Source organism: Paenibacillus sp. MAH-35 (assembly GCF_058135425.1).
In genome coordinates this window covers 1-57,322 of record NZ_JBYUPU010000033.1, presented here as the reverse complement: position 1 = coordinate 57,322, position 57,322 = coordinate 1, and the positions used below count along the sequence as shown (strand labels likewise).

Genomic DNA, 57,322 nt, shown 5'->3' with positions numbered 1-57,322 from the left:
TTGTCCCATGGGCTCGGTACGCTGCGCAAGTACGGGATATAGTCCCTCCAGTATTCCTCCGAGTTTTCCGTGTACCCGTTGCTGGTGGAGAAAAACGAAGCTTGTATCGGCTTGCCTTGATACGTTACGACCACTCCCGCCGTCTCGTTGACGGCGCGATTCAGCTTGTCCAGCCGTGATGGATAATCGGCCTCTCCCCAGTTCGCCTTCATTTGTTCCTCGCCGATATACGCTTGATGGGCTACCGTATCGGTAACGACCGCTCCTTGAACCGGCACTTGAGAGGAGTCGCCCTCCAGAAGCCGCTTGACAATATATGTCCGTGAAGCGATCGCCTGGGCCTTTAACGCTTCGAACTCGAAATTCGCCGGCATTTCGGCAGCCACTACATTGCGGACATACGTCTCCAGCGGCACTTGGTCGATCTTTTGTTCCCGGGTCAAATAGATCGGTACGAGCAAAGGCTTGGTCTGCTGCTCCAGCCGGGTCTGCGGGAAGTCTGCCGTGCTCAAAACGCTGACGGACCCGCTCCTTTTCGCTACGATCCCCGGCAATAACAGCGTTACGGTCAGCAGCGCGGCGGCGATCGTAGTTGCGGGCAGCCACGGCTGAATGGAAGTACGGTTTCTCATCAGGTTCCTCCGTAAAATGAATAGGATCGGCTGTTCTAGCGATCTTTGCTTTCATTTTATGAGAGGAGTAGAGCTCATAGAACCTGTTCCGGCCCTCACTTGCAATCCGTGATAGAAAAGAAAAAACCGGCTTCACTTTACTAGTGAGTGCCGGTCGGCTGTCCCATAACGATAGGGGGTTGTCGATTTAAGCCCATGTGGGCTGTATGGAAAAGATTTTCATTTCCTGGGCCACTTGCTCGGTCTGTTCCTCCGGCTCGTAGCGACGAATGTCCGCTCCCAATTCACGAAGCTTGCGCTCGATATCGACATAACCCCTGTCGATATGATGAACGCCAGTGATCTCGGTCTCGCCGTCGGCAACCAAAGCCGCCAAAATCAATGCCGCGCCTGCGCGCAAGTCGGTAGCGCATACTTTGGCTCCGCGGAGCTTGGTATTGCCGCTTACGATAGCGGTGCGGCCGTCCACCTTGATCTGTGCCTGCATGTTGCAAAACTGCTCCACATGCATAAACCGGTTCTCGAACACGGTCTCCGTAACGATGCCGGTCCCGTCCGAGACGGTAAGCAGCGCCATCATCTGAGACTGCATATCGGTCGGAAATCCCGGATACGGCAACGTCTTCACATCCACTGCCCGCAGCGGCCGGTCAATCGATACGAGCAAGCCGTTCTCGTCTTCCCCGATCGTCACTCCCATTTCCTGAAGCTTGGAGATAACCGGCCTGAGATGATCCGCAATCGCTCCTTCGATATAGACCGTGCTGCCGGATATCGCCGCAGCGATCATAAACGTGCCCGCTTCGATCCGGTCCGGAATTACTGTATGTACCGTGCCTTGCAGACTTTCCACTCCGTCGATCCGGATCACTCCGGTTCCCGCTCCCCGAATCCGGGCGCCCATCGCATTAAGGAAATTAGCCAAATCGACAATTTCCGGTTCGCGTGCGGCGTTCTCGATCAGGGTTGTTCCTTCCGCCAAAGTCGCAGCCATCATAATGTTCTCGGTCGCCCCTACACTGGCCACGTCCAAATAAATTTTAGCTCCGCGCAAACGGCCTTTCACCCGGGCTTCGATATAACCCTGTCCGAGTCCGATCTCGGCGCCCATCGCCTCAAAGCCCTTCAGATGCTGGTCGATGGGACGAGTCCCGATCGCACATCCTCCCGGCAAGGCGATCCGCGAATATCCCGTTCGGGCGAGCAGCGGACCCATGACCAGAAACGACGCTCTCATTTTGCGCACCCACTCGTAAGGGGCTTCGCACGATTCCAGCTGTTCGGCATTGACCCGAATCGTCTCATTATAATAATGGACACGTGCACCCAGCGATCTGAGGACGTGACTGATGGTCATGACGTCATCTAGAGGCGGCGCGTCATGAATGACGCACTCCCCTTTCGTAGCCAGCAACGATGCCGCGATAATCGGAAGCACGGCGTTTTTGGCTCCGCTAATTTTGATCCTACCCGACAATCGCTTGCCGCCGCGGACGATTATTTTGCTCATCTTGTTCCCCTCCGCGTTTCCAATGCCCAACGTTCAGTTTACACCCGGGGTCTAACCGTGACAACTGTAAATTCGTGGCTCCCGTCGTGCATACAGCTAAAGATTTCGTAGCCGCTTCTCAATTTGGAACGGTGGCTTACGCATCTAATCAATATATTTCGGTGTATTACCATTGTTGACAACATACGACATTGTTATTCGGTAGTGTTAAAACATCCCTTTGAGCAACGTCGACCAGTTGTAATAATCAAGCACGAATCGCGCGATCTGGTAACCAAGGGCGATCGACAGAAGCACTTGCAGCATTTTGGCGGGAGCGCTTCGCGGCTGCTTGACGAACAGATCGAAGCGGAACTGCTGCAGCGCCCACCAGGATAACCCGATACAGAGCAATACGACGGTAATAGAGACAAGCCCCGTCATTCCCATGGAGAATTCCAAGGCATTCGAGATGTCCATCCGATTCGATCATCCTTTCCTCCGGAAGCGCAGCTTCGCGGTTTGGCAAGCCGTGCTTCAATTATCGGTTCATAATTCTCTGCAGCATAACCGTAAACTCTGCCCGAGTCGTCGACACATCCGGACGGAACGTACCGTCGTCATAACCGGTAAGCCAGCCTTCCGCCTTCATTTGCTTCAAAATCGGAAGCGCCCAGAAGTCATGTCCGATATCGGTAAAAGGAACATCCCCGCGCAGCTTGCCGCCGAGCCGGAGCGCCTTGGAGAACAGCGACGCCATCTCCACACGGCTCAGCTTGCCGTCAGGATCGAATCGGCCGTCCGGATATCCTTGCACCACACCGGCTTGCAGCGCCTTCGATACACTGTCGTAAGCCCAGTGGCTTTCAGGCAGATCCGGAAAAGTGACAGGGCGTTTCTTCGAATATTCAAACGCTTTAACAAGGAGAGTCACGGCTTCCGCGCGTGATATACTCGCTTCCGGGCGAAACGTATAATTGCCGTAGCCCTCTATGATTTTCGCTGCGGACAAATCGACGATCGCATCCTGCGCCCAATGACCGGTTATATCGGTAAAGCCGCCCACCAGTACATCCGTATGCAGGCGCAGCCGGTACAGTTGTTCCTGAAAGGCTTCATCCGGAGTCATACGGACATAATAGGTCCCGGCATTTAGCGGAATCGACATCGCAAGTTTGCCGGTGGTCCGGTCGCTTGTCTGGCTTACGACCGGGGAAAGTGCGTTCGTCTGTAAAACAGCAGTTACTTGCCGGCCGATCGGAATATCCGTCATCGAGAAATCCACGAGGCTGCGTTCTGCGATCGTGAATTTGAAATAATCGATATCCGTCGACCGGTCAAACACTCCCTCGTATTCTGTATCCGTATGGAGGACCGTTGCCTGGTACGGACGATCATTCGGTTCGTTCGGGTCCATATATTTCGGCTCGTATACGATTTCGAGCGTATATTCCCCAATTGTAGCTTCAGGCGTTACCTTACCGGCCTTAAAATAATAAGTGCCCGGAAAAGCCTGGAACGAATGCGACTCGAACTCCCCGTCGTCGTTGTCGTCGATCGTAACGCCCCGTTCGCTCTTCTTCTGAACCGTTAATATCGGATCCATCCGCTTCGTGTCCGGAGTGAGCGTTACCGTTACGTTGCCCGACTGTTCGAACGTCATCGAGAACCAGTCCTCGTCGCCTTCCCTATCAAAGGTTCCTTTTACCGATTGGCTTCGCGGAGCCAGCTTAAAAGCTTGATATTGACGATCGTTATCTTCAAAAGAATCGCGATAAATGGAAAAATGGCTAGTCAGACGGTAAGGCCATAACACCGGTTCGCTGCTATTCTCGAATTGGAGCGCGATCCGGTTTATTCCTTGGGATACTTTCAACTGTACGTACTTGCCCGGTACTGCCTTATACGCATAAACCCCCGCTGATCCGACATGAGTCAGCTTCACATCCGACGGCACAGGCGCATCCGAGAGCAGCATCATATGAAGCGTCCCGTCATACGGAACATCGATATAAAACCAGTCGACATCGGTCCCGCCGCTCAGTTCGGCGGAAATCATCCGGCCGGCCGTATAAGGCTTCGCTTCCGCCCTGCTGTTATTCGGTTCATACATGTCCGGCAGGAGCGGTTCGTTCCAGGCCCGATCCACCCGCAACAAGCCGTACCCAGTGCGCTCGTCCCATCCGGCTTCGCCGATATCGTCCGCCGTCTGCCGCAGCAGGCTGCGCACCTCATGGGCCTTCATATACGGGTACTTCGCCCATATCATCGCAGCAGCGGCCGCCACCTGCGGTGCAGCCATCGACGTGCCGTCCTGATACTCGTACTTATTTCCGATAGCGGTAGTAAAAACAGACCAAGGCGCAACCAGATCCAGTTCCGGCCCGTAGTTCGACCGTTCCTCAATCGCGTTATTTTCACCCACGCCTCCAACCGCCAGCACAGTCGGATAGGCAGCCGGATAACGGACATTGCGTCCTTCATCGTTGCCCGTAGCCGCGATCAGCATTACATTATGATCTTCCGCGTATTGTACAATTTCCTGCAAATAAGCGTCGTTGCGCAGAAGTCCGACGGATAACACGACAATTTTGGCCCCGTTGTCGACCGCATAACGAATACCTTCGCCCAGCTTGTCCTCGTCCCCGCGACCGCTAGGCTCCAACGCCTTGATCGGCATAATGCTGGCTTTCCACAGCATCCCCGCTACACCCTTGCTATTGTTCACGACAGCTGCGATAACTCCGGCTACATTGGTCCCGTGTCCGTTGTCATCGCGCGGCGGTATGTTCGGTTGAATCAGATTAACGCCAGGCACCAGATTGCCCTTCAGATCGGCATGGCTCAGATCCACGCCCGTATCGACTATAGCAATAACTACCGATTCCGTTTCCGTTCCGCTAACCTCTTGCCAGACGTCGATAGTATGAGTTCTCTGCAAATACGTTTGTTTATCGATAAAAGGGTCATTGGAAGCCGCGGCCGAGATCCCGACCTTCCGGTTGGGCACAATATACTGCACACCCGGAGAGTTTTCCCATTCCGCCAGCCACTCGGCACTGTTCACGCCCGCTCCCGGACGCGCTACTACTGTGCCGGACAAGCCATACTCCCGCTCGATCATACTTTTCGCTGTAAACGTCGGATCGGGGCTCCCTTTCCACTTTATAATATAGGTGGATGAATCGGCCGCTTCCGTTATTGCCGGGGAAATAGTCGGCAAGGCCGCTTCCGCCCGATTCGGCAGCCAAAATGAGTATAGGTCCAGCGCAACCCATACAATCGCAAATAAACCGATCCACGCTAAACGCTTCCGCCCGTTTCGTATCATGGATGTTGTCCTCTTCATGTCATTCTTGATTTTGTCCGAACGTATACATTTCGCCATTATGCCGGACATCCCTTTCCATTGTAACAAAATCGGTTCGAAAGGCCTACCCGATTCATGGTTGGAATATAGGGTTGCTTCACTCATCGCCATTAAATTTGGTTATTCGCCACAATGAATACGCTATCTTTTTAACCCGGTTTACTCTTCGTTAAACTTCCCCGATTCCAATTAAGAGAAAATACTGCTGCGTCGATTTACTCTTTAAAAAAAGAAAACCCCCTCCGGTTCCCCGGAAGGGCTGCAAACGGACAAGCTATACAGTTAACTGATAAACAAATCGATCGGTACGCTGAAAATCGTCTCGATATAACGGAGCACCACATGCGGGAAAAATCCGGTCAACAGCGTAGCCGCCACGCAGACCCAAACCGTAATTTGCGCGGTTGGCGAAGACTTGATCTCCGCTTCGACTTCGCCCGACCTCAGGAACATTTGCCGGATGATGCTGAAATAGTAATAAAACGAAATGACGCTCGTACCGATCATAATGGCGGCAAGCCAGTAATGCTGCAGCTGCAAAGTACCGAGCATAATGTACAGCTTCCCGAAAAATCCGCCCGTTACCGGAAGGCCGGCCAGCGACAAAATCAGAACGACCATCGCCACCGCAGTCGCCGGCGCCCGGTAATACAAGCCGGCGAAGGCCGAGATGTCCTCGCTTCTGGATGAATCGCTGACGATCATATACACGGCGATCGCTCCGATGTTCATGAACAGATAAGCGATCAGGTAGAAGAACATTTCCGAGAAGTTCGAGAAGTGCACCATGCCGAACTGTGTGCCGATCGGCACCAGCAGGTAACCTGCATTCGCGATCCCGGAATAGGCGAGCAGCCTCTTCATGTTTTTTTGACGGAGCGCTATGAAGTTACCGAATATCATAGCTGCCGCGGCTACCACCATCGTCGCCGTGAAGGCGTCGGTATGGATCTGCTGGCTGATCAAGCCGCCCAGGCCGAACACGCTGTACAGCACCCGGAACGTAATCGCAAAACCGGCTGCCTTGGATACGACCGCGAGATATGCCGTAACCGGCGTCGGCGAGCCTTGGTAGACGTCAGGCGCCCACATGTGGAACGGAGCCGCCGCAATTTTAAAGCCGAAACCTGCCAGCAGCAGGAAGAAGGAGACGTAAATCAACGGCTCGAACGCAGCGTAGTTGGCTGAAAGCGCCCGATTGATCTCCGCCAGGTTCGTCGATCCGGACATCCCGTACAAGAACGACATTCCGTACAGGATTACGGCGGACGAGATGCCTCCCATGACTACGTACTTAAACGCCGCTTCATTAGATGAAAACGACTTCTTGCGCATGCCGACCAGTACATAAGAAGTGATGCTAAGCAGTTCGAGCCCGACGAACAGGGTGATCAGATCGCCGGAAGACGCCATGACCATCGCACCGATCGTAGCCGGCAGGAACAAGTAATAAAATTCGCCCTTGTGCGGGATTTCGTCTTCTTTCACATTGCCGATGCTCATGAACAAAATAAGCGCCGTTCCGCCAAGGAAAAGCAGTTTAAACAAATTCGCGTAATCGTCGACCCGCCAGCTGCCGCCCAGCAGCGATACAGGCTCCGTGGGCAGGACGAGCCCGGTAGCATCGTCGATGCGGTTCAGAGCGCTAATATCCCCCAGGACAAACACAGCCGATATGCCGACGGACACCAGCGCCAGCCAGCCCAGAACGGTACGGTTGAACGAGCGGGGCATAAATAAATCGAGCAGCGACAGGACGATTGCTGAGATGACCAGGGTCAACTCAGGCGCCAGATGAACGAGGTCCCCCGCCGTCAAACGTTGAAGTTGATCCATGGTCTACCCTCCCATCTTCACGATGTTGTGAATCCATTCGTCGATACTGCTTACGGTTTGCTGCAGCGGTTCGCTCAGCACGGCCGGATAAATCCCGATCAGTACGATGAACGCAGTCAGAGTAATCATCGGCACCGCCTCCACCAGTCTGGCGTCCCGAAGCCCTTTGTACGCCTCCGGTATCGGTCCGTAGCTGATCTTCATAACCCCGCGAAGCACATATACGGCCGTAAAAATAATGCCCAGCACTCCGATCACCGTAACGATCGGCATCGTCTCGAACAGGCCGAGGAAAGCCATGAACTCGCTAATGAAACCCGACAAAAGCGGGAGTCCGAGCGACGCCATGCCGCCGAGCATCAGGAAGCCGCAAATGAACGGCAGCGATGCCGACAAACCGCCCAGTTTTCTCACTTCCGTCGTTTCCGTTCTCTCGTACAAGCTTCCTACGAGCAGGAAGAACAGCGCCGATATGAGTCCGTGGGATACCAGCTGGAAGATGGCCCCTTTTAGCCCGATTTCGTTAAACGCCGCAAGACCGAGAAGGACGATCCCCATATGACTAATACTGGAGTAAGCCAAAATCAGCTTGAAATCGGTTTGGCGCAGAGCGAGTATCGCACCGTACAAAATATTGATAACGCCCAGAATCGCTATCACCAGCGCCGCCCCATGGGCCTGCACCGGAAACAGCATAATGCCAAAGGTTAGCAAACCGTAGGCGCCCATCTTCAGCAAAATGCCGGAGTGGATCATAACGACCGCCGGGTGCGCTTCCGTATGCACTTTAAGCATCCACGTATGGAACGGGAAGATCGGCAGCTTGATGCCGAATGCGATGAGCAGCATGATGAACAGCGTCCACTTCATCGTCTCGCTTAAATAAAACGGATTGTCCGGGAACATCTCCGGCCCGGCATGAATCAGCGAAGCTTGGTCGGCAAACAAGTTTTTCGTAATAACGTCCAGGCTGCCGCTGTAATAGAAGGAGGTCGCGTCGCCTACCGTCTGCATCGTAAACCCGGCCGTATTGACGATAATGAAAAACGCCAAAATCATGACGGCCGAACCGATCCCGTTATAAATCAAAAACTTGTTGGCCGCCCGCTCCCTGTCCATATAACCCCATATTCCAATCAGGAAAAACATCGGAATGAGCGTAAGCTCGAAGAACAGGAAAAACAAAAACAAATCACGAGCCATGAATACGCCGAACATCCCGATCTCCAGCAGCAGAAACCAGATGTAAAACGCCTTCCATCGTTTCTTCACATGCACGGAGGCGAAAGCCGCCATAGCGGTTACAAGTGCGGTCAAAAATACGAGCGGCAGAGACAGGCCGTCGATCGCCAGCGTGTAGTTAAACTCGTAAAAAAATTCTTTCAGCGAGCTCAGATCGTCGCCGATTTCTTTATTCAGCGGAACTTTGATCCAGTTCGCATTTTCCTTATACTGCATATCGGCCGTGTCGTGCTGAAAGTCGGCGTACAACAGCGCTGCCAGTACAAGCGGTATTAGAGTAGCAACGATCGCCGTCGTCTTCAGCGCCCTGCCGTTATGCTTCGGAATAAGCAGCAGCGCAATAATGCCGAGCAGCGGCGAGAAGAGGATGGTCGACAGAATGGGCCAACTACCAAACATTCAAAAACCTCCTCCCGGCGAACACCAGCATCAGGACGACGATACCGAGCAGCGTAACGAGCCCGTACGTCTGCACCTGGCCGTTCTGCAGCCGCGACCCGACACGGCCCAGCCCGGATACAGCCGAAGCGCTAAGCCGGACGATGCCGTCCACAACATAATGATCGAACAAGGTGAGCACGTTGCCGAGCGCTTTTACCGGTTTTACGATAATCAGGCCGTACAACTCGTCGATGTAATATTTCCGCTCCACGAGCTGGTGCAGCCAAGGCGCGCCATTCGGAATGGTATCCGCGGAGATGCTCTTTTTGACGTACATCAAATATCCGAGTCCGATTCCAAGCAAGCCGACAACAGTCGACAGCGTCATAACCAGCGCCGCATTGTGCTCTTCGGCCGCTTTACCGGTCAGCCATTCTCCGAACCAGCCGTTAAACGGAGTCATCAGGAAGCCCGCTCCTACCGCAAGGACGGCAAGGACGATCAACGGAACCGTCATCACGGCCGGAGACTCGTGAGCGTGCTGGTGCTGCGTGCCTCTAGGCTTGCCCGTAAATACGAGAAAGAACAGCCGGGACATGTAAAACGCGGTGAAGAAAGCGGCAATCAGTCCGACCGCAAACAATCCGTAATGTCCGCTGTAATAAGCTTCGGACAGGATCACGTCCTTGGACCAAAAGCCGGAGAACGGCGGAATTCCCGATAAAGCCAGAGCCCCGATCGCGAACGTCCAAGTCGTAATTTTCATCTTGGACGACAGTCCGCCCATTTCAAATATGTTTTGCGTATGTACGGCATGAATGACGCTGCCCGCTCCAAGGAACAGAAGCGCCTTAAAAAATGCATGGGTGAACAGGTGGAACATTCCCGCCGATATCGTGGCGCTGACGCCGAGCGCCATCATCATATACCCGAGCTGACTGACCGTTGAGTAGGCGAGCACCCGTTTAATATCTTTTTGAGCAACGCCGATCGTAGCGGCAAAAATTGCGGTGAAGCCTCCCACGTAAGCCACCGTTTCCAGAGCGGCTGGAGAAGCGGTAAAAATATCGAATGTCCGTGCCACCAGGTACACGCCGGCCGCAACCATCGTTGCCGCGTGAATCAAGGCGCTGATCGGCGTCGGACCTTCCATAGCGTCCGGCAGCCATGTATGCAGCGGAAACTGGCCGGACTTGCCCACGGCGCCTACGAAGATAAGCAGCGCAATCCAGGTTGCCGTGCCTTCAGAGATTCGGCCTTCGGCAAACGCATTATGAATGCTGGAGAAATCGAGCGCATGCCCCGGCATATTCCAGTAGAGGAGCAAGATCGCGATCAATAAGCCGACGTCGCCGATTCTCGTAATAATAAACGCTTTCTTGGCCGCCGCCTTCGCTTCCGGCTTGAAGTACCAGAAGCCGATGAGCAGGAACGAGCCGAGACCGACCAATTCCCAGAAAATATACAACTGAAGTATATTTTCCGACATAACCACGCCCAGCATGGCGAACGTAAACAAGGCGACGTATCCGTAAAAGACCGATATCCGATCGTCTCCGTGCATATATCCTTTGGAGTATAAATTAACCAGCAAGCTGACGAGCGACACGATAATCAGCATGAGCGCGTTCAGGTTGTTGATCTCGAACCCCATAGCAAGCGAATATTCGCCAAGCTTGAGCCATTCCAAGCTGTTCCACGTGTAATCTTCCGTTCCACTTCCAAGACGCTCCACGAATATGAGCACCGACACGATGAAAGAGGCTAGTGTCGCGATAATCCCGACGTATGCTCCGCCTTCCTTCCACTGTCGGCCTGCGGCGAGCAGAACGAGAAACGCGAGAAGCGGAAACAGAGGAACGAGCCAGGCGATTTGTGCGTACGATTCCATCGTTGATCCTCCTCACTTTCTCAATTCGTTCATGTCGTCCACATTCGAAGTGCCCTTGTTCCGGTAGAGCGTAATTAGGATCGCGATCCCGATCGCAACTTCCGCGGCCGCTACCGTCATATTAAAGAGAGAAAAGATCTGGCCTTGAAAAGACGGAGCCACTCCGTACTTGGAGAACGCCACAAAGTTCAAATTGACGCTGTTGAGCATAAGCTCGATCGACAACAGGACGATTACGGCATTTTTCTTCGTTAACGCCCCATACAACCCGACGCAGAACAAAATCGCGCCTAAGGTCAGATAAGGCAGAATCGGTTCGCTCATCCTACTCTTCCTCCCTCTTGGCCAGGATGATCGCGCCGATGAACGCGACGGTAAGCAGAATCGACATCAGCTCGAACGGGATGACTTGCTCGGTGAACAGCCGCTTCCCGATCTCAAGCGTATTGTCTTCCGGCGTCGCGAGCTCCCCTTTCGGGAACGACACATTTTGGAAGGCATAGAACAGGATACCGAATAGTCCGGCAATTCCGATCCACAGCCCGATATGATGCCAGCGGCGTTTATCCTCCGGCTCTTCGCCCTTATGGCGGGTCATCACGATACCGAAGATCATCAGGATCGAGATGCCGCCCGCATAGACGAGAACTTGCGCCATTGCCAGAAATTCTGCTTCCAGCAGCACATAGAGACCGGCGAGACTTAAGAAAGTGACGGCTGCCGAGACGACCATCGAGACGACCTTCGTGAAGCTGATCATAAAGATCGCGCCGCCGATGGCGAGCAGAGCGAACACGAAAAACATCACGTTGGCACCGCTCGAGAAAAAGTCTGCAATGTTACCCAGCATCTTTTTTGGCTCCTCCCTTAGGTGCCGCCGAATTGTTTTCTTTCCGCACGTTCGTGTTGTTTTGGTGCAGCCAGTCCATGTTTTTGTACAAATCGTCGCGGCTGTACGTGCTAAGCTCAAAGTTGTTCGTCATGACGATCGCTTCGGTCGGACAAACCTCGGTACACAAGTCGCACAGGATGCAGATTTCAAAGTTGATATCGTACGTATCGATAACCAGCTTCATTTTGCTTTCCGGATCGGGGTTCTTTTTGCCGGTCAGCGTGATGCATTCCGTTGGGCATACCCGCGCGCACTGATTGCATACGATGCATTTCTCCGGGTCGAAGTGCTGGATGCCGCGGAAGCGGTCCGGCAGCTCCAAAGGCACGTCGGGGTAGGCATAGGTGACCTTCTTCTGCATCATCGTCTTGAATGTAAGCCCGAGCCCTTTGACTATCCCTTTCATAGGTCGTTCCCCCTCAATCACGTGCGACAGACCGGAGTCGGTTCCGGTCTCTCGTACTGTTCGGTAATGTTAACGCAAGATCTCCTTCACGATCGCCGTAATAAAGATGTTGGCGAGCGCAAGCGGCAGCAGCACTTTCCAGCCGATCCCCATCAGCTGATCGATACGGACGCGCGGCAGCGTGGCCCGCAGCCAGAACATGAAGAAGACGCAGAACGACATTTTAATTAAAAACCACAAAATCCCGGGCACAAAGTCCAGGAACGGGAACGGCGCATGCCATCCTCCCAGAAACAATACCGTCGTAAGCGCTGCGATTGCAAACGTATAGACGTACTCCGCCAACATGAAGAAAGCGAAACGGAATCCGCTGTATTCAACGTGGTAGCCGGCCACCAGCTCGGACTCCGCCTCCGGAAGGTCGAACGGCGTACGGTTCAGCTCGGAGATGGCTGCCACAATAAATACGGCGAACCCGATAATTTGCGGAAGGAAGTTCCATTCCCAGAACCAGTTGCCCTGCGCCTCGACGATCTTGCGCATATTCAGGCTTCCGGTCATAAGGATAACGCCTACCATGGACATGACAAGCGGAATTTCATAACTGATCATCTGCGCTGCGGAACGCATGCCGCCGAGCAGCGAGTATTTATTGTTGGACGCCCAGCCCCCAAGCACGATCCCGATCGTGGAAATACTGGACAAGGCGGCGTAATACAGCAGCCCTACATTCAGATCGGCAAACTGCCAAGTTTTCGTGAACGGAAAGGTAGCAAGCACGGCAAAGGCCGGGACGAACGTAATCGCCGGCGCAAGGATAAACAGCTCGCGGTCCGCTTTTTTCGGAATTGTATCTTCCTTAAGAAGCAACTTCAGAACGTCTGCGACGGTCTGCAGAAGACCAAGCGGTCCGGTCCGGGTCGGTCCGTGCCGCATCTGCATCCAGCCGATCACCTTCCGCTCGAAATAAATCGCGTATGTGACATAACCGAGTATGAGAAGCAGGAATAACACCGCAACAGCGAACATAATGCCGAAGTTCGCCCAAGTCAGTTGTTCGGCTAACAAACTAAGCATCAGCCATCCACCTCCCCGAGGACGATGTCGATTCCGCCCAAAATCATGATCATATTGGCCATCGGCTGGCCAACAAGCAGCTGCGGCAATATTTGCAGATTAACGAACGACGGACGGCGGAATTTCAGCCGGTACGGCTTATCTTTTCCCTTAGATACGATGTGGCAGCCGATCTCTCCGCGCGGCGATTCGATCCGGACGTAAGCTTCGCCCTCCGGGGGACGGATCACCCGCGGCACTTTCCCCATCGTCTCGCCTTCGGCCGGGAACTGCTCGATCGCCTGTTCCAGTATCCGCAGCGATTGGCGGATCTCCTCCAGCCGGACCAGGTAACGGTCGTAGCAATCTCCGTTCTGGCCTACCGGAACGTCGAAGTCGAAGCGGTCGTAGATGCTGTAGGGCTGGTCTTTCCGCAAATCCCACTTCACCCCGGTGCAGCGCAGGTTCGCTCCGCTCAGCCCCAGATTGATCGCTTCCTCGGCCGAATATTTGCCGACACCTTTAATCCGCGCCAGGAAAATTTCGTTTCCGCTGACCAGGTTGTCATAGACTTTCAATTGCCCGTGCATATACGCCACGAACGCACGCACTTTCTCGATCCACCCCGGAGGAGCATCCCACTTCACTCCGCCTACCCGCATATAGTTGTAAGTGAGCCGGGCTCCGCACAGCTCGGTGAACAGGTCGACAATCGTCTCCCGGTCCTTAAAGGCAAACAGAAACGGGCTGAGCGCGCCAATATCCAGCAGGTACGTGCCCCACCATACCAGATGGCTCGCAACCCGCTGCAATTCCATGACGATAAGGCGCAAATATTGCGCCCTCTCCGGTATTTCCAGCTGCATCATCGTCTCTACGGCGTGACAGAGCACATAATTGTTGGTCATCGCAGATACGTAATCCATCCGGTCGGTATAAGGAATAATTTGCGTGTAGGTCAAATCTTCCGCAAGCTTCTCCGTTCCCCTGTGCAAATATCCGATTACAGGCGTAGCCTCCGTGATCACTTCTCCGTCCAGTTTGACGATAACGCGAAATACGCCGTGAGTGCTCGGATGCTGAGGGCCTACGTTCAGTAGCAGTTCTTCGGTCCGAATCAAAGGTCACACCTCCGGATCAATCGGTTCATAATCTTTGCGAAGCGGATGGCCGACCCAATCGTCCGGCATCATGATCCGCCGCAAGTCTGGATGACCCGGAAAATCGATGCCGAGCAAATCGTACACTTCCCTCTCGTTCCAGTTGGCCGTTGCCCATACGGGAGTCACGGACGGAATCGATGGGGTGTCCCGGTTCGTTTTTACTTTAAAGCAATAGCCTTGCTTGCTGGAGATGGACAAGACGTAGTATACCGTCTCCAGATGGGTCTCGTAGTCGACCCCGCTCAAATTGCTCAAATAGGTCAATTGCAATTCTTCGTTCGTCTTCACAAAGTCGGCTACGGCAACCCAGTGATCGGGATGAATGGTCAGCGTCGGCAGATGGCGGTCTCTTTCATTAATAACCCCTTCCACCACCGCTTGATCCGATACGTTTTCCTTGATCAGCTGAACGATACGGTCGAGCAGCGGCTGCTTCGGAGACGGTTCTTTGGGACCGTCCTCGGCTCCGCCGTCACCGCCTGCGGCTCTCTGGGCACGGGCCGCAGCGCGGGCCGCTCTTGCCTCAGCCTTCGCCTTCGCTTCCTCATCGCCTCCAGCTTCTGCAGCCGGAGCAGGCGCACCCTCTCCGCCCTCGGCTCTCTGGGCGCGGGCTGCAGCACGGGCTGCTCTTGCTTCCGCGGCGGCTTTTGCCTTCGCTTCCTTCTCTTCGTCGGTCAGCTCCGCAGCCGCCGGGGCGCTTTCTCCGCCCTCGGCTCTCTGTGCGCGGGCTGCAGCACGGGCTGCTCTTGCTTCTGCGGCAGCTTTTGCCTTCGCTTCTTTTTCCTCATCCGTCGGTTCAACAGCATTGGCAGCCGTACCGACTGCATCATCAGCCTGTTCGGGTGCAGCGCTTTCTTTAGGAGGCGAAGCCGAATGATCGGCAGCAGGACTATCAGCCGCAGGATTGTTTGCGCTTTCTACCTTTTTGTCGTTGCTGTTGTTTTCTTCGCTCACGAGTTGGTCACCCTCTTCCCGGTTTTCGCCTCATAGCGAATCTTCTCTTGAAGCTTATTGATCCCGTAAATGAGAGCAGCCGGGTTCGGCGGGCATCCAGGAATATAAATATCAACAGGGACGATCTGGTCGACTCCTTTAACGACAGCATACGATTTAATATACGGTCCGCCGGCAGTGGCGCACGACCCCATCGCAATAACCCACTTCGGCTCGGGCATTTGATCATACAGACGTCGAAGCAGCGGCGCCATCTTCTTCGTCACCGTGCCCGCTACGATCATAACGTCGGACTGCCGGGGAGATGTCCGGAATATAACGCCAAAACGGTCCAGGTCATAATGCGCTCCGCCGGTACCCATCATCTCGATGGCGCAGCATGCGAGACCGAACGTTAACGGCCACAACGAACTGCTGCGCGCCCATGCCTTCACTTGGTCGAGCGTCGTCGTAAATACGTTGCGCTCGAACTCGCTCCGCTCTTCGGGCGAGATTTTCTCTAAATTGAGCTCCATTGCAGCACCTTCTTTTTCCAGGCGTAAATTAGCCCTACTACGAGCAGGGAGACAAAAATGAGCATCTCAACCAGCGCGAATAATCCCAAAAAGTCATACGCGACAGCCCAAGGATATAAAAACACCGTTTCGACGTCAAAGATAACGAACATCAAAGCAAACAAATAGTAACGGATATTAAACCGGACATGGCTTTCCCCGACCGGATCGTTACCGCTTTCATAAGTCGTTTGCTTTTCTGCCGTCGGCTTGTTCGGGCGCAGCAACCGGCCGAGCGTCAAAGCTGCGATCGGCAGTATAATCCCGAGCCCAATAAAGATGGCAACTAGCACGTAATTGTTACTGTAAAGCGCCATTTCATCGCCTCCCCGCCTCATGGCGTATTATGAATTTTTCTGATGAAACCAGAAAATTTTTCTAATAAACACCCACACAATTATAACAAAAAGGGATAACGGCGTCTATTGAAGGAAGCGCCTTCCCTGACCGCCGCTCCTGTTGCAAAGATAGTCGCGTCAAGCCTGTGGCCAAGCCACCTCTCGTAATGGTAACAAATGCTCGGGGCCCCGTCTATGCCAAAAATCCGTCTCTAATCAATTTTCACTCTAAATCGCACGAATCAGGCTAGTACAAAGGAAGAGCTAGTCCAGCAGCCCGAAACGGGTTGCCGATCGGCATAACTATTGCCCGCTCATCCTATAAGCTCCGGCATTTCATCCAAAGCCTGGCTAAGTTAAATCTACGCAATTAGCCAGCCAACTATGCAATGGGTCGCAGCAAATCCCAACATTTGTAATTATACCATTCAAACGAATATCTATGCACACAAAAAAAGCAAAGGAATCAGTTCCTCTGCTCATATATGCATTACTTTCTTGTCGAAGTATCGATCCGGTTCATCGCACGCTGCAAGGCAAGCTCGGCGCGACGGAAATCGATCTCGTCCTTCCTTGCTTCGCCGAGGCGCTTTTCCGCACGTTCTTTTGCGGCACGAGCACGATCGACATCGATGCTTGCAGGCATTTCGGCCGATTCCGCCAAAATGACCACTTTATCTTTGCGTACTTCCATAAATCCGCCGTTGACTGCGATATACTCGGTTTTGTTCCCTTGTTTCACAGCAACAGGTGCGATTTTGAGCGGGGTTACCATAGGAATATGGTTCGGAAGAATTCCGAGCTCACCGGAGACGCCTTTTACAACGATCATATTGACATCCTGAGCGTATACTTTCCGCTCGGGCGTTACCACTTCCAATAGAAAAGTACTCACGCAAATTCCTCCTGAGAGCTTTCGATACCGAAAGCTTCATCATGTGCCAAAGCTGATGCACCACGTGACAAATGCATAATATCACCGAAGCATCAGCATGGCACGGTCATCCGGCTATCCTTACATCGATTTTGCTTTTTCAATCGCTTCTTCGATGGTGCCGACGAACAGGAACGCCGCTTCCGGAAGGTCGTCATGCTTGCCTTCCAAAATTTCTTTGAAGCTGCGAACCGTATCTTTAACCGGAACATACTGCCCCGGGAAACCGTTGAACTGCTCGGCGACGTGGAACGCTTGGGACAAGAAACGCTGGATTTTACGGGCGCGAAGTACGATGACTTTATCTTCATCGGACAATTCGTCCATCCCGAGAATCGCGATAATGTCTTGAAGTTCTTTTTGACGCTGGAGAATCCGTTTGACGCCTTGAGCGACGTTGTAATGCTCTTCGCCTACAACTTCCGGAGTCAAAATCCGCGAGCTGGAAGCAAGCGGGTCAACCGCCGGATAAATCCCCATCTCGGAAATTTTACGCTCCAAGTTGGTCGTAGCGTCCAAGTGAGCAAACGTTGTAGCCGGAGCCGGGTCAGTGTAGTCGTCCGCCGGAACGTAGATCGCTTGGATCGAAGTAACGGAACCTTTTTTGGTGGAAGTAATCCGCTCTTGCAGCTGACCCATCTCGGTAGCCAGTGTCGGCTGGTAACCTACCGCGGAAGGCATACGGCCGAGAAGGGCGGAAACCTCGGAACCCGCTTGGGTGAAGCGGAAAATGTTGTCGACGAACAAAAGAACGTCTTTACCTTCGTTGTCACGGAAATATTCAGCCATCGTCAAACCGGTCAAGGCAACGCGCAGACGCGCTCCTGGCGGTTCGTTCATTTGTCCGAATACCATCGCCGTTTTGGAGATAACGCCGGAGTCCTTCATCTCGTGGTACAAGTCATTACCTTCACGAGTTCTTTCGCCTACGCCTGCGAATACGGAGATACCGCCATGCTCTTGCGCGATGTTATTGATCAATTCCTGGATCAATACCGTTTTACCAACACCCGCGCCGCCGAACAAACCGATTTTACCGCCCTTCGCGTAAGGAGCGAGAAGGTCAACGACTTTGATGCCTGTTTCCAGAACTTCCGCTTGAACGGACAGTTCTTCGAATGCCGGGGCTTGGCGGTGAATCGGATCTTTTTGTCCGGCTTCCACATCGCCTGCATTGTCGATCGGCTCGCCCAGAACGTTAAATACGCGGCCGAGAGTAACGTTACCGACTGGAACGCTGATCGGCTTGCCAAGGTCAACCGCTTCTGTGCCGCGGACCAGTCCGTCCGTGGAGGACATCGCTACGCAACGCGCTACGTTGTCGCCCAAGTGAACCGCGACTTCTACAGTCAGGTTGATTTCAGGCTCGTTGGAGTTTTGCGGTTTCGTTTGAATCTTGACCGCATTCAAAATCTCAGGAAGGTGGCCTTTATCGAACTCAATGTCGACGACAGGTCCCATTACCTGCAAAACGCGTCCTTTATTCATATTTTTCCCTCCTAAGAAGTTTTCCGTAGGAAAACTTGCATCGTAAGCACACACTTCGTTTTCCGCAGGAAAACTCGCATCGTAAGCAACTACCCAGTTTTCCGAAGGAAAACTTGCATTGTAAGCAACAGCCTGGTTTCCCGCAGAAAACCTTGTATCGTTATAAGCTCCACAGAGCTTTTCTGAAGAAACGTCCTCTTACCAGAACCGAACACTTCCATAAGAAAAGCCCGCATGTTCGCATATAAGTTCCTTTACAGGAACTATGGATCTTGTAGCAAAGATTAACCTTGAGCGTTCGCGCCGGCAACGATCTCGGATATTTCCTGGGTAATCGAAGCTTGGCGGGCACGGTTGTACATCAGCGTGTAACGGGCGATCATTTCCGTAGCGTTGCGTGTAGCATTACCCATCGCAGTCATTTTCGCACCGAATTCGCTTGCTTTTGCTTCCAGCAAAGCGCTGTAAACAAGCGTCTCTGCGTATTTCGGAAGCAGTACGTCAAGCACTTCCTCCTGCGACGGCTCGTATTCGTAATCCGCCGCCTGTCCGCTTTCTCCCATATCCAATGGCAGGATTCGGTTCAAGACCGGCTCTTGGGAAATAGCGTTGTGGAATTTGTTGTAGACGAGATGCAGCTCGTCGTACTTCCCGTCCGCAAAGTTATTTACCGCAAGCGATGCGAGCTCCTTGATATCGGCGAACTTCGGCGAATCCGAAATACCGGTAACTTCCCCGATGACCGGAACGCCTCTCTTCTTCAAGAAATCGCGGCCTTTACGTCCTACTACGAATACAACGTACTCGTCCTTGGAGCTATGGTTTTCACGAATCGTGAGCATCAATTTACGAAGCAGGTTAGCGTTGTAGCCGCCAGCCAGACCGCGGTCCGAGGTAATGACCAGATAACCGGTTTTACGGATCGGACGGGATACGAGAATCGGATTGGAGCTTCCTTTCGTACCCGCAGCAATACTGGTTACGACTTCCTTGATCTTCTCCGCATAAGGACGAGCCGCTTCGGCCGCCTCCTGGGATCTTCTCAGCTTGGAAGCTGCGACCATCTCCATCGCTTTGGTGATCTGCTTCGTGTTTTGCGTACTCTTGATTTGGCGTTTAATTTCGCGCATTCCTTTTGCCATGCTTTCACCACCTTAGAGCTTTCCGAAGGAAAGCTAACTTCGTAAGCATAACCTGAGCTTTTGCGGAGCAAAAGCTTAACTTAGCAAGCATCTCCGTCCGTTGGCAGATGCCTCTATTGAATACGATCTAGCGGCCGCTAGGCCGCTCTACCGTTGTGTTCGTCATTAAGCGGACACCGAGAATCCTTTTTTGAACTTCTCGATCGCTTCGACAAGCTGCTTGTCGTTATCAGCCGTCAAGTCTTTCGTGTCGCGGATGCTTGCATAGATTTGCGGATAGTTTGCATCCACATATGCGAGGAATTCGCGGTCGAAACGAAGGACGTCTTGCACCGGAATATCGTCGAGGAAACCTCTTACCGCTGTATAGATCGAGACAACTTGCTTCTCAACTGGAAGCGGCTGGTTTACGCCCTGCTTCAAAATCTCAAGCGTGCGCTGACCGCGGTTCAGACGAGCCAAAGTGCTCTTATCCAAGTCGGAGCCGAACTGAGAGAACGCAGCCAACTCGCGGTATTGGGCAAGGTCAAGTTTCAAAGACGATGCAACTTTTTTCATCGCTTTGATTTGTGCGGATCCGCCTACCCGGGATACGGAGATACCGACGTTGATCGCCGGACGTTGTCCCGAGTTAAACAAGTCGGACTCCAGGAAGATCTGTCCGTCAGTAATGGAAATAACGTTTGTCGGGATGTATGCGGAAACGTCGCTCGCTTGAGTCTCGATAAACGGCAACGCGGTCAAGGAACCGCCGCCCAGCTCGTCGCTCAGCTTCGCTGCGCGCTCCAGCAAACGAGAGTGCAAGTAGAATACGTCGCCCGGATAAGCTTCGCGGCCCGGAGGACGACGGAGCAACAGGGACAATTCGCGGTAAGCTGCTGCTTGTTTGGTCAAGTCATCATAAATGATGAGCGCATGCTTGCCGCTAAACATAAAGTATTCGCCCATCGCTGCGCCTGCATACGGAGCAAGGAACAACAGCGGAGAAGGCTCGGAAGCGCCTGCAGTTACGACGATCGTGTAATCGAGAGCGCCGTTGCGGCGGAGCGTTTCCACAACGTTTGCAACCGTGGATTGCTTTTGGCCGATGGCGACATAGATACACAAGACGCCGTTGCCTTTTTGGTTGATGATCGTATCGATCGCGATCGACGTTTTACCTGTTTGACGGTCGCCGATAATCAATTCGCGCTGACCGCGGCCGATCGGAACCATCGCATCGATCGCTTTGATACCCGTCTGCATCGGCTCATGAACCGATTTACGGTCAATAACGCCTGGTGCTTGCGATTCAACTGGACGGAAATGGGACGTTTCGATCGGACCTTTGCCGTCTACCGGCTGACCGAGCGGGTTAACGACGCGGCCGAGAAGAGCTTCGCCTACCGGCACCTGCATGATGCGGCCCGTCCGTTTTACTTGATCGCCTTCGCGGATGTCGGTGTAAGGACCCATGATAACGATACCGACATTGTCTTCCTCGAGGTTAAGAGCCATCCCCATAACGCCGTTGGAGAATTCCAGAAGCTCACCGGCCATAACGTTTTGCAGACCGTGCGCACGGGCGATCCCGTCCCCGATCTGAATAACCGTACCGACATCGTACACTTGGATATCCGATTTATATTGCTCAATTTGCTGCTTAAGCAGCGTGCTGATTTCTTCAGGTCTGATACTCAACGAACTTCACCCCTAACTTTGGCATTTAAGCTTGATTCAGCGTTTTTTCCATCCGCTGCAGTTTGCCGGACAAGCTGCCGTCATACAGCCGGTCGCCGATGCGGACTTGAAGCCCTCCCAGCAGACTAGGCTCTACAATGTTCTCTACACGGATCGTCTTGCCGACTACTTGGCCGAACGCCGCTGCAATCTTATCGGATTCTTCCGCCGACAGCGGAAGAGGTGTGTATACTTTCGCTTGGGCTTGACCCAACGCGTCATTCGCAATAAGGGAGTACTGGACGGCGAGATCGCGGATAACCGATTCTCTTCCCCGCTGCAAAAGCAACTGAAGCGTGTTCAGCAACTCTTCGGACACTTTGCCTTCGAACACTTGCTTGAGCATGGATGTTTTAACGGAAGCGTCAATGTTCGGGTGCTCGAGCAGCTTGACATATTCCGGGTTCGCATCAAGCGCCCCCGCAATCACCTGGATTTCTTGTTCCACGTCGGAAACTTTACCGCGCTCCCGGGCTACTTCGAACAACGCTTTGGCATACCGCTTCGCCAAAATGGTCTCCTTGCTCATACTTTGCCCCCTACCTCTTTCAGGTATTGGTCGACAAGCTCTTGCTGCGACTTCTCATCCAGCTGCTTCTCGATAATTTTCGAGGCGATTAATACGGACAAAGCACTAACTTGACTGCGCAAAGCGATAATCGCTTTGTTTTTCTCGGATTCGATATCTTTGAGCGCATCGTTTTTGATGCGAACCGCTTCGTCTTTAGCCTGCTGGACGATATCGTCCGCCTGGCGAACGCTCGTCGTTCTCGCCTGCTCGATCAGCTCGTAAGCTTCCTTGCGGGCGTCTTGAATCGCTTTTTTCTGCTCGTCGAGCAGTTTCGAGGCTTCCGCCCGGTTTTGTTCGGCAGATTTCATTTGATCTTGAACTTGCAATCTGCGCTTCTCCATAATTCCGAAAAGCGGACCGAATGCATATTTATTCAATAACCAGTAGAGAGCTGCAAATGCCACAAGCGCAAATACAAACGACTCCCAATTCCATGCCATGACTGGTCACACTCCCTTCTAAAAGCTACTGCAACCGTACAAATCGGAATGATCAAAACGAAGGCGCGGACGGCATAGGGCCTTCCCCGCCTAAACCACCTTATTGATTAAGCACCGAAGAACATCAGGAAGCCCAAGACGACTCCGATGATCGGAACAACCTCGACGATACCAACACCGATAAACATAGTCGTTTGCAGAGTTCCACGGAGCTCTGGCTGACGAGCGATACCTTCAACTGTTTTGCTGACGATCAAACCGTTACCGATACCTGCGCCCAACGCGCCCAAACCAATTGCTAATGCTGCTGCTAAAAACGTCATTTTAAAATCCTCCTATTGATTCAACTTTTTGGGGTTCATATATTTTCAATCCTAGAGACAGTGTGCCGGTTCGGATCGAATTCAAGGAAAGCGGATCAGTGGTGCTCTTCATGCACCGTTGCTTGCGAGATGTAAACCATTGTGAGAATTGTGAACAGGAACGCCTGGATGGCGCCGACGAAAATACTGAAACCTTGCCAAGCCATAAGTAGCGGTGTTCCCCAAAGTCCGGCCATCAAGATCGTCGCGATCAGAACCTCTCCCGCGAAAATGTTCGCATAAAGACGAAGAGCAAGCGTAAGCGGCTTGGACAATTCTTTGATGATGTTCAGCGGGAAGAAGAACCAGAACGGCTCGAAATAGTGTTTCAGGTAATGCTTCGTGTTCCGTGTCAGACCCAGATAGTGCACCAGGACAAACACGATAATGGCCAGTGCAGAAGTAACCGAGAAATCCGCCGTAGGCGATTTCCACCAAGCGAACTCGTGTCCTATTATCGGATATCCGAACAAAGACAGCTCATGCTCATGGTGGGTTACGATCCCGAAGGGCAGACCAAGCAAGTTGGCCACGAATATAAACATAATCAAGGTAAGACCCAGCGAAATGTAAGATTTCGCTTTATTGAGCGGCATTGTACTCGCCACGATATTGTGTACGAATTCGATGACCCACTCCATAAAGTTTTGCATTTTGGACGGATTGTCAACGGACAAGTTTCTTACCGCAAGCCGCGCCAAAATGAAGACGGCGATGAACGTAACGGTAATGGCCAGAAACGTCGACAAATCGATTTCCAGCGCCCCTACTTTCCATATGGGAAAATCATGCATCGATTATTTCACCCCTTTCCATTGTAGAATCCACTGCTTCATTTCCTGTACACGGTAAACAAGCCCAAAACGAACGCAGCCGTCTGTGCATAAAACAATCCGATTACCGTCGAAGCCAGATCGAAGTGCTCCGACTTATAGGCGACCATGACCGCCAATACGGCCAAAGCTGCCCTCGTCAAAAAACCGAGGTTGATGCGCTTTTTCTCTCCCTGCACGATCAAATCGCCCAATTGCCTCGTTTTTAAACCCAAATAGACAAAATTCAACAAACTAACTGCGCTGCCTAGCAATAACCCTGCGATATAGGGGCGATAAGAGACGAGTAACGCCCACAGGATTAGGCCGGCCGCAAACACAAACAGGGACAGCTTGGAGATCGTTTTCAGAAACCCTGACAGATCGTTCATTTGGTGTCCTTTAAGTAGTATCTAATCAATACGATCACGCTGGCAAATCCCACAAACAGCCCGACCAAAGCCCCGAGCGCGATATAAATCTTCTGGCCGCCCACTCTGTCGCTCAACCATTTCCCGCCTAAATAGCCGAGGAGAATGCACACGGCAAGGTCGACGCCGACAGCACCGGCCAAACCTACCGCTCTCCATGGATTATTGTCGGATTTGCGTTTTTGCATACATGATCTCCTGTTAACCCCCATTATTGTATCGAAGCCATACCTCTTTTGTCAATTGATATAAAATCAAACATTGTGTGAACGGGAAACGCATCAACCCTTGTGCTTCAACGGTTCCCGGATTCGGAGAACCATACAGTGTACAGTTGCGCTGTACGGTTCTCCCTCTTTATTTCGACATTATATGCGGAATGGCTCGGGAGCTTGTCCGCGCTTGCCAAAATGATGCAAAATAGCGTCGACGATCCGCTCGGAAGCGCGTCCGTCCCCGTAAGGGTTCGCCGCTTTGCTCATTTGCTCGTAAGCCGCCTTGTCGCTTAGCAGCGTTTTGGCGCGCTCGTAGATGAGCTGCTCGTCCGTTCCTACGAGCTCCAGCACCCCGGACTCGACTCCTTCCGGACGTTCGGTCGTATCCCGCAGCACGAGCGCCGGGATTCCGAAGGAAGGCGCTTCCTCTTGAATGCCGCCCGAATCCGTAAGAATGAAATGCGTATGCGGATAAAAGTTATACAGATCGGTCACATCCAGCGGATCGATCAGCTTGATCCGCTCGTGCCCGCCGAGAAGCTCGTGCGCAGGCCCCTTAACGGCCGGATTCGGATGCACCGGATACACGATGGCGATATCGTCAAACTCGTCGGCGATCCGCCTAATCGCCCGGAATACCCGTCTATGCGGCTCGCCAAGCGATTCGCTGCGGTGAGCGGTTACAAGTACGAGACGGCGTCCTTTCGCCCAATCGAGCACCGGATGGGTATACCCTTCCTTCACAAGATGCGACATCACGTCGGTTATCGTATTGCCCGTCACGTAGATGGACGATTCCGACTTGTTTTCTTTACGCAAATTGTCGGCAGACCAGTCCGTCGGAGCAAAATGCAAGTCCGCCAATACACCCGTAAGCTGGCGGCTCATCTCTTCCGGATACGGGGACATTTTATTCCACGTGCGCAGACCGGCCTCGACGTGTCCGATCGAGATCTTCTGCATAAACGAGGCGTAGCTCGCCAGGAACGTCGTCCCGGTATCGCCGTGCACCAGCACGATATCCGGCTTCGCTTCCTTCAGGACCGGCTCCAGTCCTTGGAGGACACGAATCGCAACTTCGTTGAGCGTCTGCCTTTCCTTCATCACATTCAAGTCGTAATCCGGCTTGATTCCGAAAATCTCCATAACCGAATCGAGCATCTCCCGATGCTGGGCGGTTACACACACCAAAGATTCGATCTGCTCGGTACGCTTGTTCAGCTCCAGTATAAGCGGCGCCATCTTAATCGCTTCCGGCCGTGTGCCGAAAATCGTCATTACCCGAATGCGGCTCATGCTTCGTTTCCCCTTTTTCGGTTTATTTCGTGCCGAACAGCCGGTCCCCGGCATCTCCCAATCCCGGTACGATATAGCCGTGATCGTTTAGACACTCGTCGACGGCCGCCACGTAGATGTCAACGTCCGGATGGGCCTCTTGTACAGCCTGAATACCTTCCGGTGCGGCGATTAAACACATCAGCTTGATCTGATTGCAGTCCCGTTTCTTCAATACTTCGATAGCGGCGTTAGCTGAACCTCCGGTCGCCAGCATCGGATCGATGACGATCAGCTCGCGCTCCTGCACATCTGTAGGCAGCTTCACGTAATACTCGACCGGCTGCAAGGTGTCCGGATCGCGGTACAAGCCGACATGTCCGACTTTGGCGGCGGGCAGCAGCTTCAGGATGCCGTCTACCATGCCGAGCCCAGCACGCAATATGGGGATAAGGCCGAGCATCCGGCCTGAGATGATTTTGCTCTCCGCCTTTTGTACCGGCGTTTCCACTTCTACGCTGACAAGCGGAATATCCCGCGTAATCTCATAGGCCATAAGCGTGGCCACTTCGTCCACCAGCTCGCGGAAATCTTTTGTGGTCGTGTTTTTATCCCTTATGTAAGTCATTTTGTGTTGAATCAGCGGATGATCACACACGTAAACCTTGCTCATAAACGTCCTCCCGGGCAGCATCCGTCGGTACGATCGGCGTCGAATGCTTGTTGCATCTGGTTTTTCCTGTCGAAGGCGAACCTTGTCTATTATATCACTGTACGTATCTCGTTGCACGAAACTTTTGCCCGCTCCCGGCGCGCTTTAAACCGCATTTAGCATTCCCTAAATTCCGGGATCTACTACATTCTCCTCAATCCGATGGGCCACATTCTACAAGCGACGTTCGAACGAAAAAAAAGAGGACCGCAAGTTAGCGGTCCCCTTCAACGGATTGCTTATCATTTTAATAGCCAAGTCCCGCGTAGAGCGGAAATTGAGCGGTCAAGTCTTTCACCAGGCCGCGTGCTTCGTTATGAGCCGATTCGCTGGTCGGGTTTTTGAGCGTAAGCGCGATGATTTTCGCGATCGTTTTCATCGCCGCTTCATCCATGCCGCGGGCAGTAGCGGCCGGCGTACCGACGCGCACGCCGCTTGTAAGCATCGGCTTGTTCGGGTCAAACGGAATGGCGTTTTTGTTACAAGTAATGCCGACTTCGTCGAGCAGATGCTCGGCGTCCTTGCCGGTCAGATTGATGTTGCGCAGATCAATCAGCATCAAGTGGTTGTCCGTACCGCCGGACACCAGGTCGAGTCCTTCAGCGAGAAGTGCTTCGGACAACGCTTTTGCGTTGTTGACGACCTTTTGCGCGTATGTTTTGAATTCCGGCTGCAGCGCTTCGCCAAGCGCTACCGCTTTAGCGGCGATGATATGCATCAGCGGACCGCCTTGCGTGCCCGGGAATACAGCTTTGTCGATCGCTGCCGCCCAAGGCTTGCGGCACAGGATCATCCCGCCGCGCGGACCGCGAAGCGTCTTGTGAGTCGTTGTGGTCACGAAGTGTGCGTGCGGAACCGGATTCGGGTGAAGACCCGCAGCAACGAGACCTGCAATGTGAGCCATATCAACCATGAACAAGGCTCCAATATCATTCGCGATCGAAGCGAGCGCTTCGAAATCGATAATGCGCGGGTATGCGCTTGCTCCGGCTACGATCATTCTGGGACGATGCTTAAAAGCAGCTTTGCGCACTTCGTTGTAGTCGATGCGGGAATCCGTCTCGCTGACTCCGTATGCTACGAAATTATATAAAATACCGGATGCGTTAACCGCGCTGCCGTGAGTCAAATGGCCACCATGGGCCAGATTCATACCGAGTACCGTGTCGCCCGGTTTCAAAGCCGCCAGATAAACCGCCAGGTTCGCTTGAGCGCCGGAGTGCGGCTGAACGTTGGCATGTTCTGCGCCAAACAGCTCTTTCGCGCGGTCGCGAGCGATATCTTCGACGATATCTACGTATTCGCAGCCGCCATAGTAACGTTTGCCCGGATATCCTTCCGCATATTTATTGGTAAGTACGGTTCCCATAGCTTCCAGAACGGCCTGGCTGACAAAGTTCTCGGAAGCGATCAGCTCGATTTTGTCACGCTGACGGCCCAGCTCCAAATTCATCGCTTCTACAATCTTAGGATCGGCTTTACGCAAATGTTCCATAATATTCAGTTCCTCCCGCTATATAGTAGTAAAGTGTATAATAATAAAATCTTGTAAAGGTTGTTCAAAAAGTCCACTTTTGATCACGAAGCAGATCAGGAAGCCTGCTCGACATCGAATATGGAATTCAGCCGGAACTTCCGGTGCTCTCGTAGCTCCCACTACGCTCCGCTCCTCATTTCCTAGCTTCACCCCATCTTCTCGGTGCTGAAAACCGGACTTTTTGAACTCGCACTTGCAGACTAATCACAAAAAGTACTGCCGCCGCCCTTCGGATCGGGCTGTTCCAGCTCGTATACGGCTCTCACCCCGCCGATCAGCTTCGGACGGGTATAAGCCATGGTGACGTGAGCATGACCGATCGTCCTTACCGACGGACGTGCCGGAACGGCAACGCGGCGAAGATGCATGCCGATCAGCGTATCGCCGATATCCAATCCGGCATGTGCTGCGATCGTTTCGACGACACAAGCGTCCTGCAGATGGCGGTAGGCGTATGCGGCCATTGAGCCGCCGGCTTTGCCCACCGGCACAACCGATACTTCCTCCAGTTGAGGATAGGAGCGGAGCATCTCCCGCTCTACGACAAGCGCGCGGTTCAGATGCTCGCAGCATTGAAAGGCGGGATAAAAGCCGGCTTCCCGCCGCAAGGTATCGACAGCCCGAAAAATATGCTCCGCTACCGCTCCGGTGCCGGACGTTCCGATCCGCCGGCCGATCACTTCACTTGTGCTTGTCCCAATCACGACGATCTGGCCCGGCCGTATGCCGCCCACCTGCACCAGCTCGCGAAGAACCTGCTCCACGTCCTTGCCGATCCGGGCCAGATTCAGCCCTTCTTCCTTCTGCTTGCTACTCACGGAAAGCCGCTCCCCTTCCGTCAGCTTCAGCCGAGCCTTTAACCGGCTTTATGGATGAAGCGCGTATTTATCTTCAAGCTCTTTGATTTTGCGAATCCGGTTTTCATGCCGCGGTCCTTTGGAAAAATCGGTTCCGATCCACACCTTCACAATTTCGAGCGCAAGCCCGGGTCCGATCACCCGTTCCCCCATAGCGAGCACGTTCGAGTCGTTATGCTCGCGGGTCGCTTTGGCCGAGAACAAATCGTGCACGAGCGCGCAGCGGATGCCCGGCACCTTGTTGGCGGCGATCGTCATGCCGATCCCCGTTCCGCATATGAGGATTCCCCGATCCGCCTCTCCCGCAGCCACTTTCTCGCACACAGGCACAGCATAGTCCGGATAATCGATGGAATCGGAGCAATTGCAGCCGAAATCCTCCACCTCATGCCCTTCCGATTTTAATACAGCCACGATCTCGTCCTTCAACCGGAAACCCGCGTGATCCGCACCGATTGCGATTTTCATTCGTGCTACCTCCGTTCCTGAAGTTAGACTTGCGCCTGGTACAAGTTCAAATGCCCGTCGGCGAACACGGTCCCGTCTCGGGGGTATGCCGTCAGCTTTGACTTTGTACTAGTATAACCGACGGAAAGCGAAAAAAGAGCATGACTCGCGTTCCACGTGGAAACGCCGCTGCTCTTTGCCCAGGCGACCGGCCGTATTCCCCGATGCTCCATTGTGGTAATCTCCACTTGTCGCCAGTTACATCGGAGTCCTTACTCTTACCTGTATCATAACGCATCCTGTCAGCGCTGTAAAGACGGAAGAACCATCTCCGCACCTGCTGCCACTCCGGGCGGGCAACTGCCCGCCCGCGGTCAGCCCTGCGCAAGCTTGCGTATCAACCTCACGACATAAGTTTCGATCTCGTCGGCGCATTGCTCGTAGATTTCCTGGTTCCCGCCGAACGGGTCGGCTATATCGAAATCAGGCATCCCGAGCCCAAGCTGCTTCGCCCGGCGAAGCTCGTCATCTGTAATCGTCTGTCCGAGCGCCTGCTTGATTTGCAGCTCGGAGTGAAACCGCTGCTGCTCCGCAACCGTTTCCGTAACCGAAGGGTCGTCCTCGGCAAACTCTTTGAGCGTGTACACTTTATCCGCAGATTCCGGATACCGGCGAAGGATCGTCTGCTTGTGCCCGGTCGTCATCGTCAGAATCAGGTCCGCCCAAGCTATTGTCTCGCCGGAAAGTGCGCTTGAAGTCAAGCTGCCCGCAAATCCCCGGCTCCGCAAAATGTTGGCGGAATGCTTCGAAATCGGCGAACCATCCCATGCCGATACCCCCGCCGAACGGGCTTCGGTGTTCAGCCCCGCTTCCGTCGCCAGCTTGCGAAATAGACCTTCCGCCATCGGACTGCGGCACGTGTTGCCCGTACATACAAATAAGATCCGTTCGTACATCCGTCTCCCCCGCTTTCCCGCTTCTACATGTCAGTCAAGTGTAGTTAGGCAGCCACGACCGGCAGATTACGCATCTATTGTACCTCATGCATTCGTTTATATCAAAAATCGGATACCAAACGCCAGCAGGATCACTCCTCCAAGTGCCTCCCCATACTCTCCGACCCAGTGTCCGGCCCTGCGGCCAAGAAGCAATCCGAATACGGACATCACGCCCCCGAACAAACCGAACATTAGGACGGTGAAAGCCAGGTCGGTGGAAAACATGCCGAGCGATACGCCAACCGACATCGAATCGATGCTGACGCTGAATGCGAAAAAGGTCAGTCCCCATAACGTGCGATGATCGATCGGTTTAACCTCTTGGCCCCGAAGCGAGCTGAAAATCATATGTCCGCCCAGCAGCACCAGAAGCCCTCCGCCGGTCATCGTGGCGACATCGCCGAGCAGCGAGCCCAGATATTGCCCCATGAACATGCCGGCGAGCGGCATGACCACATGGAACAACCCGATGATCAAACTGATTTTAGCAATATCCAGCAGCCGTACCCCTCTTAACCCGATGCCGATTCCGAGTGAAAAAGCATCCATCCCGAGAGCAATACTCATAACGACTATCGTGATCAGTTGCCCCATCTCGGCCGCAGTTGCCAGCGCTGTCATGATATCCCCCCGTGTCCACAATGTTCCTAACCAACATATGCGGACAATCCGGCAAACATTCTAGCTTGTCATACTTGTACGATCCGGTGGCCGGCGGCTTTGTTCAGCCGGTTCATCACGGCCAGTCCGATCCCGTCCGAAGACGTATACCCGTCGGCCCATATTAACGTAATCCCTGCTTCGTCAAATTGCCGCAGTGCGGCATACAACTCCCTGGCGGCAGCTTCCATATCGTCTTCATGGCCGCAACGGACGACCCGATCGGCTTCGTACAGTTCCGTACGCTCCGCGGTGGTTAATACCCCCGTCCGCTCGCCGGACTGTTTCGCTTCCGCCAGCATCCGGCGAATATACGCCGCCACTTCCTCGGGTTCTCCCTGCACGAGTGTCAGCTTGCCCTGCGGCGCATAATGGGTATATTTCATTCCGGGCGAACGGGGAGCGAGCGCTTCTTCCCCTGCGGTCTCCACCGTCACTTCCACGCCGGGCGCAGCGCGGCGCATGTCGGCAACCGTTACGCCGCCCGGTCGCAGTACGCGGATTCGGCCGCCGCCGGCTTCGACGACGACGACCGTCGATTCGACGCCTACTCCGGCAGGGCCGCCATCGACGATGCCGCCGATGCGGCCGTCCAGATCGTCGCGGACGTGGGAGGCCAGCGTCGGGCTAGGCCGGCCCGAACGGTTGGCGCTCGGCGCCGCGACGGGACATCCGGCCGCGCGGATCAGCTCGAGCGCGACCGGGTGGGCGGGCATCCGCACCGCCACCGTGGACAGTCCCGCCGTGACGCGGGGCGACACCGCACCGGGCTTGGCCGGCAGCACCAGCGTGAGCGGTCCCGGCCAAAAAGCCCGCATCAGCTGGCGAGACGTATCGTCTACGTGCCGGACCAGAGCGTCCAGTTGTTCCTCATCCGCTATATGCACGATCAGCGGGTTGTCGGACGGACGGCCCTTCGCTTCGAATATCGCTTCCACCGCGGCCGTATTCCCGGCATCGGCACCGAGGCCGTATACCGTTTCCGTCGGAAACGCGACCGTACGTCCGCGAGCTATCCAGCTTCCCGCTTCTGTCAAGAAAGGATGCGCCGAGGACGCATCCGATTGTACTTTCCATATTGTCGTATTCATTCGTTTCATCCCTGCTTTACCGAGTTCGGGGGTCCGGGGGTCCGGCACTCCCGATTATTGTCCTTGCCATTATAGCGCGGATAGGCAGGACTGTCACGCCGCATTCGATAAGCACTGCCAAGCTTGCAGATAATAATAGATGATATTAGGCCACTGCGCTTTTCACCGAGCCGATCATTTTCTTAAGCACTTCCCATACGAAAAACTTCAGCTCCGGTTCTTCTGCGCCCTCTTCGTCCGAAGCAGCTGCTTTGCCAGCGTCTTTCTTGCTTGCTTCCGGTTTAGATGCTTCCGCTTTGCCTGTTTCTTTCTTGCCGGTATCGGCCTTGCTTGCAAGGGATTTAGCTGCGCTCGCCTTGCTCGTACCCGTTTGGTCGCCAGCTTTGGCTGCTGCTGCAGGCTCCTTCGGCTCTTCCGTCTTTTTCGCTGCCGCGGTACCGGTTTTGCCTCCCGCGAAGCAGAGCGGCGGGAACAGAACGCACCACCAGTTTTGCCCTTCCCCTTTGCCCAGCGTAATGCGGAGCGCTTCGTAGTTGCCTGCCGGATATACTTGATTGCCGTACATTTTGGCCGGGAACGGTACTTGCCCAAGCTCGACCTTGTAGTCGTAGCTGTATCCGTTTTGCGTCAGCACTTCCTGCACGAGCGCTTCCAGCTTCGGCAGATGAGCCCGGACAACGTCCCTCGCCTCTTCAATATTGCTTGGCTCGCCTGCCCATCTGCTAATCTCACGCGAAACCTCGTCCCGCAGCAGCATCTTGACCAGTTGATCGTCAGGAGCGTCGGAATTTGCTAATATACGCAGCCGGATCGCTTCCTCCGGAATACCCGACTCGAGCAGAGCCGCTTGTGTCCGGTTCGAATCCCAGCATGTCATCATAACGATAAGTGCAAATCCTACTAACCAATAAGAGCGGAAAGGCAACCGTTTCACCATAAGTAACAACCCCTCTTTCGTCTTCCTGGTACCCAGTATGGACAGACGCGAGGGGTCTTAAACTATGAATCTATTAAATTTTTGGCGAACCTATCACATGACGCTCGATGCCGGCCAGATCGTTCACGATCTCGATCCGCTCCCAGCCGCCGCTTTCCCGGATCAGCTCCGCCACCTGACGGGCCTGTCCGCTGCCGACCTCGAATCCGATAACCGCCGGCCGCGAAGGAAGCTCTCCGGTCTGCTCCACAATGCGCCTATAAAACCGCAAGCCGTCAGGCCCTCCGTCCAATGCGAGATGCGGTTCGTGCTCCCTCACTTCCGGCTGAAGGTGCGGCATATCGCCGCTCTCGATGTAAGGCGGATTCGATACCAGAATGTCGATCGTGATCCGTTCCCGAATATACGGCTCCAGCAAGTCCCCCCCGTAAAACCGGACACGGTCGCCTACTCCGTTGGCAGCCGCATTCAAGCGGGCAACCTCGACCGCATCGGCCGATATATCGGTAGCCGTCACGTCCCAGGAAGGACATTGGACAGCTACCGTTACGGGAATCGCCCCGCTTCCGCAGCCGATATCGGCAACAAGCGGCCGGCCATCCGGCCACAACCGGCGGCCGACCGCGACGATCCGCTCCACCAGCAGCTCTGTCTCGGGACGCGGGATGAGGACGGCCGGAGTAACACGGAACGGCAGCCCGTAAAATTCCTGCTCCCCTGTAATGTATTGCACCGGCTCTCCCTTCGCCCTCCGCGTCAGCACCTCGCTCCAGCGGTCCCGGCACTCCTCAGGGAACGGCTCGTTCCAGCGCATAAAAAACTCGCTGCGGCTTACCCCGAGCACGTGCTGAAGCAGCCATTCCGCGGCCGAATTGTGATCCTGGACGCCTTGCTCAAGCAAAAAAGAAGAAGCCTGCAAACAGGCTTCCCGGATCGTCGTTGCAGCGGCAAATTGCTTATCATTCATAACCGCCTTACTCTCCTTTTTCCAGCAGCTCGGACTGGGCTTCCAGCGTGAGCGCGGAAATGATCTCTTCCAAATCGCCGTTCAGCACTTGATCCAGCTTGTGCAGCGTCAGCCCGATCCGATGGTCCGTAATGCGGCTCTGCGGGAAGTTGTAGGTGCGGATCCGTTCGCTTCGGTCTCCCGTCCCTACTTTGCTTTTCCGCTCGCCTGCGTACTTCGCATCCTCTTCCTGCTTCAGCTTGTCATACAGTCTCGCTCTCAGCACCTGCATCGCTTTATCTTTGTTCGAGTTTTGCGACTTTCCGTCCTGACAGGAGACGACGAGTCCGGTCGGAAGATGCGTAATGCGGACCGCCGACTTCGTCGTGTTCACCGACTGCCCTCCGGGACCGCTGGAACAAAACGTATCGATACGGAGATCGTTCTCGTGGATGTCCACCTCGATCTCCTCCGCTTCCGGCATAACCGCCACGGTCGAGGTCGACGTATGGATACGCCCTCCCGATTCCGTCGCCGGAATCCGCTGCACCCGGTGCGCGCCGCTCTCGTATTTCAACTTGCTGTAGGCGCCCTTGCCGCTGATCATAAAGACGATTTCCTTAAATCCGCCCAGATCGCTCATGCTCGTATCGAGCACTTCCGTCCGCCACCCTTGCCCGTCGGCATAGCGGCTGTACATCCGATACAGATCACCCGCGAACAAGGCCGCTTCGTCTCCGCCAGCCGCACCGCGGATTTCGACGATAACGTTTTTGTCGTCGTTCGGATCTTTGGGCAGCAGCAGCACTTGAATGGACGATTCCAACTCGGCTTTCCGTTCCGTCAGTTCGTCGAGCTCCATCTTGACCAGTTCGCGCATCTCATCGTCCAGCTTCTCGCCAAGCATCAGCTTCGCCGCTTCATACTGCTCGGAGACGCTTCTATATTCCGTATACGCCTGATAGGCGTCCTGCAAGTCGGATTGCTCCTTCGAATAGTCCCGAAGCCGCTTCGAATCGTTAACGACGTCCGGATCGCAGAGCAGCTCGCTCAGCTTCTCGTACCGGTCCGCCAATGCCTGCAGCCGATCTAACATTCCGCCTTCACCTCCTTGTTCCTCCCAAAAGGGCAGAACGCCGTAGAAGGCCAGTTCGAACTCTTTTGGGGGCGACCCCGCAACTTACACGTTAAAACGGAAATGCATGACGTCCCCGTCCTGCACCACATATTCTTTCCCTTCAAGCCTCATTTGCCCTTTTTCCTTCGCCGCGTTCATCGAACCGCTCGTAACGAGATCGTCGTAAGAGACAACCTCGGCGCGGATAAAGCCCCGTTCGAAGTCGGTATGAATGACAGCCGCCGCCTGAGGCGCCTTCGTCCCTTTGCGGATCGTCCAAGCACGCACTTCCTGAACGCCCGCCGTAAAATACGTATACAACCCGAGCAGCTTGTAAGCGCCGCGGATTAACCGGTTCAGACCGGACTCCTGCAGTCCCAGTTCCTCCAGGAACAGCTCCTTGTCTTCGCCTTCCAGCTCGGCGATTTCCGATTCGACCTTCGCGCTGATCGGCACGACTTCCGCGCCGCCCATAGCCGCATATTCGCGCACTTTGGCCACATACGGATTGCCGTCGGCGTTAGCCGCTTCACTCTCGCTTACGTTCGCCGCATACAAGACCGGCTTCATCGTCAGCAGATGCAGATCGCGTACGATCAATTTATCCTCGTCGGACAGCTCGACCGCACGGGCCGGCTTATCTTCGTACAACGCCGCCTTGATCCGCTCAAGCACTTCTACTTCCTGAGCGTACTTTTTGTCGCCGCCCTTCATATTTTTGCGGGAACGGTCGATCCGCTTCTCCACCGACTCGATGTCCGCGAGAATCAGCTCGAGGTTGATCGTCTCGATATCGCTGATCGGATCGACTTTGCCCGATACGTGAGTGATGTTATCGTCCTGGAAGCAGCGGACGACGTGCACGATCGCATCGACTTCGCGGATATGAGCCAGAAATTTGTTGCCGAGTCCTTCTCCCTTGCTCGCTCCCTTGACAAGACCGGCAATATCGACGAATTCGAAAGCGGTCGGAACGATCCGGTTCGGAACGACGATGTCGGCCAGCTTCTGCAGTCTCTCGTCCGGTACTTCTACAACGCCTACGTTCGGATCTATCGTACAAAACGGATAATTGGCCGATTCGGCACCCGCTTGGGTAATTGCGTTAAACAAGGTCGACTTGCCGACGTTCGGAAGTCCGACTATGCCTGCTTTCAATGCCATGAAACGAAACAACTCCTCATCTTCCAATCTGAATACTCCCATCATTATATAGCACGCCCGGACTATATACAATCAGGCTCCGGCTGGAAGGAAGAGAGCTGGGGAAAAAATCGCGCAGCAGGGCATTTTGCCTGCATCCGTTGTATCCCCGGCATGGCAAAAAACGGCTCCTTATCCACAGTCTATTCACAGGTCTGTGGATGTTATCCTCATTTTATCCAAAGGTTATCCACATGTTAACAACAATGTCTGAATATTTTGAACTTCCCATCTATTTTTACGAAAATTCTCTACCGGTTGAAGCGCGCCCGCATCCTATTTTCATGCATATGGTCAGACCGATCTTGCGATTTCGCCGAACACTCAGCGTTGCCGCCACTTCCCGCTTTATCCGCTGTCCTAAAAGCTTTATTAGGCCCGCCAATACGGATTCGACGAGGCTCGACGGCGATTTTCAGCTTATCCGGAGGACGAATGGGCCTTGAGTCCGTTCATCCGGACTACTTGCCAACGCCAGCCTTGATTTCCAGGAAGATATTGCCCTAAAATGATGAGAAAACGTATATTTGTGGTACAATATCCCCAGCCACACCGTTGTTATCTACAGCTCCGAACGACTTATGCACAATCCTATCCACAGCATGTTAACAAGAATAAATGTTCGCCGTTAGACGCCCGCTATCCACATGGGAATAACGGAACGGAAAAGGATCGAATCAATGGACTCTTATGAGGAGAATCACGAGTTATGGATGGAAGAAGCGATAAAGGAAGCGAAAAAGGCGGAGGAGCTGAAGGAAGTTCCGATCGGGGCGGTGATTGTTAAGGAAGGGCGAATTATCGCCCGGGGACACAATCTGCGGGAAACAACGCATGACCCGACCGCCCATGCGGAGATGATCGCCATCCGGGAAGCGAGCGAAGTGCTTGGCGCTTGGCGGCTGCTGGACTGCACGCTGTACGTAACGCTTGAGCCGTGTCCAATGTGCGCAGGGGCGATCGTGCAGGCGCGCGTCAAAACCGTCGTGTATGGGACCCCCGATCCGAAAGCGGGCTGTGCGGGAACTCTGATGAATCTGCTGCAGGAAGACCGGTTCAATCACCGGACGGAGCTTGTAGACGGGGTGCTGCGTGAGCGGTGCGCCGGACTGCTCACCGACTTTTTCCGCAGCTTGAGGGGGAAGCCGGCGGCTGAGGCGGCTGCTCCGATCGAACCGGCATAAGCAAGCAGCCTGTAGGTGTAGCGTTCGCGATGATAATCCATTATCCCGAGCTATTGCGAAAAGGCCGCCACCCTCTATCCAGGTGGACGGCCTATATTCCGGTTGTGCAGCTATCCCCGCAGCTGTCTGCCCCTTCTGCATGAAAATCTCAAACGGAGCAGACCATTCTGATCGGGCGAAATCGCTTACGCTAAAATAGCCTCAATCTTCTTCAGCGCCTCAGCCGGCAAAACGACTCCCGACGCCTTCACATTCTCCTCGATCTGTTCCGGGCGGCTCGCTCCGATAATGGCGCTCGAGACGTTCGGCTGGCGCAGTACCCACGCAAGCGCCAGCTGCGACAGCGTCAAGTCCAGCTCGCCCGCCACCTCGCCAAGGCGTTCCACGCGAGTCAGGTTATCCGCAGTGAGGTAACGCTGTATCGCTTGTCCCGCACTGGCGGCCCGGCTGTCCTTCGGCACCTCGGCTCCAGGCTTGTATTTGCCGGAAAGCACCCCTTGTGCGAGCGGCGAATAGACGACTTGACCGATGCCGAACTTCGTACCGACCGGAATGATCTCCTGCTCGATATCCCGCCTTAGAATACTGTAAGGCGGCTGGCTCGCTACGATCCGGTCGAGCAGCTTGCGGTCCGCAATCCCGACCGCCTCGGTCATCATCGAAGCCGTCCAGTTGCTGACCCCTACATACAGCACCTTGCCTTGCCGCACCAGATCGTCCATCGCCCGCAGCGACTCCTCGATCGGCGTCGACGGATCGATGCTGTGGCAGTAATACAAATCGATATATTCCATCCCAAGCCGCTTCAGACTTGCTTCGCATTGCTCCATAATATGTTTGCGCGACAACCCCCGGTCGTTCGGACCATCGCCCATCGGACCCCATACTTTGGTCGCCAGAACGTAGGAATCGCGCTGGTAGCCGCGCAGCGCTTCGCCGACTACGCGCTCGGCTTCGCCCTTCATATACACGTTGGCCGTATCGAAAAAGTTGATGCCCGATTCGACAGCAAGCTTGATCGTTCCTACCGCATTTTGCTCCTCCACATAACCGCCGTACGTCAGCCAACTGCCCAGACTGATCTCACTTACTTTCAGCCCGGACCCGCCCAATCTCCGGTATTGCATCCTCTTATCCCTCCCGAACCGTCTCTATAGCCAAAAACCGGAACCCGAACGTCCCGGCTCTCCCCCGATTGTAGCATACCGCCCGGATGCCTGCCCACAGCTAACGGCAGATTGTCCGCCGCAAATTAGACGACCATCCGTTTCACTTTCTCATCCGTCTCGCGAATGTTCAGCTGCATCTGCGTATTCTGCTTAAGCAGTGTCTCCAGTGTAGCCGACAGCTCCTCCAAGGTGGCCGAGGACTGCTGGCTTACCGCAGCGAAATGCTCGGTCGATTCCTGGATCGACTCGGTAGCGCTTCGGATCGACTCCATCATCTCGGAGTAACCGACCGACATCTCATTAAGCTCGGTAACCGATTCGCTGATCTCCTGGAACGATTGACGCGTCTCCAGCACAGTAGCCGCATTGTGCTTCATCTGTTCAGCGATGACGCCCATATTGCCGCTTGTAGCCGCGGCATGCTTCGATACTTCGCCGAGCTTCTCCGATATTTCCTCCGCCGACCGGCGGCTCATCTCCGCCAGCTTGCGAATTTCCTGGGCTACGACGGCGAAGCCTTTGCCGCTTTCCCCCGCCCTGGCCGCTTCGATGCTGGCGTTAAGCGACAACAGGTTGGTCTGTTGCGCGATCTGGTGAATCGATTCGTTGAATAACGTGACTTCCTGCAGCGTCCCGGTCAGCTCGGCGATCGTGTTTGACATCGTTTCGATGCTTTGCTGGAATTCCGTCGTCACCCGGAACATCGTATCCATCTTGTCGCTGCCTTCCATACTGCGATCTCTCGCACCTTCCGTTTTGTGCTTCAGCTCGATGATCGATTGCAGCATGCCGTTGACCTTATGCCCGGTCTCCTGAACCGAACGGTTAATGGACAGCGTAGAGTCGACCTGACTGTTCGCACCGTCGGCAATTTCCTGGAACGCCGTATTCATCTCCGTGAACGACGCATTATTCTCTACGCTCGCTTGGGCGATTAACGTCATATTGGACGAGATGGCCGCCGCGCCTTCCAGCAGCCGTTCCTTGTCCTCCTTCTGCTGGGACAACAGCTTGACCGTCTCGCTCCCGAACGCTTCCATCCTTTTGCTCATATGCATAGCCGTACTCAGCAAAGCGATGATCATGGAGCAGATCAGCACGTAGTAGATGAGGATCGTCGTTTCGTTACCGGCTATGCCCGGGACCGTATGTTGAGCCAACAGAAAATAAGCCAGCAGGGAGGAACTGGCTGCCAGACTGACTACAGTTGGCCATACGCTCATATAAACCGCACCCAGCAACAGTCCGTAGTATACGCTGAAAATATTGCCGATCGACTCACTTTGCAGAGCGGTGGTGAACGAAATGGCGGTGTTGCCGATAATCGCTATGTAAGGCAGAACGTACGGGTACCGTTTCGTAAAATGCAAAAACCCGAATACGGCTAACAGCCCGATCAGTAAGCCCATAAGCAGTCCCGAATTGCCCGCATTCTGGGAGACGCCCGACAGAGCCAAAATACTCGTTAACGCCAGGAGACACGTAACGGCCAATGCGATAAAAACGACCGTGTTTTTTCTCCTCATGACTTGCAGTTTAATCGACTTTTGAATATCCATGATGTCACTTCCTGCCGAATCGTATTTTTTTATACCTGGTACAAATTCAGAGCTAAAGATCTGGACTGAAAAAGGGGAGTTGCCGTTGGCAATTTCTTTTCATTCATAGGATATACTGTGAAATTGTACCTAGCCTACTCGAAATTAGTCGAATATGCTAACGCTTTCAATAATAGCGACGACAACTTTACAAGCAGGTTTCGGTTTATTAGCCCCCCTTATACCGGAAGAGTCAATCTCATAACGCGATCAGCGACCGTATTAGCCGGCAGCCGCCCGGTATGAAATTGACTCTAATCGACGATTTTATTAACGAGCCCTTCCATGCTTTCGACACGAATCATCTTGTTGCGGATGGAAATGATCCGGTCATCCTGCAGTTCCTGCAATACTTTCGTAACCGACTCGCGCACCGTACCGACCATATTGGCGATTTCCTGATGCGTCAGCTTGATCGAGATCTGGATGACCCCTCCCGCCTTCGGCTCCCCGTACTCCTTGGAGAGCTGGTGCACGATCTTTAAGACGCGGGTGCGTACATCGAGGAACGTCAGATTGCGAATCTGCTCGTTCGCCCGGCGAAGCCGATTCATCGTAATTTCCAGCAGTCTCATGCACAACCCCGGATTGCGGTCGACATATTCGTAAAAGGTGGACCGTTTGAGCGTATAAATAACACATGGCTCAAGCGTCTCGGCATTGGCCGAGCGGGTGCTGCCCTTCTCGATGATCGACATCTCGCCAAAAAAATCCCCGCTTCGGAACAGAGCGAGCGTGATCTGCTTGTTGTTATCGATTCGGTATATTTTGACCGTTCCGGACCTGACGATGAAGAGTTCTTCGCCCTCGTCCTCTTCCAGAAACAAAATCGTATTTTTCTTATACTTCCGCTCGAAAAAAAGGGCCGATATGCTCTTCAGCTCCTCCTCGTTCAAATCTTGGAACAAAGGAATCTTACGGATGAGAGCGGCCACCTGCTCCATGGAAAAAATCCCCTCTTCTCTTCGTATTCAGTGTCCATTCCTGCACCCCTTATCATACCATGAAGCGCCGGTTTTGGTATAGATCTCCTCCTTCGCGTCAAGCCCGCTGCTCCCCGCCTCATACAACGCTCTGCTCCATACGAAGCCCGCTGCGGTACGTCATATTCCGCTCGCAAATATCCAGCAGATGACGTTTCGGTCCCTTGACCGGAACCGTTATTTTGGCGGGCAGCCCCCGGCTCTTGGCAGCTTGCCTGAGCGGCTCTGCACGTTCCGCATCGTTCGTGACGATCTCGACACGGCCTTCGGACGGGACCATCCGGAGCAGCTCCTCCGCCCAATCCCCGGTTTCCGGCACCGGTTCCTCTACCCGACGCTCCACGAAACGGCTGCGAAGCATCCCGTATTCGATCGGAGCCGCAAGCAGCATATCGCCGTCAAACAACAAGACGATCTGGCAAAAATCGCGGGGGATGTTAACCGCCTGATCATCCAGCATGCTTTTTAGCGTATTGGATCTCGAGTACAGCTCCTTCGCCTTCTCGAATTGCAGCTTCTCCGAGCATTCCTCCATGGCCGTGACCATCTCTGCCGGAATCGCCCGGGCGTCCGACAGCAGCCGGGCAGCGCCAACCACACGTTCGTCGTACTGCTCGGCCGACTCCAACTGCTCGCAGATCCCTCCGCAAGTTTCGAAATAGTAGCGCATGCACAGACGCCGCTCTATAGGCTCGCATGTCCGCAGCCGGTAACGGGCGATCGCGAACTCCAGCGAATAATTGCGAAATACCGGATTCGGAAACGGTCCGATCAGCTCTCCGTCTCCGCAACTCTCCGTCTTCGACTGCGGGGTTAGACGGTCCTTATCGACCGCAACGAGACGGGGAAGCGGCTCCCGCGTGACCGCAATGTACGGATACACGGAGGGCTCTCCTTTTTTGGACCGGTTATACGGAGGCAGGTAGTGCTGGATCAGATTAGTCTCCAGCGAGAAGCTTTCGTTTTCATTCCGGACGATCATAATTTCGATAGAGGCGATCTGCTGCACCAGTCTGGCCGTTTTCTCCCGATCCGGCTTGGAATGGAAGTAAGACGCCAATCGTTTGCGCAAATTAATCGCTTTTCCGACATACAGCAGTTGGCCGTGTTCATGAAACATCAAGTAGCATCCCGGTTCCTCGGGATATAGGCTCGGTTCGAAACGGAACGGGCTTCCCACCGCATGTTCCTCCTTCCCCTGCGTCGATTCCGGGTCTGTCCTCTATCTGTTAGCAATTCGGCTGCCGCTCATGACTTCCTCCTTTCCGCCGGTTTTTATTTTTTACCCTAGCTTACATTAAATGGTTCCATATCCCAGTAATGTTGACATTTGTGAGACGGCGAGAGATAATAAATGCAATACGAGTGGTAGGACTGGGCATTCCGTTTCATTTCTGAAACGGGGTGCCTTTGCGCTTATATATGGCGATTTACATTTAATGGATGTGAAGGAGGTGGTGCCATGTTCCGCTAGTCATACAAGCCGGGTAACCGTTTTCCTTAAGCCCGGCGGACGGGGCGCGACGTTCAGAATCCTTTGCTTGACGAATGAACTGATAAGGACGCGTGTGAATATGATCCAGATAAAAACGTTTACGGATACGTTGCATGCCTCTGCTGAAATAAAAGCAAACCGGTTTCTAGACACCCTGGAGGCCAGTCAGTATATCGAAACCAAGTACGCGCTGATCCAAACCGGTGAGCCGCACTCCTTCATAAAGAGAAGCATTATGATCGTGTATCATGCAAAACCCGGCGCCGAGCCGGATGCACAAGCCGTAAAGAGATCCGGATGACAACCGCCGACAGCAGCCTGCAATTTCGGTTCGTCCCTTGCTTGAAAGAGGGAGCTGATGCCGCCGGACTCTATTCTCCTCCCCTTCCTACCATTATCGAATACAAGGAGGAGACGAGAGATGTCGTCCAGAAAACCGAAAATCAAAGTGCTGCCCAAGCAGCAGCCAAGCACAAGAGGCACGTGTCCCAACTGTTCCAGTACAGGCGTAAAACTCGTTCACGAGCTTACGCGCGACGACGGTACGGTATGGCAAGTATGCAAGCTGTGCCGCAACAAGAAGAAGTTAAAAAAATACGAACGGAAATCCGAGGCGGCTTCCGGGTGATAAGGTGATTGTATGAGCGGCAAAACCTATATGGAAAAAGGGTTCCCGCGGAATTCGAGCCCGTTTCCCTTGTTCGAAACTCCGGTGTGGAAATGTTCCGATGCTTCGTGTACGTGCTGGATGAGGGTCGATCTTGCGTTTGAGGAGAGCCCATCCTGTCCGATCTGCAGCAAAGAAATGGTGCTAGAGACCAAAATGCTGCCGAAGCTGACTACCGTCAAATCGTGACGATGCAGGTAAGCCCCTTGCCGGTAAGGCAGGGGCTTTTCCATTCGTTCCGGCGATTCGCCGCTCCGCTTGGGAGATCACTTTTATATCCTTCATTTTTGCAAATACGATCTTGCGTTCCCCTCAACCTTGTGCTATATTAATCCTTGCATCTTTCTTTCGCATGCGCCCGTAGCTCAGCTGGATAGAGCGACAGTTTCCTAAACTGTGCGTCGTGGGTTCGAATCCCGCCGTGGCGCGCTTATCGATCCCCCATAGGCTTGACGGAACGTGGCTCAGCTTGGTAGAGCGCTTGGTTCGGGACCAAGAGGTCGCAGGTTCAAATCCTGTCGTTCCGATACTTGTACACATCCTATCGCGGCATTTCTGCCGCGTTTTTTTTGTTTGTCTTCGTTCAGTGCCCTTTATCCCTCCAGTTCCATAGACGCACTTCCCCGACCCGTGGCGCTCTCACCCAGGGCTCCTGCTTCAGCTTCAGCAGCTCCTTGGTCGGACCAGTGACTACCGCCCCGTACAGCTTGACGCCATGCTGCTCCACATAACCAATCGTTTCATCCAGTTTCATGAAGGGAGCTGCTTTTTTCGTAATCGCTCTGTATTCCTTCAACAAGTACAAAGTTTTCTTAAAATTTTCGTTGCGCAGCTCTCCGTCGCCATAAGCTTGCACTTGCGGATAAGAAGAGAGGCTCGACGTGATCTTGCTGAACAAGCCGCGTTTTTCCTCCGAATAGCTCTCCAGCTTCTTATCGTCATGATGCCAGATCGGCATATAGGGAAAGCCGATAGGGTCGCTCACCCAACTTCTGCCTGAGTTGTCCTGGCCGTTATCTACGGCGAACCAGAGCGGCGTCAGATTTCGGGATTCCAGCAGCTTCAGCAGATCTTCCGTCTCGTACAGCCGGTCCAGCGAGAAATACAGCTCCGACACGGTACCTTCCGGCAGCTTTTCGAGAATCGACCATTCGGAATCCCCGTTGTAGGTGCTGGAGTCGGGAAGTCTTGCAAACCCGCGTCCGTTCGTATTTCGCTCCTTCCACGACAGGACCGGGCCATTCGTACGATTAAGCAAAAACCTGATTGAGTAATCTCCCGCCGATACCCTCGCATCTCCGATCTGCTTGACGAGTTCGCCTTTCAAATCCATCGTAAAAAACGCGTTGCCCTGTGCGCTCAGATGAACCTCGACATTAGGCTCTGTAACGGCAATTGCAGACGATACGACGTCTCTGTATAGATCCACCCGGCCGGGCTCTCCCATACTGTAAAAAAGCGCCGTACAGGCCGAACTGACGAATGTCACAGCGATTAATAAAGAAAGCAGCGTCAGGGCATTGGACAGGCGTGCCTTCCATTTCCCTCTGCGAATAATATTGGCTTCCTTCCGCAGTTGCCGCTTGTTCTCGCTTTCGGACGGTTCCGCCTGCCGCCCGCCCCTTATTCCGCTTTTGTTATCGACACTTTCCGTGAGCTCCTCCAAGTAGCCTTGGTACAGCTCCAGCTTCTCGATCTCCCGCTCCACTTCTTCACGTTCATCTTCCGGCAGGCTGCCCTCCGCATATTGCTTCAGCTTTCGCTTAAACTCCTCGCTCATCCGGATTCCTCCACTCTTCGTACTCTCTTAGCTTTTGTCTGGCCCGAAACAGTAAGATTTTGAAATGGGACAACCGGATGCCCATAATATCCGCCGCCTCCTGATAGGACAGCTGATGAAAGTCGTGCAGCAAGATCGCGTGCCTCTGGTTGTCCGGCAGTCCAGCTACAAGCTTTCCGATTTCCGTCCAGATTTCCTGGCGGAGAACGGCGGTTTCCGGCGTATCGCGATCGGCCAGACGTTGAAAGTAATCCGTTCCGTACACCGAGCTGCGACTTTCCTTCCGCATGTAGTCGATAAACGCATGGTAAGCGACCCGGAACAGCCACGGCTTGATTTTATCTTCCTTGCAATCGTCCAAATGCAGATAGGCCCGGTAAAACGTTTCCTGCAGCAAATCCTCCGCTGCATGCTCGTCGCGACAGAGGGAGCGCAAGTAACGGAAGATGTCTTTGACATACTTACGGTATATGGAATCCAAACTGTTCGTCTCCATTCGCTCCCCCTCCCTTGTATCCACGAATGAAAGCTTGGAAAGTTACGGACGTTTTGAACAAATGGGAAAAGGGTAATTAATCTTGGCTCGCGCACATTTTGCTTTTCTGATTCTTTTTGGGTAGCATGGAGAAAATAAATGCGGGAGGAATGCTGATGAATACGATACAACTGTCCGAACGCTCCATCGAAATCCGCTACAGAGACGAAGGAACCGGGTTTCCCGTCTTGCTGATGCACGGTTTTTGCGGCAGCTCCCATTACTGGGATGAAGTCGTGCCGTTATTGAAAGGATGCAGAGTCATCGTACCCGATCTGCCCGGTCACGGACAATCCGGAGTCCCGGCGGCTCCGTATGCCATCGAGTCGTTTGCTGACGATATGGCGGAGCTGCTGCGTCAATTAAACGTCGGGAAAGCGGTATGGATCGGCCACTCGCTTGGAGGCTATATCACGCTTGCAGGGGCGGAGAGACATCCGGATCGGGTTCAAGCGTTTGGGCTCGTCCATTCCACCGCTTTCCCGGACGACGAGAAGGGCAAAGAAAATCGCCTGAAATCGATCCAAACCGTACTCGATTCCGGCATCGTTCCGTTTATCGACGGACTAATTCCGAAGCTGTTCGCCCCGGATCACGTAGAAACGATGAAAGGGAAAGTTGCCGAAGCGAAAGAGATCGGCTACATCACTCCGCCGGAAGGAGCCGTCTTAACGCTTGAAGCGATGAGAGAACGGCCCGACCGGAATCAGGTTATAAAGAACGCTTCGTGCCCGGTATTGCTTCTGGCCGGTGGTTCGGATCAGATCATTCAACCGGAGAAGACGTTCTCGGTCTCGGGAAACTCCATCAAACAGGTTTTGATCGAGGACAGCGGCCATATGAGTATGATGGAACGGCCAAGCCGGCTTGCGCAAGAACTGCTTGCTTTCGTGGAAGCCGTGCAGGGCTGACGAAATACGGCGCTGGTCGGACATAGAAGCGAATCGGCTGGTTGTCTGGTGCTGTTGGCGACAGACGGGCACGGCACAGACTCCGGATTAACAAGGTAGCTGGGGTTGCTTGGGTTGCTTGGGTTGCTTGGGTTCACCTTTCGTGCCGTTCCGAGGTCGTACGTTTTTGGGAGTGTTGGCGTGTTGGCGTCATAAGAGCGGTTTGGGACCTTTATTCGGCAGATCTCAGCCCACTGTTAAAGATTAAGAGCGGTTTGTACCCCCTATTACTGCGAATCTGGTCGGTTTCCGGTCTTGTTCGAAGAATTAGGGGCTGCAAACCGCTCTTATTTTTACCTAAAGTTCGATTTCCGGGCAAATAAGAGATGCAAACCGCTTCTATCTGCAGCTCGCACCAATTAGCATGGATGGGATACATCACATTTGCTTATGATGACGGACCGAATCTGACTCTGACTTATTTACCCTTGATTCCAGTTCGTGTTCGTTGTTCATTATTCATTCTTCTTTGTTCGTATCCCTTAGCTCGCGCTTTGCTCAGTTTCCTTCAAGCTCCACCTCGCGTCAGACACGTTCTTGGCTGTGGTCAGCGTATCACCCCAGAGATGACGCCCACACTTAGCGTACAACTAAAAAAGGACCCTTTCGGGTCCTTTTTTGACGGTGATCGGTTTTTGTATGAATCAGCTGTACCTTACCTCTTCTTCGGAATCAGGATCGCTGCTGTTAGCGGCTAATCCTTGCTGCATGTGTTAGAAACACGCTAACGTGTCTTTGGCACATCGCCTCCGCTTCAATGTTCGGTATTTAGATCCTTACTTGGTGTTGCTGTTGAATAGTTCAACGGAACCACACCTCTCTTCTCACCGTCGATAATAGTATGTCCGGTTATGGCTTCGATATTCACTTGGCCCAAAACTTTTTTCGGTTTACCCTTCCCCGTTATTATGTCGGGTATGATTGGCTTGCTTCGTTTTCTTGGAACCGGATAGAGGCTCCTGCGAATTGCCGTTGTTCGACTTGCGCTCGGCCGCTCCGCTTGGAGGGTTTACAGGCTGAGGGATATCTTTGGGCATCGTTTTATTCTCCTTCCGTTACAAACTTGACTTCCCCTTTGTCGGTATCATGGTTCAAGGCATCCTTGTGGCGCCGGTCATTCGTATCCTGTTGAAGCTGTTGGGCATGGTGACTGCTCACAGGAGACAATTCCAGATCCTTGACGACATTTTGCAAGTTTTTATCGGTTGCTTTTGTTTTCGTCATCGCTCGGCCCCTCCTAGTCAGCTTGTCACTTTTTTTAATGCTTGTGCGCATTCGTGAATGTGGCGGATGTAGTCTTCGACCATATTTTGAATGACATCGTTCCGCTCATCGACTGTCTGATCGTCCTTCTCGACGTCGACCAAGTCTACCTTCACCTCGCGGGAATCCACGTAAGTCACGAGGAAATCGAAGGAATACATCGCGTGTCCCGCCGTACGAATATGAATGCGCACCGATTTCGGATCATGCTCGTCCGCTTTCACTTCGGCCTTATCGGATTCATTCAGCAAGGTGGGCAATGTAGTCCGCCACGCCTCTGTTAGCTCGTTCTGATCGAGCGTGAGCACATCTGTTTTGCTCATCAACAAACACCTCCGCAACCTTAACTTGCGGAGGTCGCCACCCTTTTATGCGAGTGGCCTGGCGTACAAAAAAAGCCATGAATCGTTAGATTCATGACTTCTGCATCCCATAAGCAAGATTATTCATAAGGAGAGGGTGGGATACTCCCCCTTCGGGTGAGACTGCGAAGCAAACGCTAACGAAGATTAGCGAATGCTTCCGAAGTAAGTTTTCTCCGAAAACTTTTAGCTTCGACGAACCTAAAGGTTCTACATCCCATAAGTAGGATTATTCAAACGGAGAGGGTGGGATTCGAACCCACGGAAGAGTTACCCCTTCGCTGGTTTTCAAGACCAGAGCCTTCAACCACTCGACCACCTCTCCAAAATGGCGGCCCGCCAATGACTAGAAAGAATTTTATCATAAGCAGCGGGCCCACCGCAAGGGTTATTTTTTGGAGATCACTTTTACGCCGTTCATGTAGGGCAGGAGTGCATCGGGCACTACGACACTGCCGTCCGGCTGCTGATAATTTTCCAGTATTGCCGCTACCGTCCGGCCGACGGCCAGTCCGGAACCGTTCAACGTATGAACGAACTCTGGCTTCGACTTCGCATCCCGGCGGAACCGCAAATTGGCGCGGCGTGCCTGGAAATCCTCGAAGTTGCTGCAGGACGAAATTTCACGATACGATCCGCCGCTCGGCAGCCATACTTCGAGATCGAATGTTTTAGCCGAGGTAAAGCCGAGATCGCCCGTACACAGCGTCATCACGCGGTACGGAAGCTTCAGCAGCTGCAAAGCTTTCTCGGCATGCTGCGTAAGCGCCTCAAGCTCGTCATAAGAGTCTTCCGGCTTAACGAGCTTCACCAGCTCGACTTTATTGAATTGATGCTGACGAATCAGTCCCCGCGTATCGCGGCCGGCCGAACCCGCTTCCGAACGGAAACAAGCGCTGAACGCCACATAATTTTTAGGCAGCTGCTCTATCGGCAAAATTTCATCCCGGTGAAAGTTCGTTACCGGCACTTCTGCCGTCGGGATCAGGAAATAGTCGGTGCCCTGCACCTTAAAGACGTCTTCCTCAAACTTGGGAAGCTGACCGGTGCCCGTTAAGCTGTCCCGGTTGACGATAAACGGCGGAAGCATCTCTTCATAACCGTGCTCGCCGCTGTGAAGATCCATAAAAAAGTTAATGAGCGCCCGTTCCAGACGCGCTCCAAGCCCTTTATAAAACACAAATCGCGAACCCGTTACTTTCGCAGCCGATTCGAAATCAAGAATGCCGAGCTTGTCCGCAATTTCCCAATGCGCCTTTGGTTCGAAAGCGAACGAAGGCACTTCTCCGATCCGGCGAATCTCCACATTCTCCTCTTCCGATAATCCAACCGGAACGGAGCTGTGAGGCATATTCGGGATCGACAGCAGCAGCTTGTTCAGATCCTCTTCCAGAACGCGAACCTCTTCGTCCAGCACTTTAATCCGGTCATTAACATCGCGCATCTCTAATATTAACGACTCTGCGTCTTCTTTGTTCCGTTTCTTGACCGCAACTTCCTGCGATACGGTGTTTCTGCGGTTTTTCAACTGCTCGCTTTCCTGCAGCAGCTCTCTGCGCTTGCCGTCCAACCCGGTAAAACGGTCGATTTCTTCCGCGGATTTGCCTCGCGCGGTCATCGCTTCTTTTACACGTTCAATCTCGTTACGCAACAACTTGACGTCAAACAACCAAAACCCCTCCCAAAAGGGAAACTATATTCAAGTCCATTATCTCTGGCACACCAAACCAAACTGCACGCTATCATTACAAGTTATGCAATATAATGTACTATACTCCGAATAAATATTCAACCAACGCCCCGGACTACAGTCACGAAAGAAGCACCTTGGGCATCAGCCAAACAAGGTGCTTCCGAACATCCTATTACTGAACCGAAGAAGACTTTGCCTCTTTGACCATGTCTATAAAATACTGATGCATCCGGTAATCGTCCGTCAGCTCGGGATGGAAAGAGACGGCCAGCAAATGATCCTGCCGCGCCGCGACAATCTCACCGTTATGCTCGGACAGCACGTCCACCCGATCTCCGATTTCCCTGATCAAGGGAGCCCGGATGAATACTGCTCTAACTTTATCGTCTACACCCTTGACGGCAAGCTCCGTCTCGAAGCTTTCCCGCTGGCGGCCGAAGGCATTGCGTTGCACCTTCATATCCATCAGCTGCAGATGCGCCTGCTCCTGGCCAACGATCTCGTCAGCGAGTACGATTAATCCCGCACAAGTACCGAAAATCGGCTTGCCCTGCTTGGAAAAGGAGCGAACTTCCTCGATAAATCCGTAATCGCGCATCAGCTTGCCGATTGTCGTGCTCTCTCCGCCAGGGATGATGATCCCGTCCAATTCGGCCAGCTGACTCGTTTTCTTAACTGGCACGCCTTCGGCGCCCGCTGCTTCGATCATCTTGATATGTTCCGCCACCGCTCCTTGAAGAGCGAGAACGCCTATTTTCATAGCTGACCCTTCTTTCTGTTCTTACCAGCCGCGGTCCTGCATCCGCTGCGACGACTCCAGCTTGGAGATTTCGATCCCTTTCATCGGCGCACCCAAATTTTTGGATACTTCGGCGATCAGGGCGTAATCCGTGTAATGAGTCGTTGCTTGAACGATCGCTCTTCCGAATTTCTCCGGGTTGTCCGATTTGAAAATACCGGACCCGACAAATACGCCGTCAGCGCCCAGATGCATCATCAATGCAGCATCCGCCGGAGTCGCTACCCCGCCCGCTGCAAAGTTAACGACCGGCAAGCGCCCGTTCTCATGAACATACACAACGAGATCGTAAGGAGCGCCGAGATTTTTCGCTTCCGTCATCAGCTCGTCTTTGGACATGCCTTGGATTTTGCGGATTTGGGAATTGATAATCCGGATATGGCGAACGGCTTCTACGATGTTGCCTGTTCCCGGCTCGCCTTTGGTACGCATCATGGCTGCGCCTTCGCCGATCCGGCGGAGCGCTTCACCGATATCTTTCGCACCGCATACGAACGGCACGGTAAATTCTCTTTTATTAATATGGAACACTTCATCAGCAGGAGTAAGAACTTCACTCTCATCGATGTAGTCGGCGCCAAGCGCTTCCAGGACGCGTGCTTCCACATAGTGGCCGATCCGGCATTTGGCCATAACCGGGATGCTTACTACTTTCGTAACTTCTTCAAACACGGTAGGATCAGCCATACGCGCTACTCCGCCGGCCGCACGGATATCGGAAGGTACGCGCTCAAGAGCCATAACCGCACAAGCGCCCGCCGCTTCGGCGATTTGCGCTTGTTCCGCGTTCATAACGTCCATGATGACGCCGCCTTTTTGCATTTCAGCCATCCCTTTTTTGACTGTCCATGTTCCTGTTTCCATTTCTTACTCCTCCTGTATATGAATTGCTGTAGTTCCATAGCTACGAAAGCGTGGCTCTTCGATGATCTTCTAACAAGTCATTCTACAACAAGCCTATCTAATTAACAACCCGTGCCCCACATTTAGACACCTTTTAGAACAGGTTTTTTAGGCCGCTCGCGATACCGGAGAAAATGCCGCCGAAAAAGTTTTTAATTCCCCGCATCATAAGACGGAACCAGCTTCCTTTTTCCATATCTTGCGAAGCCACGAGGTCGACTGTTCTTTCGCTATCGTTATACTTTACCTTTACGGTGCCCAACACATCCCCTGTCTTAATCGGAGCGCTTTTCATCTCCGCCAGCGGTGCCGCTTCTATCGTAATTTCGGGCGTTTCGCCTTTTCTTACGACGAAATCGACGGCATTTGCCGTAACAACCGGCACTTCGGTTTTAACACCCTTTTTGACCGCTACCGTCTTTAATTTATCGACTTCACTCTTGGCCGCCACAACCGACTTCATTTCAAAGTTATTAAAGCCGGCGTCGAGAAGCTTTTGTGTTTCCCGGAACCGTTTGGATTCCGAAGGCGTATTCATCACGACACTGATCAAGCGCATCCCGTTACGCATAGCCGTCCCCGTAAAGTTATATCCGGCTTGGCTCGTATGGCCTGTCTTCAGTCCGTCCATCCCCTGGTAAGCATAAGACTTAAAGCTCGGAACGTCCTTATTGCCTTCGAGCATCCAGTTCCAGTTGATCATCGGCGCTTTATCCGTCTCGCGGAACTTTTTGGACGGGATTTTGGAAATTTCCAGTACTTCGGGGTGTTTCAGCACAATATTCTGAGCCAGAATCGCAGCATCCCTCGCGGTGATCATCGTATCCTCTTCCGTAATTCCCGGAGGAGCGTACTTGCCAAGATCGACTCGGGGAAGGCCGGTTGCGTTAATGAAAAACGATTTTTCGTTGAATCCCATTTTTTTCGCGGCATCGTTCATCATCTTGACGAAATTTTCTTCGGTACCGCCAATCGTTTCAGCCAGCGCTACTGTAGCGTCATTCGCCGAATAGATGGCCATCGCACTGTACAGATCGCGAATCGAATACTTTTCGTTAGGCCCGATCAATTGACCCGAACCGATAACATCGACCGCATACTGGCTCGGATTGACGATATCGTCCCAACTGCGCTTGCCCGACTTGATCTCTTCCATGACCAGATACTCGGTCATCATTTTGGACATGCTGGCTGGGGGCATCTGCTGATCCGCATTCATTTCGTACAAAACTTGCCCGGTAGTCGGCTCGATGAGAATGGCCGCCTTCGCTTCAAGCGTTAAATTAATCGGCTCCGCGGCTTCCGCCTGCTGCGGCTGTATAAGAATCAGGCTGCTCGCAAATACCGTAACGCAGCATGCCCGTGCGATCCATTTGTTCCACCCGGATTTCTTTACTTCCAACACGTTTTTCCCAACTCCCTTTCCCGAAACTATCACTTCCAAACTCCAACTCTCGCAAGTCACTGTTCTCATTGTAACATACCGACTCTCCCGGCAAAAGGCGAAACGGCCGTTCCCCTTAACAATTAGAAACACCTTAACTTCATCCGCCAAAGGGACGTTTACGGACTAATTCCTTACCGTTGTTACGAAGACCGGAACAATAGCAAAGAGCAGAGGTCGCCCTCTGCCCTTCGTCTCTCGCCCCGATTACATCGAGTAGTTTGGAGCTTCTTTGGTTATCTGTACGTCGTGCGGATGGCTTTCGCGCAAGCCTGCACCCGTAATGCGGATAAATTCCGTATCTTCCTTCAATTCCCGAATCGTTTTCGTACCGCAATACCCCATACCTTGGATCAGGCCGCCGACCAACTGATGAATCGTGTCCTTGATCGGGCCTTTGTAAGGAACCCGGCCTTCGATACCTTCCGGCACCAGCTTGGATTCGCCCTCTTGGAAGTATCGGTCCTTGCTTCCTTCCTTCATCGCGCCGATCGAGCCCATACCGCGGTATACTTTGAACTTCCGGCCCTGATAAATTTCCGATTCGCCCGGGCTTTCCTCACATCCGGCAAACAAGCTTCCGATCATAATCGCATCGGCTCCCGCCGCTATCGCCTTCGTAATATCGCCGGAGTACTTGATCCCGCCGTCGGCGATGATCGGTACGCCGTATTGCCGGGCTACCGTAGCGCAATCGTAAATCGCCGTAATTTGCGGCACCCCGATGCCGGCGATGACCCGCGTCGTACAGATCGAGCCCGGACCCATACCCACCTTAATCATCGAAGCCCCGGCTTCGATCAGATCCCGTGTGCCGTGGCCGGTAGCGACATTGCCGGCGATGATGACGATGTCCGGGAACTTGGCGCGCAGCTTGCGCACGGTCTCCACGATGTTGGCGTGATGCCCGTGGGCCGAGTCGACCGCGATAACGTCCGCCCCCACTTTAATAAGCTCGCTGGCACGCTCCAGGGCGTCTCTGGACGCTCCGATCGCCGCACCTACCAACAGCCTTCCTTGGGCGTCCTTAGCCGCATTCGGGAATTGTATGGCTTTCTCGATGTCCTTGATCGTGATCAGACCTTTTAACGAGTTCGTCTCGTCGACAAGCGGCAGTTTCTCGATTTTGTGCTTTTGTAAAATCACTTCCGCTTCCTGAAGAGTCGTGCCTACCGGTGCGGTCACAAGGTTATCTTTCGTCATCACTTCTTTAATCTTAATCGAGTAATCGTGCACAAACCGAAGGTCGCGATTGGTCAATATACCGACCAGCTTGTTATCGTCATTGACGATCGGTACGCCGGAGATCCGGAATTTGCCCATCAGCTCTTCAGCGTCATATACATGATGTTCGGGGGTAAGCGAGAACGGATTGGTAATGACCCCGCTCTCCGATCGTTTTACGCGGTCTACTTCTTCCGCCTGCTGCGCGATCGACATATTCTTGTGGATGATTCCGACGCCGCCTTCACGGGCCATGGCGATCGCCAGAGCCGCTTCCGTAACGGTATCCATCGCAGCGCTGATCAGCGGTATATTTAATTTAAGCGTTGGAGTCAGCTGAGTCGACACGTCCACTTCTCTAGGTCCGAACACATTCGACTTTCTCGGGATTAGCAGTACGTCGTCGAACGTCAAACCTTCCTTGGCAAACTTATTGTCCCACACGAAAAAGTACCCCCTTAAGTAAGTAACCCTGAACAAATTCAGCTGCATCCACTTTCGAGATCGAGCTCTAGGAGGGCTTCAGCTTCTACACTGGCTAACCTGTCTTCCTGAGTGTTAATGCCTATCGTAACAAAAGCCCATTTTTGGTGTCAAGGCAAAACAGACGTTCCGTATGAGCAGCCGCTTCCGTGTTCTTCGTTCCGTCAAACTTTTACCGGAATGTGTAAGTGCATTTGGAATTCCACAGCAAATATTCATCGATTCCCAGTTCTTTAGCCGCTTGCACTTGAGCTTGTACGTCTTCGCTTCCGTAAGTTTTATGGGGTTTTAACCAAGTCGCCGTGAAATCTTGCAGCCATGGGCGGATCGAGGCTGCAGACTTCCGGGCCTGAGTTAACGCTTCGTTTTTCTTCAATCCGTCCGCCAGCGCTTTTTGAACCGTTACGTACGGCTGCAGGTCCGGATTTTTAATTCCGAACACCCCGTCTCCATAATGAGAAGGATAAACCATCGGACTGATGACGTCTATTTCAGAGGAGATATCCTCCCACGTTTGCCCGATTCCCATATCCCCCGTGACCGATGTCGTCAAACCGAACACGTCAGCCGACACGTACACGCCCTTGGCGGCCAGTTCCTGCTTAGCCTGCTTCAGAAAACGTTGAACCGCTGCCGACTTGGACCAACCGTTCGGATTTTGAAAAACAGCTTCCCGATCGACCTTGGACCCATTGTCGGGGAACCGGACGTAATCGAACTGAATTTCGTCAAATCCGAGGTCGGCCGCCTCCTTCGCCAGTTCGATGGCGTATGTACACACTTCCGGATGGTAGGGATCAACCCAGGAAGTACCTTTGGCGTCCTTCCACAGAGCGCCTTCCTTCGTGCGGATCGCCCATTCCGGTTTGCGAACCGCTGCATATGGATCCTTAAAGACGGCTATTCGGGCAATCGTATAGATGTGATGTTCATTTAATGTTGAAATGAGACGTTTGATATCATGAATCATATGTTTCGAGTCGGCTTCCAATTGGTGAACGATCGGCAGAGACGAATCGTAGGTGATTTGCCCGGAATCGTTTTTCACGTCAATCACCATGGCGTTCAGCTCCGTTTGGTTTACGAGCTCGATTAATTGATCCCGCTTGGACGTACTGGCGGCCCAGCCGCTTACGTAGATGCCTTTCACTTTCGGTCTAGCCTTCGGTGTAGGAGGAGGTCCGGCTGGTGGTTCTGCATACGACTCGATCCTGCGCTCCCGCTGATCGGTGATCTCATCGGCAACGGACAGATGTCCTGGCGCTTCGCTTTGGATAGGCGGCTTGGCCTCCGACGTCTGCGCTTGGTGTACGATGCTGTCACCGGTCCACGGTTCACCCGGCTGCGCTGCTTCAGAGAACGAACAACCGGTAAGTATCATCGATAACATCGCAGCAACGGCAATAATCCTGACTTTCATGGATACACCTCCTATTGGAGGTAGTATGACACAAGTGACGAACAACTATCGTTCATCGTCAACTAAGAGATTATGGAAAAAATTCATTGCACCGTGTATGTCGTATGATAAACTGTCCGGTATGTATAGACGTTCGGACATCCTTTGGCGTGTAACCCCACACATTTAAACTTGGGAGGGGATGGATACCCTCGATCCAACCGCCGTTTCAATTGCTCGCTGATGAGGTCTACGGCAGCACCACCAATTCCAATACGACGTGCAAACCGCTTTTTCTAGCTGTCGCAGGTCGTAACCGCTTCGCTGAACACGTTATGGGTGCAGACACTAACTAACGCTAAACAACACAATAAGAGTCTCTGGCACCCTCTATTTTGACCCCAGTGGGCTGATGAAGACGAATAGAAGCGGTTTGTACCCCTTATTTCAACCGACTGATGGGGTCCGTACCTTTTCGCGGAGTTTAGCAGCCTCAAACCGCTCCTATTTCGTCATCCAAACCGTTTTCGGACAAAATAAAGAGTACAAACCACTCCTATTTGCTTCTTCTCTTCCCCTTAAGAGGCATATAAGGTCGGGCTTCTAACGGCAGCTGCCACGCTGAACGTCCTGCATCACTTCCGCCCATTTAAGTAAAGCTTCTAGACGTCTAGACGAAGCTTTTGCCACGAAGCGTACTGCTGCGAGAGAGGTAACCTTTCTGGGTACAAAAAACTTGCAGTCGCTCTTTGAAGGAATTTTTGAAGCAGTTTTTTTAGCAATTTCTTTATTTCTTTAAGCAGTTTCTTTAAGCAGCTTTTCCGAAGCAGCGCTTTTGAAGCTTAGCACACTTTAGCAAATTTCGACTTTCTGTAACTTCTATAAAAACAAAAAAACTCCGACGGTTTCGTCAGAGTTTCTCGTTCATTACATCGCTTGGCAACGTCCTACTCTCCCAGGACCCTGCGGTCCAAGTACCATCGGCGCTGGAGGGCTTAACGGTCGTGTTCGGGATGGGAACGCGTGGATCCCCTCCGCCATCATCACCAAACGATTATGAAATTCAGGGTTTATTCCCTGAAAACTGAATGCGAACCGAAGAAGAGAGAGATTGAAACGTTACCTCAAGGGCTCTTGAGGCCTCCACGAAGGTTCGCGGAGTATTGTAGGATAAGCCCTCGACCGATTAGTATTCGTCAGCTCCACACATTGCTGCGCTTCCACCCCGAACCTATCAACCTGGTCGTCTACCAGGGGTCTTACGAATTGGGAAATCTCATCTTGAGGGGGGCT

Annotated in this window: 57 protein-coding genes, 3 tRNA genes, 2 rRNA genes and 1 riboswitch (1 of these 63 cut by a window edge); of the genes, 7 read left to right on the top strand and 55 right to left on the bottom strand. The window is 53.3% G+C overall.

Annotated features, from left to right (window positions below):
* The 37 genes from spoIID to ychF all read right to left on the bottom strand — a co-directional run.
* On the bottom strand, positions 1-632 hold the 5' portion of the coding sequence (spoIID, locus tag AC3Y2E_RS25990; protein WP_379215615.1) for a stage II sporulation protein D. It extends 406 nt beyond the left edge of the window; 632 of the gene's 1,038 nt are visible here — the first part of the coding sequence; the start codon lies at positions 630-632; the stop codon falls past the left edge of the window.
* A 187-nt stretch (positions 633-819) separates the two neighbouring features.
* Positions 820-2,142, bottom strand: coding sequence for a UDP-N-acetylglucosamine 1-carboxyvinyltransferase (gene murA, locus AC3Y2E_RS25985; RefSeq protein WP_379215613.1), 1,323 nt, complete (start codon positions 2,140-2,142; stop codon positions 820-822).
* A 207-nt stretch (positions 2,143-2,349) separates the two neighbouring features.
* Positions 2,350-2,601 carry a DUF1146 family protein gene (locus tag AC3Y2E_RS25980; protein WP_190929236.1) on the bottom strand — a complete coding sequence of 84 codons (252 nt, stop codon included), beginning with the start codon at positions 2,599-2,601 and terminating at the stop codon, positions 2,350-2,352.
* Positions 2,602-2,662: 61 nt separating this feature from the next.
* Positions 2,663-5,452 carry a S8 family serine peptidase gene (locus AC3Y2E_RS25975; RefSeq protein WP_379215610.1) on the bottom strand — a complete coding sequence of 930 codons (2,790 nt, stop codon included), beginning with the start codon at positions 5,450-5,452 and terminating at the stop codon, positions 2,663-2,665.
* A 321-nt stretch (positions 5,453-5,773) separates the two neighbouring features.
* Positions 5,774-7,327: an NADH-quinone oxidoreductase subunit N gene (locus tag AC3Y2E_RS25970; protein WP_379215608.1), complete on the bottom strand. Its 1,554-nt coding sequence runs from the start codon at positions 7,325-7,327 to the stop codon at positions 5,774-5,776.
* Between the two features lie 3 nt (positions 7,328-7,330).
* The gene (locus tag AC3Y2E_RS25965) at positions 7,331-8,968 is read right to left on the bottom strand and encodes a complex I subunit 4 family protein (protein ID WP_379215606.1); all 1,638 of its coding nucleotides are present in this window, start codon (positions 8,966-8,968) and stop codon (positions 7,331-7,333) included.
* Entirely contained in the window at positions 8,958-10,841 is a 1,884-nt protein-coding gene (nuoL, locus tag AC3Y2E_RS25960) for an NADH-quinone oxidoreductase subunit L (protein ID WP_379215604.1), read from the bottom strand. Before nuoL ends, AC3Y2E_RS25965 begins: the two co-directional genes overlap by 11 nt.
* A 12-nt stretch (positions 10,842-10,853) precedes the next feature.
* Positions 10,854-11,165, bottom strand: a complete 312-nt coding sequence (nuoK, locus tag AC3Y2E_RS25955) for an NADH-quinone oxidoreductase subunit NuoK (RefSeq protein WP_190929232.1) — start codon at positions 11,163-11,165, stop codon at positions 10,854-10,856.
* Position 11,166: 1 nt separating this feature from the next.
* On the bottom strand, positions 11,167-11,691 hold the full coding sequence (locus AC3Y2E_RS25950) for an NADH-quinone oxidoreductase subunit J (protein ID WP_190929231.1): 525 nt from the start codon (positions 11,689-11,691) through the stop codon (positions 11,167-11,169).
* Positions 11,681-12,139: an NADH-quinone oxidoreductase subunit NuoI gene (gene nuoI, locus AC3Y2E_RS25945; protein ID WP_190929230.1), complete on the bottom strand. Its 459-nt coding sequence runs from the start codon at positions 12,137-12,139 to the stop codon at positions 11,681-11,683. Before nuoI ends, AC3Y2E_RS25950 begins: the two co-directional genes overlap by 11 nt.
* A 69-nt stretch (positions 12,140-12,208) precedes the next feature.
* Positions 12,209-13,216: an NADH-quinone oxidoreductase subunit NuoH gene (gene nuoH, locus AC3Y2E_RS25940; protein ID WP_317891223.1), complete on the bottom strand. Its 1,008-nt coding sequence runs from the start codon at positions 13,214-13,216 to the stop codon at positions 12,209-12,211.
* Entirely contained in the window at positions 13,216-14,316 is a 1,101-nt protein-coding gene (locus tag AC3Y2E_RS25935) for an NADH-quinone oxidoreductase subunit D (RefSeq protein WP_379215600.1), read from the bottom strand. Before AC3Y2E_RS25935 ends, nuoH begins: the two co-directional genes overlap by 1 nt.
* 3 nt (positions 14,317-14,319) lie before the next feature.
* Positions 14,320-15,312: an NADH-quinone oxidoreductase subunit C gene (locus AC3Y2E_RS25930; protein ID WP_379215598.1), complete on the bottom strand. Its 993-nt coding sequence runs from the start codon at positions 15,310-15,312 to the stop codon at positions 14,320-14,322.
* On the bottom strand, positions 15,309-15,827 hold the full coding sequence (locus AC3Y2E_RS25925) for a NuoB/complex I 20 kDa subunit family protein (RefSeq protein WP_190929227.1): 519 nt from the start codon (positions 15,825-15,827) through the stop codon (positions 15,309-15,311). Before AC3Y2E_RS25925 ends, AC3Y2E_RS25930 begins: the two co-directional genes overlap by 4 nt.
* Positions 15,812-16,183, bottom strand: a complete 372-nt coding sequence (locus AC3Y2E_RS25920) for an NADH-quinone oxidoreductase subunit A (protein ID WP_190929226.1) — start codon at positions 16,181-16,183, stop codon at positions 15,812-15,814. Before AC3Y2E_RS25920 ends, AC3Y2E_RS25925 begins: the two co-directional genes overlap by 16 nt.
* Before the next feature lie 511 nt (positions 16,184-16,694).
* Complete coding sequence (locus AC3Y2E_RS25915; protein WP_379215596.1) at positions 16,695-17,099, bottom strand: F0F1 ATP synthase subunit epsilon; 405 nt, start codon at positions 17,097-17,099, stop codon at positions 16,695-16,697.
* Between the two features lie 120 nt (positions 17,100-17,219).
* Positions 17,220-18,626, bottom strand: coding sequence for a F0F1 ATP synthase subunit beta (gene atpD / locus AC3Y2E_RS25910; RefSeq protein ID WP_379215593.1), 1,407 nt, complete (start codon positions 18,624-18,626; stop codon positions 17,220-17,222).
* A gap of 284 nt (positions 18,627-18,910) precedes the next feature.
* A complete protein-coding gene (gene atpG, locus AC3Y2E_RS25905; protein ID WP_379215591.1) occupies positions 18,911-19,768 on the bottom strand; it encodes an ATP synthase F1 subunit gamma in 858 nt (285 codons plus the stop codon).
* A gap of 165 nt (positions 19,769-19,933) precedes the next feature.
* A complete protein-coding gene (gene atpA, locus AC3Y2E_RS25900; RefSeq protein ID WP_379215589.1) occupies positions 19,934-21,448 on the bottom strand; it encodes a F0F1 ATP synthase subunit alpha in 1,515 nt (504 codons plus the stop codon).
* A gap of 25 nt (positions 21,449-21,473) precedes the next feature.
* A complete protein-coding gene (locus AC3Y2E_RS25895) occupies positions 21,474-22,016 on the bottom strand; it encodes a F0F1 ATP synthase subunit delta (RefSeq protein WP_379215587.1) in 543 nt (180 codons plus the stop codon).
* On the bottom strand, positions 22,013-22,498 hold the full coding sequence (gene atpF / locus AC3Y2E_RS25890; protein WP_379215585.1) for a F0F1 ATP synthase subunit B: 486 nt from the start codon (positions 22,496-22,498) through the stop codon (positions 22,013-22,015). The genes AC3Y2E_RS25895 and atpF overlap by 4 nt, the downstream gene beginning before the upstream one ends.
* Before the next feature lie 107 nt (positions 22,499-22,605).
* Positions 22,606-22,821 carry a F0F1 ATP synthase subunit C gene (atpE, locus tag AC3Y2E_RS25885; protein WP_379215582.1) on the bottom strand — a complete coding sequence of 72 codons (216 nt, stop codon included), beginning with the start codon at positions 22,819-22,821 and terminating at the stop codon, positions 22,606-22,608.
* 95 nt (positions 22,822-22,916) lie between these two features.
* Positions 22,917-23,654 (bottom strand): F0F1 ATP synthase subunit A, encoded by a 738-nt coding sequence (atpB, locus tag AC3Y2E_RS25880; protein ID WP_379215580.1) that lies wholly within the window; start codon positions 23,652-23,654, stop codon positions 22,917-22,919.
* A gap of 38 nt (positions 23,655-23,692) precedes the next feature.
* Positions 23,693-24,064 carry an ATP synthase subunit I gene (locus AC3Y2E_RS25875; RefSeq protein WP_379215578.1) on the bottom strand — a complete coding sequence of 124 codons (372 nt, stop codon included), beginning with the start codon at positions 24,062-24,064 and terminating at the stop codon, positions 23,693-23,695.
* Positions 24,061-24,291 carry an AtpZ/AtpI family protein gene (locus tag AC3Y2E_RS25870; protein ID WP_379215576.1) on the bottom strand — a complete coding sequence of 77 codons (231 nt, stop codon included), beginning with the start codon at positions 24,289-24,291 and terminating at the stop codon, positions 24,061-24,063. Before AC3Y2E_RS25870 ends, AC3Y2E_RS25875 begins: the two co-directional genes overlap by 4 nt.
* Before the next feature lie 180 nt (positions 24,292-24,471).
* Positions 24,472-25,614, bottom strand: coding sequence for a non-hydrolyzing UDP-N-acetylglucosamine 2-epimerase (gene wecB / locus AC3Y2E_RS25865; protein ID WP_379215574.1), 1,143 nt, complete (start codon positions 25,612-25,614; stop codon positions 24,472-24,474).
* A 22-nt stretch (positions 25,615-25,636) separates the two neighbouring features.
* Positions 25,637-26,266, bottom strand: coding sequence for a uracil phosphoribosyltransferase (gene upp, locus AC3Y2E_RS25860; protein WP_190929214.1), 630 nt, complete (start codon positions 26,264-26,266; stop codon positions 25,637-25,639).
* A gap of 286 nt (positions 26,267-26,552) precedes the next feature.
* Positions 26,553-27,800 carry a serine hydroxymethyltransferase gene (glyA, locus tag AC3Y2E_RS25855; RefSeq protein ID WP_190929213.1) on the bottom strand — a complete coding sequence of 416 codons (1,248 nt, stop codon included), beginning with the start codon at positions 27,798-27,800 and terminating at the stop codon, positions 26,553-26,555.
* Positions 27,801-28,042: 242 nt separating this feature from the next.
* Entirely contained in the window at positions 28,043-28,660 is a 618-nt protein-coding gene (locus AC3Y2E_RS25850) for a TIGR01440 family protein (protein WP_379215571.1), read from the bottom strand.
* A gap of 48 nt (positions 28,661-28,708) precedes the next feature.
* The gene (gene rpiB / locus AC3Y2E_RS25845) at positions 28,709-29,167 is read right to left on the bottom strand and encodes a ribose 5-phosphate isomerase B (protein ID WP_190929211.1); all 459 of its coding nucleotides are present in this window, start codon (positions 29,165-29,167) and stop codon (positions 28,709-28,711) included.
* Positions 29,168-29,337: 170 nt separating this feature from the next.
* A riboswitch (ZMP/ZTP riboswitch) is annotated at positions 29,338-29,418 on the bottom strand.
* 102 nt (positions 29,419-29,520) lie between these two features.
* Positions 29,521-30,102, bottom strand: a complete 582-nt coding sequence (locus AC3Y2E_RS25840; protein ID WP_379215568.1) for a low molecular weight protein arginine phosphatase — start codon at positions 30,100-30,102, stop codon at positions 29,521-29,523.
* Between the two features lie 96 nt (positions 30,103-30,198).
* Positions 30,199-30,765, bottom strand: a complete 567-nt coding sequence (locus AC3Y2E_RS25835) for a manganese efflux pump MntP (RefSeq protein WP_379215566.1) — start codon at positions 30,763-30,765, stop codon at positions 30,199-30,201.
* Positions 30,766-30,833: 68 nt separating this feature from the next.
* On the bottom strand, positions 30,834-31,904 hold the full coding sequence (locus AC3Y2E_RS25830; RefSeq protein ID WP_379215564.1) for an L-threonylcarbamoyladenylate synthase: 1,071 nt from the start codon (positions 31,902-31,904) through the stop codon (positions 30,834-30,836).
* A gap of 136 nt (positions 31,905-32,040) precedes the next feature.
* A complete protein-coding gene (spoIIR, locus tag AC3Y2E_RS25825; protein WP_379215561.1) occupies positions 32,041-32,832 on the bottom strand; it encodes a stage II sporulation protein R in 792 nt (263 codons plus the stop codon).
* Between the two features lie 73 nt (positions 32,833-32,905).
* Positions 32,906-33,799: a peptide chain release factor N(5)-glutamine methyltransferase gene (gene prmC, locus AC3Y2E_RS25820; protein WP_379215559.1), complete on the bottom strand. Its 894-nt coding sequence runs from the start codon at positions 33,797-33,799 to the stop codon at positions 32,906-32,908.
* A 7-nt stretch (positions 33,800-33,806) separates the two neighbouring features.
* Entirely contained in the window at positions 33,807-34,874 is a 1,068-nt protein-coding gene (prfA, locus tag AC3Y2E_RS25815) for a peptide chain release factor 1 (protein WP_190929205.1), read from the bottom strand.
* Between the two features lie 84 nt (positions 34,875-34,958).
* Positions 34,959-36,059, bottom strand: a complete 1,101-nt coding sequence (gene ychF, locus AC3Y2E_RS25810) for a redox-regulated ATPase YchF (protein ID WP_332071840.1) — start codon at positions 36,057-36,059, stop codon at positions 34,959-34,961.
* A gap of 719 nt (positions 36,060-36,778) precedes the next feature.
* Here ychF and tadA point away from each other — a divergent pair.
* Positions 36,779-37,282, top strand: coding sequence for a tRNA adenosine(34) deaminase TadA (gene tadA / locus AC3Y2E_RS25805; RefSeq protein ID WP_379215556.1), 504 nt, complete (start codon positions 36,779-36,781; stop codon positions 37,280-37,282).
* A 185-nt stretch (positions 37,283-37,467) separates the two neighbouring features.
* On the opposite strand, the gene AC3Y2E_RS25800 is transcribed toward tadA, so the two are convergent.
* The 4 genes from AC3Y2E_RS25800 to AC3Y2E_RS25785 form a co-directional block, all read right to left on the bottom strand.
* Positions 37,468-38,409: an aldo/keto reductase family protein gene (locus AC3Y2E_RS25800; RefSeq protein WP_379215554.1), complete on the bottom strand. Its 942-nt coding sequence runs from the start codon at positions 38,407-38,409 to the stop codon at positions 37,468-37,470.
* Between the two features lie 125 nt (positions 38,410-38,534).
* Complete coding sequence (locus tag AC3Y2E_RS25795) at positions 38,535-40,010, bottom strand: methyl-accepting chemotaxis protein (RefSeq protein WP_379215552.1); 1,476 nt, start codon at positions 40,008-40,010, stop codon at positions 38,535-38,537.
* Between the two features lie 293 nt (positions 40,011-40,303).
* Positions 40,304-40,993: a Crp/Fnr family transcriptional regulator gene (locus AC3Y2E_RS25790; RefSeq protein ID WP_190929200.1), complete on the bottom strand. Its 690-nt coding sequence runs from the start codon at positions 40,991-40,993 to the stop codon at positions 40,304-40,306.
* Positions 40,994-41,111: 118 nt separating this feature from the next.
* On the bottom strand, positions 41,112-42,212 hold the full coding sequence (locus AC3Y2E_RS25785) for a GIY-YIG nuclease family protein (protein ID WP_379215549.1): 1,101 nt from the start codon (positions 42,210-42,212) through the stop codon (positions 41,112-41,114).
* A gap of 394 nt (positions 42,213-42,606) precedes the next feature.
* Here AC3Y2E_RS25785 and AC3Y2E_RS25780 point away from each other — a divergent pair, with 394 nt between their 5' ends.
* The 5 genes from AC3Y2E_RS25780 to AC3Y2E_RS25760 all read left to right on the top strand — a co-directional run bounded on the left by AC3Y2E_RS25780 (position 42,607) and on the right by AC3Y2E_RS25760 (position 43,721).
* Positions 42,607-42,828 (top strand): hypothetical protein, encoded by a 222-nt coding sequence (locus tag AC3Y2E_RS25780; protein WP_190929198.1) that lies wholly within the window; start codon positions 42,607-42,609, stop codon positions 42,826-42,828.
* Positions 42,829-42,948: 120 nt separating this feature from the next.
* Positions 42,949-43,155 carry a hypothetical protein gene (locus AC3Y2E_RS25775; RefSeq protein WP_332071834.1) on the top strand — a complete coding sequence of 69 codons (207 nt, stop codon included), beginning with the start codon at positions 42,949-42,951 and terminating at the stop codon, positions 43,153-43,155.
* A gap of 12 nt (positions 43,156-43,167) precedes the next feature.
* Complete coding sequence (locus AC3Y2E_RS25770; protein WP_332071833.1) at positions 43,168-43,383, top strand: cold-inducible protein YdjO-related protein; 216 nt, start codon at positions 43,168-43,170, stop codon at positions 43,381-43,383.
* A gap of 165 nt (positions 43,384-43,548) precedes the next feature.
* Positions 43,549-43,623, top strand: a tRNA-Arg gene (locus tag AC3Y2E_RS25765).
* A 24-nt stretch (positions 43,624-43,647) separates the two neighbouring features.
* Positions 43,648-43,721: transfer RNA gene (locus AC3Y2E_RS25760), tRNA-Pro, on the top strand.
* Positions 43,722-43,777: 56 nt separating this feature from the next.
* Here the strand turns inward: AC3Y2E_RS25760 and AC3Y2E_RS25755 are convergent.
* Together AC3Y2E_RS25755 and AC3Y2E_RS25750 are read right to left on the bottom strand one after the other, a co-directional pair.
* Positions 43,778-44,974, bottom strand: coding sequence for an anti-sigma factor (locus AC3Y2E_RS25755; RefSeq protein ID WP_379215546.1), 1,197 nt, complete (start codon positions 44,972-44,974; stop codon positions 43,778-43,780).
* Positions 44,958-45,470 carry a sigma-70 family RNA polymerase sigma factor gene (locus AC3Y2E_RS25750; RefSeq protein ID WP_379215544.1) on the bottom strand — a complete coding sequence of 171 codons (513 nt, stop codon included), beginning with the start codon at positions 45,468-45,470 and terminating at the stop codon, positions 44,958-44,960. The genes AC3Y2E_RS25755 and AC3Y2E_RS25750 overlap by 17 nt, the downstream gene beginning before the upstream one ends.
* Before the next feature lie 155 nt (positions 45,471-45,625).
* On the opposite strand from AC3Y2E_RS25750, the gene AC3Y2E_RS25745 reads away from it, so the two are divergent.
* On the top strand, positions 45,626-46,420 hold the full coding sequence (locus tag AC3Y2E_RS25745) for an alpha/beta fold hydrolase (RefSeq protein ID WP_332071830.1): 795 nt from the start codon (positions 45,626-45,628) through the stop codon (positions 46,418-46,420).
* A gap of 929 nt (positions 46,421-47,349) precedes the next feature.
* Here the strand turns inward: AC3Y2E_RS25745 and AC3Y2E_RS25740 are convergent.
* The 12 genes from AC3Y2E_RS25740 to AC3Y2E_RS25685 all read right to left on the bottom strand — a co-directional run.
* Entirely contained in the window at positions 47,350-47,496 is a 147-nt protein-coding gene (locus AC3Y2E_RS25740; protein ID WP_332071829.1) for a small acid-soluble spore protein P, read from the bottom strand.
* A 4-nt stretch (positions 47,497-47,500) separates the two neighbouring features.
* Complete coding sequence (locus AC3Y2E_RS25735; protein WP_379215541.1) at positions 47,501-47,683, bottom strand: hypothetical protein; 183 nt, start codon at positions 47,681-47,683, stop codon at positions 47,501-47,503.
* A 17-nt stretch (positions 47,684-47,700) separates the two neighbouring features.
* On the bottom strand, positions 47,701-48,045 hold the full coding sequence (locus AC3Y2E_RS25730; protein ID WP_190932496.1) for a hypothetical protein: 345 nt from the start codon (positions 48,043-48,045) through the stop codon (positions 47,701-47,703).
* Positions 48,046-48,322: 277 nt separating this feature from the next.
* Positions 48,323-48,409 (bottom strand) — tRNA-Ser (locus tag AC3Y2E_RS25725).
* A 63-nt stretch (positions 48,410-48,472) separates the two neighbouring features.
* Positions 48,473-49,753, bottom strand: a complete 1,281-nt coding sequence (gene serS, locus AC3Y2E_RS25720; protein WP_379215538.1) for a serine--tRNA ligase — start codon at positions 49,751-49,753, stop codon at positions 48,473-48,475.
* Positions 49,754-49,949: 196 nt separating this feature from the next.
* Positions 49,950-50,537, bottom strand: a complete 588-nt coding sequence (pdxT, locus tag AC3Y2E_RS25715; protein WP_379215536.1) for a pyridoxal 5'-phosphate synthase glutaminase subunit PdxT — start codon at positions 50,535-50,537, stop codon at positions 49,950-49,952.
* A 21-nt stretch (positions 50,538-50,558) separates the two neighbouring features.
* Positions 50,559-51,440 carry a pyridoxal 5'-phosphate synthase lyase subunit PdxS gene (pdxS, locus tag AC3Y2E_RS25710; protein ID WP_379215534.1) on the bottom strand — a complete coding sequence of 294 codons (882 nt, stop codon included), beginning with the start codon at positions 51,438-51,440 and terminating at the stop codon, positions 50,559-50,561.
* Between the two features lie 133 nt (positions 51,441-51,573).
* The gene (locus AC3Y2E_RS25705) at positions 51,574-52,884 is read right to left on the bottom strand and encodes a D-alanyl-D-alanine carboxypeptidase family protein (protein WP_379215532.1); all 1,311 of its coding nucleotides are present in this window, start codon (positions 52,882-52,884) and stop codon (positions 51,574-51,576) included.
* 246 nt (positions 52,885-53,130) lie between these two features.
* Complete coding sequence (gene guaB, locus AC3Y2E_RS25700) at positions 53,131-54,591, bottom strand: IMP dehydrogenase (protein WP_379215530.1); 1,461 nt, start codon at positions 54,589-54,591, stop codon at positions 53,131-53,133.
* Positions 54,592-54,802: 211 nt separating this feature from the next.
* The gene (locus AC3Y2E_RS25695; protein ID WP_379215528.1) at positions 54,803-56,050 is read right to left on the bottom strand and encodes a putative glycoside hydrolase; all 1,248 of its coding nucleotides are present in this window, start codon (positions 56,048-56,050) and stop codon (positions 54,803-54,805) included.
* Between the two features lie 913 nt (positions 56,051-56,963).
* Positions 56,964-57,080 (bottom strand): 5S ribosomal RNA (gene rrf / locus AC3Y2E_RS25690).
* A 115-nt stretch (positions 57,081-57,195) separates the two neighbouring features.
* A 23S ribosomal RNA gene (locus tag AC3Y2E_RS25685) occupies positions 57,196-57,322 on the bottom strand; the annotation flags it as partial.

Bases quoted from the DNA above. Each gene is read 5' to 3' on its own strand.
- murA (WP_379215613.1), bottom strand. From the start codon at position 2,142: ATGAGCAAAATAATCGTCCGCGGCGGCAAGCGATTGTCGGGTAGGATC.
- AC3Y2E_RS25980 (WP_190929236.1), bottom strand. From the start codon at position 2,601: ATGGACATCTCGAATGCCTTGGAATTCTCCATGGGAATGACGGGGCTT.
- AC3Y2E_RS25975 (WP_379215610.1), bottom strand. From the start codon at position 5,452: ATGATACGAAACGGGCGGAAGCGTTTAGCGTGGATCGGTTTATTTGCG.
- AC3Y2E_RS25970 (WP_379215608.1), bottom strand. From the start codon at position 7,327: ATGGATCAACTTCAACGTTTGACGGCGGGGGACCTCGTTCATCTGGCG.
- AC3Y2E_RS25965 (WP_379215606.1), bottom strand. From the start codon at position 8,968: ATGTTTGGTAGTTGGCCCATTCTGTCGACCATCCTCTTCTCGCCGCTG.
- nuoL (WP_379215604.1), bottom strand. From the start codon at position 10,841: ATGGAATCGTACGCACAAATCGCCTGGCTCGTTCCTCTGTTTCCGCTT.
- nuoK (WP_190929232.1), bottom strand. From the start codon at position 11,165: ATGAGCGAACCGATTCTGCCTTATCTGACCTTAGGCGCGATTTTGTTC.
- AC3Y2E_RS25950 (WP_190929231.1), bottom strand. From the start codon at position 11,691: ATGCTGGGTAACATTGCAGACTTTTTCTCGAGCGGTGCCAACGTGATG.
- nuoI (WP_190929230.1), bottom strand. From the start codon at position 12,139: ATGAAAGGGATAGTCAAAGGGCTCGGGCTTACATTCAAGACGATGATG.
- nuoH (WP_317891223.1), bottom strand. From the start codon at position 13,216: ATGCTTAGTTTGTTAGCCGAACAACTGACTTGGGCGAACTTCGGCATT.
- AC3Y2E_RS25925 (WP_190929227.1), bottom strand. From the start codon at position 15,827: ATGGAGCTCAATTTAGAGAAAATCTCGCCCGAAGAGCGGAGCGAGTTC.
- AC3Y2E_RS25920 (WP_190929226.1), bottom strand. From the start codon at position 16,183: ATGGCGCTTTACAGTAACAATTACGTGCTAGTTGCCATCTTTATTGGG.
- atpD (WP_379215593.1), bottom strand. From the start codon at position 18,626: ATGAATAAAGGACGCGTTTTGCAGGTAATGGGACCTGTCGTCGACATT.
- atpG (WP_379215591.1), bottom strand. From the start codon at position 19,768: ATGGCAAAAGGAATGCGCGAAATTAAACGCCAAATCAAGAGTACGCAA.
- AC3Y2E_RS25895 (WP_379215587.1), bottom strand. From the start codon at position 22,016: ATGAGCAAGGAGACCATTTTGGCGAAGCGGTATGCCAAAGCGTTGTTC.
- atpF (WP_379215585.1), bottom strand. From the start codon at position 22,498: ATGGCATGGAATTGGGAGTCGTTTGTATTTGCGCTTGTGGCATTTGCA.
- atpE (WP_379215582.1), bottom strand. From the start codon at position 22,821: ATGACGTTTTTAGCAGCAGCATTAGCAATTGGTTTGGGCGCGTTGGGC.
- atpB (WP_379215580.1), bottom strand. From the start codon at position 23,654: ATGCATGATTTTCCCATATGGAAAGTAGGGGCGCTGGAAATCGATTTG.
- AC3Y2E_RS25875 (WP_379215578.1), bottom strand. From the start codon at position 24,064: ATGAACGATCTGTCAGGGTTTCTGAAAACGATCTCCAAGCTGTCCCTG.
- AC3Y2E_RS25870 (WP_379215576.1), bottom strand. From the start codon at position 24,291: ATGCAAAAACGCAAATCCGACAATAATCCATGGAGAGCGGTAGGTTTG.
- wecB (WP_379215574.1), bottom strand. From the start codon at position 25,614: ATGAGCCGCATTCGGGTAATGACGATTTTCGGCACACGGCCGGAAGCG.
- upp (WP_190929214.1), bottom strand. From the start codon at position 26,266: ATGAGCAAGGTTTACGTGTGTGATCATCCGCTGATTCAACACAAAATG.
- glyA (WP_190929213.1), bottom strand. From the start codon at position 27,800: ATGGAACATTTGCGTAAAGCCGATCCTAAGATTGTAGAAGCGATGAAT.
- rpiB (WP_190929211.1), bottom strand. From the start codon at position 29,167: ATGAAAATCGCAATCGGTGCGGATCACGCGGGTTTCCGGTTGAAGGAC.
- AC3Y2E_RS25840 (WP_379215568.1), bottom strand. From the start codon at position 30,102: ATGTACGAACGGATCTTATTTGTATGTACGGGCAACACGTGCCGCAGT.
- AC3Y2E_RS25835 (WP_379215566.1), bottom strand. From the start codon at position 30,765: ATGACAGCGCTGGCAACTGCGGCCGAGATGGGGCAACTGATCACGATA.
- AC3Y2E_RS25830 (WP_379215564.1), bottom strand. From the start codon at position 31,904: ATGAAACGAATGAATACGACAATATGGAAAGTACAATCGGATGCGTCC.
- spoIIR (WP_379215561.1), bottom strand. From the start codon at position 32,832: ATGGTGAAACGGTTGCCTTTCCGCTCTTATTGGTTAGTAGGATTTGCA.
- prmC (WP_379215559.1), bottom strand. From the start codon at position 33,799: ATGAATGATAAGCAATTTGCCGCTGCAACGACGATCCGGGAAGCCTGT.
- prfA (WP_190929205.1), bottom strand. From the start codon at position 34,874: ATGTTAGATCGGCTGCAGGCATTGGCGGACCGGTACGAGAAGCTGAGC.
- ychF (WP_332071840.1), bottom strand. From the start codon at position 36,059: ATGGCATTGAAAGCAGGCATAGTCGGACTTCCGAACGTCGGCAAGTCG.
- tadA (WP_379215556.1), top strand. From the start codon at position 36,779: ATGGACTCTTATGAGGAGAATCACGAGTTATGGATGGAAGAAGCGATA.
- AC3Y2E_RS25800 (WP_379215554.1), bottom strand. From the start codon at position 38,409: ATGCAATACCGGAGATTGGGCGGGTCCGGGCTGAAAGTAAGTGAGATC.
- AC3Y2E_RS25795 (WP_379215552.1), bottom strand. From the start codon at position 40,010: ATGGATATTCAAAAGTCGATTAAACTGCAAGTCATGAGGAGAAAAAAC.
- AC3Y2E_RS25790 (WP_190929200.1), bottom strand. From the start codon at position 40,993: ATGGAGCAGGTGGCCGCTCTCATCCGTAAGATTCCTTTGTTCCAAGAT.
- AC3Y2E_RS25780 (WP_190929198.1), top strand. From the start codon at position 42,607: ATGATCCAGATAAAAACGTTTACGGATACGTTGCATGCCTCTGCTGAA.
- AC3Y2E_RS25775 (WP_332071834.1), top strand. From the start codon at position 42,949: ATGTCGTCCAGAAAACCGAAAATCAAAGTGCTGCCCAAGCAGCAGCCA.
- AC3Y2E_RS25770 (WP_332071833.1), top strand. From the start codon at position 43,168: ATGAGCGGCAAAACCTATATGGAAAAAGGGTTCCCGCGGAATTCGAGC.
- AC3Y2E_RS25755 (WP_379215546.1), bottom strand. From the start codon at position 44,974: ATGAGCGAGGAGTTTAAGCGAAAGCTGAAGCAATATGCGGAGGGCAGC.
- AC3Y2E_RS25750 (WP_379215544.1), bottom strand. From the start codon at position 45,470: ATGGAGACGAACAGTTTGGATTCCATATACCGTAAGTATGTCAAAGAC.
- AC3Y2E_RS25745 (WP_332071830.1), top strand. From the start codon at position 45,626: ATGAATACGATACAACTGTCCGAACGCTCCATCGAAATCCGCTACAGA.
- AC3Y2E_RS25740 (WP_332071829.1), bottom strand. From the start codon at position 47,496: ATGCCCAAAGATATCCCTCAGCCTGTAAACCCTCCAAGCGGAGCGGCC.
- AC3Y2E_RS25735 (WP_379215541.1), bottom strand. From the start codon at position 47,683: ATGACGAAAACAAAAGCAACCGATAAAAACTTGCAAAATGTCGTCAAG.
- AC3Y2E_RS25730 (WP_190932496.1), bottom strand. From the start codon at position 48,045: ATGAGCAAAACAGATGTGCTCACGCTCGATCAGAACGAGCTAACAGAG.
- pdxT (WP_379215536.1), bottom strand. From the start codon at position 50,537: ATGAAAATAGGCGTTCTCGCTCTTCAAGGAGCGGTGGCGGAACATATC.
- pdxS (WP_379215534.1), bottom strand. From the start codon at position 51,440: ATGGAAACAGGAACATGGACAGTCAAAAAAGGGATGGCTGAAATGCAA.
- AC3Y2E_RS25695 (WP_379215528.1), bottom strand. From the start codon at position 56,050: ATGAAAGTCAGGATTATTGCCGTTGCTGCGATGTTATCGATGATACTT.